Raw genomic sequence first — 57,671 nt, 5'->3', positions numbered from 1 at the left:
CGCGATCCGGCTCACTCCACGACGCTTCGGAGCGGCCCCTTCGGCGTCGGCGTCGGCCTCGGCACGCTCGTCGTGGTCGGTCCTCGCTGCCACTGTGCATCTGCCCCGTCTGGTCTGTCTCAGGTTGTCTCACGTGCTGGTGCCCGACGGGGCTCCTACCCGAGGAGCGCGTCCGGCTTGCCCTTGCTGCGCGGGCGTTCCTCGACCATCTTGCCCCACACGATCATGCGGTACGTGCTGGTGAATTCCGGCGTGCAGGTGGTCAGTGTGATGTAGCGGCCCGGCGCCTTGAAACCGGACCCCTGGGGGATCGGGTCCAGCACCTTCGTGTTCGACGGGGACGTCACCGGCAGGATCGACGTCATCTTGTAGACGAAGTAGTCGTCCTGGGTCTCGACCACGATGGAGTCGCCGGGCTTGAGCCGGTTGATGTACCGGAACGGCTCTCCGTGCGTATTGCGGTGCCCCGCGAGACCGAAGTTGCCGGTCTTGGCGTCCGGCATCGCCGTCTTCAGGGCTCCCTCGCCGTAGTGACCCACCATTCCGCGGTCGAGGACCTTCGTCTTGCTGGTGCCCTCGGCGATCGGAGCGACCACGTCCAGCTTCGGGATGTGCAGGATGGCGAAACCCTGTCCCGGCTCGAACGTCCCCGGACTCCGCTTGCCGCTCGCCCAGTCCTCCTGGAGGTGGTGCGCGGCACTTCCCGCCTGCTGGTGTGCCCGCACGTTCGACCACCACAACTGGTAGGTCACGAACAGCAGCATCAGGACGCCGGTGGTGATGAACACCTCGCCGATCAACCGGCTGACGAGCACGGCCGCACCGGGCTTCTGTGCGCGCGCCGCCCGCCGGGCCTGAACACGGCTCAGCGGCGCCTCAGCGGCCTTCTCCGCCTTCTCCACCGACTCCTGGGCACCCTGCGGCTCCTGGGGCTCCTGAGCCCCTCCGTGGCGCCCGTGGCGCCGCGCCGCCTTGCGCCGCGCCGCACGACCCCCGAGAGCGGGCATCCCCTCGTTCCTGGCGCGACCCGCCAACTGCTCAGCCCTGCGCCGCGCCTCGGAGACCTCCGAGGCCCGCAGCGCCACGGTCTCGTCGTCCAGCTTCGGCGCCGCGACGACCGGTTCGGCGTACCCGGGCATGGGTCTGGTGAGCGGTTCGCCGTAGGCGGGAGCAGGATCCTGCGCACCCCCCGACGCCCCCTGCCAGTCGCGCGCGTACCCCTCGGGGCCGTCCACGGCGTACTGGTGCTGCCCCTGCCCCGACCACTCCTGGCCCGGCAGCGGATCGGTGAGCGGATCCGTGAGCTGCTCGACCGCGGCCTCGAACGCGCCGGGTCCCCCGTACGGCTGCTGCCCGTACGAGGACCCGTCGTCTCCGGTGCCGCCATAGGCGGCGCCGGACTCGCGCTCGGGGCGCAGGGCGGTCACGCCGTGGCCCTGCCCACCACCGGGGCGAGCCCCACCGACCTCGCCACGGCACCCTGGTCGCCGCACTCCACCAGCCAGTTGGCGAGCATCCGGTGACCGTGCTCGGTCAGCACCGACTCGGGATGGAACTGCACACCCTCGACCGGGAGTTCACGGTGGCGCAGCCCCATGATGATCCCGTCGTGGGTACGGGCCGTGACCTCCAGCTCGGCCGGCACGGTCTCCGGCTCGGCGGCCAGCGAGTGGTAGCGGGTCGCGGTGAAGGGGGACGGCAGTCCGGCGAAGACACCTCTGCCCTCGTGCTCCACCAACGACGTCTTGCCGTGCAGCAGCTCGGGCGCCCGGTCCACGACACCGCCGTACGCCACCTGCATCGACTGCATGCCGAGGCAGACGCCGAAGACGGGGACACCCTTGTCCGCACAGTGGCGGACCATGTCGACGCAGACGCCGGCCTGCTCGGGAGCGCCGGGGCCGGGTGACAGCAGTACGCCGTCGAATCCGTCCTGGGCGTGCGCGGTCGAGACCTCGTCGTTGCGCAGCACCTCGCACTCGGCGCCGAGCTGGTACAGGTACTGGACCAGGTTGAAAACGAAGCTGTCGTAGTTGTCGACGACGAGAATCCGCGCGCTCACTGGTTGTTCACCGTCACATCGTTGAAGGGGAGCAGCGGTTCGGCCCACGGGAAGACGTACTGGAAGAGTACGTAGACCACCGCGAGGACGAGCACGAGTGAGATCAGCGCCTTCACCCATGCGTTACCCGGCAAATGCCGCCAGATGAAGCCGTACATGCTGTCCCTTCCGTCGCATCACGGCACCAGAGCCACGCCCTACACCATCGGACCCACGCCGTACGGGACCAGACTAACGGCGTAGCGCCTGAGGTTTCCCGGCCTCCACGGGCTGCGTGGAATCCAGGTGAGCCCAGACGATCAGCCGATGGCTGTGTCCCCACTCCGGATCGCACGTGGTCAGCGTGAGATAGCGGCCCGGAGCCGTGTACCCGGACTTACGTGGCACAGGATCGATCACCTCAACGTCCGTGGGCACTGTTTTGTAGGGGCCTTTGTCGATCCGATACGTGAACCAGGTCGTCCCGTCGGTCAGCACCACCGCGTCCCCCCTGCGCAGCTGGGGAAAGTCCTTGAACGGGTCGCCGTACGTGCGCCGGTGTCCCGCGACGGCGAAGTTCCCCTCCTGCCCGAGCTGGGCCGTCCCCCGGTAATGCCCGAGCCCCTTCTGCAGGACGCTCGTGCCGGTGCCTTCGAGTACGGGCTTGTTCCACGTGAAACCAAGACGGGGGATGTACATCACCGCGAACGGCTTGCCGTAGGCGTAGGGGCCCGGGGCCTTCGGGCTCTCGGCCGTGCTCGCCGTCGGCGTCTTCGGGTTCCCGGTGGCCGGGGTGGTCGGGGGCGCCTTCGACTGCTGCGCGACCGATCCCTTCGACCACTGCTTCTGGAGCTGGTCGATCTGGTGGTTCATCTCGCTGTCGGCCTTCACGCCCGTCCAGAACAGGACGTAGACCACGAAGAGCACGATGAGCGTGCCGATGGTGATGCACAGTTCGCTCACTGTCCGGACGAGCACTCGCACCGACACGGGACCCCCAGCGGCAGCTGCTTCAGCCACTACTCCACAGGTTTTGCGTAGTGGAGATCCACTGTGCCCGAGTAGCCGGGAAGAGTCACCGTCCCGTTCTCCTCGACTTTCCAGCCGAGCCCGTAGACGTTGACGTACACCATGTAGTTCTGGATCGCCGGAGAGTCGGCGAGGGACTTCTGGAGCTTCTGGGGGTCACCGATCGCGGTGATCTTGTACGGGGGTGAGTAGACCCGGCCCTGGAGGATCAGGGTGTTTCCGACACAGCGCACGGCGCTGGTGGAGATCAGCCGCTGGTCCATCACCTTGATGCCCTGGGCGCCACCCAGCCACAGGGCGTTCACCACCGCTTGCAGGTCCTGCTGGTGGATGACCAGGTAATCGGGCTGCGGCTCGGGATAGCCGGGCAGCTTGGCCGTGGCGTTCGGCGGCGCGTCGTTGAGAGTGACCGTGACGGCCTTGCCCTTGAGTTTCTGGGTGCCGGTGTTCTTCTCCAGCGCGGCGAGCTTGGCGGTGTCGGCCTTGCTGCCGCCGTTCTCCCGCCCGGCGAGCGTGTCGACCTCGTCACGCAGGACGCCGTTGGACTCGTCCAGCGACGCGTTCTTGTGGCTGCGCTCCTGGATGAGGTCGGAGAGTTTCAGCAATGACGCGTCCGTGCGGATATTGGTGCCCTTGGCCGTGTTGAAGCTGGTGAAGAAAATCAGCCCGGCGAGCGCGAAGACGGCGACGGTGAGTACACGTACGGGCCGGAAACGGCGCGTAACGGCAGGACTGGAACCTGTCCCGGGGGAGTCGGCAGAATTGCTCAACGTACCCTTATCTCCTTCGGCGCCGCGGAAGCACTACGCTAACGGACGCCCGGGGGAGCGCTCAGTGTCCCCTTGTACGCTGCCCCGGAGCCCGCCCCAGTTCCCTGCGCGGCCACGCAGCGCATCGACAGGAGAGACCCTCGTGCCGAAGTCACGTATCCGCAAGAAGGCCGACTACACGCCGCCCCCGGCGAAGCAGGCGACCAACATCAAGCTGACCAGCCGTGGCTGGGTCGCACCGGTCATGCTGGCCATGTTCCTCATCGGCCTCGCCTGGATCGTCATCTTCTATGTGACGGACGGCTCGCTGCCCATCGACGCCCTCGGCAACTGGAACATCGTGGTCGGCTTCGGCTTCATCGCGGCGGGATTCGGCGTCTCCACGCAGTGGAAGTAGCTCTGCCCAGGGTTATCCACTGAGTTATCCACAAGAGTTTTCCACAGGTGGAAAAAGAACGACGATCTGTGGATAACTCATCCGGGGTTGACGCCGGTGTGACTGACCTACCGGGATCCGCAAACCTGTTCGCCCCCTGTCCGACCTGCGAAAACTCGGGTCAGTGACAGGGGGCACAGCTGTTCCCACACAGCGTGCACAAGATCCGCCACGATCTGTGGACAACACCGCTCTCCAAGGCTTCTCAAGTGAGCCGAGCGGTACCTCAGGTGAGCTGAGCCGTCCTGACCAGCGTCGCGACGACCACCGCGGCCAGGACCACGGCACACACCCCGTACTGGATCAGGGTCCGCCGCTCGCGCGGGGCGTGGACCATCGCGTAGCCGACGACGACACCGCCGACGAGTCCGCCGATGTGGGCCTGCCAGGCGATGTTGCTCCACCCGAACGTGAAGATCAGGTTGATCACCAGCAGCGCGATCACGGGGCGCATGTCGTAGTTGAGCCGGCGCATCAGGACGGCGGTCGCGCCGAAGAGGCCGAAGATCGCGCCGGAGGCGCCCAGCGAGGGCTGGTTCGGCGCGGCGACGAGGTAGGTGAGCGCGCTGCCCGCGAGGCCCGACACGAAGTAGAGGGCGAGATAGCGGGCACGGCCGAGGGCCGCTTCCAGGGGGCCGCCGATCCACCACAGGCTGAGCATGTTGAACAGGATGTGGATATAGCTGCCGTGCAGGAACATCGCCGTCAGCATGCGGTACCACTGGCCCTCCGCCACGCCCTCGACCGAGCCGAGCAGCGGGACGTACGCGCGGCCGATGAGGTCGAAACGGTCGGTGAAGCGGTCGCCCAGCGACAGCTGGACCAGGAAGACGGCGAGGTTGAGCCCGATCAGGATCTTGGTGAGGAGCCGGGGGTCCGCGGTGACGGTGCCGCCCGCGAGAGTGCGGGGCTGCGAGGCCGACGGCGCGTGGCCCGTACCGGAGCCGGCGCGGACGCACTCGGGGCACTGGAAGCCCACGGAGGCACTGATCATGCACTCGGGGCAGATGGGGCGCTCGCAGCGGGTGCAGCGCACGCCCGTTTCACGATCCGGATGCCGGTAGCAGGTGGGCAGAGCCTGGGCGTCCTGATGCCCCTGGTCCTGCGGGCCCTGCGGGTTGCCTGGCGCCTGGTCCATGGGGTCCCCTCAATCCGGTCGTACGCAATGCACCGCCCCGCCCATCCTTACGGATGAGCGGGGCGTTTGGTTCCCTGCGGGAGCCCTCGGGACCTTCGGGTCCTTGGGTCTTAGCCCTTGCGGGTCTCGACGACGACCGACTCGATGACGACGTCGTTGACCGGGCGGTCGGTGCGCGGGTTGGTCTGGGTGCCCGCGATGGCGTCCACGACCTTCTGGCTGGCCGCGTTGGTGACCTCGCCGAAGATGGTGTGCTTGCGGGTCAGCCAGGCCGTCGGAGAGACGGTGATGAAGAACTGCGAGCCGTTGGTACCGGGGCCGGCGTTGGCCATGGCCAGCAGGTACGGCTTGTCGAAGGCGAGCTCCGGGTGGAATTCGTCCTCGAACTGGTAACCGGGGCCGCCGGTGCCGTTGCCCAGCGGGTCACCGCCCTGGATCATGAATCCGCTGATCACCCGGTGGAAGACCGTGCCGTCGTAGAGCTTGTCGGTGGACTTCGCACCCGTCTCCGGGTTGATCCACTCACGCTCGCCCGTGGCGAGTTCGACGAAATTCCGGACCGTCTTGGGCGCGTGATTCGGCAGAAGCCGGACTTCGATGTCGCCTTGGTTGGTCTTCAGGGTGGCGTAAAGCTGCTCGGCCACGATCTGCCTTCCGTTGCCTTCTTTGACCCCCCGATCCTCGCACGGACCGGGCCGCGCGTCGCTCGGCCACCACCTCCGAGCGAATATCCGAGGTCGCCCTTGCGGAAATCGCGTCGAGTCCTTGCGTGCACGGGACGCGAGGCGGCGATCCGTGGCATTGTCGGCGACAAGCTCCTGTTGCCCCGTATGCCCTATCTCGCATGCCTCGCGACCCCTCGGGGGGCATGATCTCGAACAGGGCGGAAAGGTGAACCGTGCCCCCTTTGGGGTACTCGAACGCCCACGTACGCCACCGAGGAGGAGGAAAACCCGTGACCCGCATTGACAGCGTGCGCGCCGCGACCGGCTCGGCGAAGGACAGCGTGCTGCACGCCGCGGAAGTGGTGGCGCCTTACGCCGACACGGCCAAGGACCGGGCCTCGTACTACGCGAACGAGGCACTCGTACGGCTCGCGCCCAAGGTGTCGCTGGCCGCAGAGCAGGCCCGCGTCCAGTACGGCGCCCATCTCGCGCCGCGCCTTGAACAGGCCCGTACGCATGTGCCGCCGAAGGTCGACCAGGCCGCCGTCCGTACCCGGCTGGCGGCCGTGCAGGCCGCCGAGTACACCAGGCCGAGGATCGAGCAGGCGGTGGCCGCGGCCCAGCCTGTACGTGAGGAGGCCGCGTCACGCGGCGTGGCGGCGATCGCCGCGCTGCGCGGACAGATCTCGCCCCAGGAGATCCAGAGACTGGTCCGCAAGCACGAGCGGCGCGCGAAGGCCGGCCGCGTCGCCAAGGGGCTGCTCGTTCTGGGAATTCTCGCGGGCGGCGCCTTCGCCGCCTGGAAGTGGTGGGACAAGCAGGCCAACCCCGACTGGCTGGTCGAGCCGCCCGCCGCGACGGAAGTGCCCGAGACGGGCCGCCTGTCCTCGGTCGACGGCACCGGCCTGTCCGACCTGGACCCCGAGGTCCAGGCCAAGCAGGCCGAGGAGGAGGCGGACCGCGACGACCGCCGCTGACCCTGGACCAGGGAGACGAGCCCTGAGCAAGGGCAACAACATCGCCGTGGGGCAGGAGACTTGAGCTCCTCCTCCCCCACGGCGATGTTTCACGTGGAACCGGCGGACCGATTTACGTCTTCCGCCACGATGACGTTTGCAACGACCGATGCTCACAACATCCGCACAGATCCTCTTCACCCTGTGCATTGCCATGATTACGCATATCTGCCTACAGCAGCTCACGGGATGCTTCGACCGCGGCACAGACCGCCCCCGTGTCACGTCGGCCACCACTGGAGCGCCATCGGCGCCCGCACGCAAGCCGACCGTTTGCGCAAACAACTGCAACGACTGCGAAGTCTGCTGCGTGACTCAAGTCACCGGAAAAACAAGAACCGGCCAGCCGCCGCGAAGGGCGTCTGACCGGTCCGGGATGTGGAGCCTAGGGGAGTCGAACCCCTGACATCTGCCATGCAAAGACAGCGCTCTACCAACTGAGCTAAGGCCCCGGAAGACAGGCGTCCGGCCGGTGGAATCGGGTACCGGAGGGCGCCGCAGACCAGAGTACCGGGTCACCCCCGGGATCTCGCAAAAAGATTGGGGGTCCCCGTGGGCGACCACTCTCCGTAAGATGCTCGACGTGGTTCGCGACAGCGAACCGCCGTATTTGGGGAAGCGATGGGGAGACGCAATGGACGCTGCACAGCAGGAAGCAACCGCAAGAGCCCAAGAGCTGCAGCGGAACTGGTACGGAGAGCCGTTGGGGGCGCTCTTCCGTAGGCTCATCGAGGATCTGGGCCTCAACCAGGCGCGTCTTGCCGGGGTGCTGGGACTTTCCGCACCCATGCTGTCGCAGTTGATGAGCGGTCAGCGTGCCAAGATCGGCAATCCCGCGGTGGTCCAGCGCGTGCAGCTGTTGCAGGACCTGGCGGGGCAGGTCGCGGACGGCAGCGTCAGCGCCGCCGAGGCGACCGAGCGCATGGACGAGATCAAGAAGTCGCAAGGGGGCTCGGTGCTCAGCAACACCACGCAGTCGACGAGCAGTTCAGGTGCGCCCACGGTGAAGCGGGTGGTCCGCGAGATCCAGTCGCTGCTGCGCTCCGTGGCAGCCGCGGGCGACATCATCGACGCTGCCGACACCCTCGCCCCGACCCACCCGGAACTGGCAGAGTTCCTCCGGGTGTACGGCGCCGGCCGCACCTCCGACGCGGTAGCCCACTACCAGTCGCACCAGAGCTGAGCCGGCGGCCCGGCAGCCGCACACCCGGCGCCGGGGGCTCAGGACGCCGTCCGGCTCCGTATCTCGGGCCGCCGGACGTCTCAACGGGGGGCCTGCGCCGGACCGACCGCCGAAGGGGAGCAACGCACGACCATGGGTGAGGTCTTCGCCGGACGCTACGAACTGGTCGACCCGATCGGCCACGGGGGAGTCGGTGCGGTCTGGCGCGCCTGGGACCAGCGGCGGCGCCGTTATGTGGCCGCCAAGGTGCTCCAGCAGAGCGACGCACACGCGCTGCTGCGCTTCGTACGGGAGCAGGCGATGCGGATCGATCACCCACATGTGCTCGCGCCCGCCAGCTGGGCCGCCGACGACGACAAGGTCCTGTTCACCATGGACCTGGTGGCCGGGGGCTCCCTGGTCCACCTGGTCAACGACTACGGCCCGCTGCCGCCGTCGTTCGTCTGCACCCTGCTCGACCAGCTCCTCTCGGGAGTCGCCGCGGTCCACGCGGAGGGCGTCGTGCACCGCGACATCAAGCCCGCCAACATCCTGCTCGAAGCCACCGGTACCACCCGTCCACGGCTGCGGCTGTCCGATTTCGGCATCGCGATGCGCCTGGGTGAGCCACGGCTGACCGAGACCAACTACGTGGTGGGAACGCCCGGTTACTTCGCTCCCGAGCAGATGATGGGCGCCGAGCCGGACTTCCCCGCCGATCTGTTCGCCGTCGGGCTGGTCGCCCTCTACCTTCTCGAAGGGGCCAGACCCGATGCCAAGGCCCTGATCGAGTACTTCGCGGAGAACGGCACACCGGCCGCTCCTCAGAGCATCCCCGAGCCGCTGTGGCAGGTCGTGGCCACGCTGCTGCAGCCGGACCCGCGCGCACGGTTCCGCACCGCGACCGGGGCACGCAAGGCGCTGGCCTCCGCCGCCGAGCTGCTGCCCGAGCCCGGCCCCGACGACGAGCTGGTCGAGGTCTTCGACCAACTCGGTCCGCTTCCCCCGGGGTTCGGCCCGGAAGGGCCGCTCAGCGCGCCCGCGCCACGCGCCGCGGAGAACGCGGCTTCATGGTCCAACTCTGCCTCCGACACCGGCTCCGGCACCGGGACCGGCACCGGCCCCGACTCCGCGACCGGCTTCGGCACCACGTCCGGCACGGCTTCCGGCGCTGCCTCCGGTGCAGGCACCGGTTCCGGCCCCCACGACTCGGGGCCGTGGCGTCACGATTCCGGGGCGCTGTCCCGGGATCCCGTCTCCGGGGCCGCGTGGGCGGATCGTTCCTCCGGGGGCGTATGGCCTGCGTCCGACTCGGGCGGCGTACGACACGAGGCCGCCCACGGCCCCGGCTCCGTACGACACGAGCCCGCGCCCGGCGCCGTACCGCCGCGTCCCGCGCCCGGGGCCGCGCCCCCGCAGCCCGCGCCCGGTTCCGTACCACCGCGCCCCGCGCCCGACGCCACACCCCCGCAGCCGTCCACGATGTCGGACACCGGCAGCTTCCACCTGCCGCCGCCGCAGCCACGGCCCCAGTCCTTGTGGCAGCACGATCAGCCCCCCACTCCCCCCACCTCGGTCGTGCTGCCGGTGACGCCCCCCACCGATGCCCTGCCGTTCGACCACACGCCCGTGCAGCCGCCCTCCCCAATACGGCCCGCGGATCCGAGCACCGCGACTCGTCATCACGCGCAGCCCCGCCCTGGACCGCCCGCGAAGGTGGCCGTCCCGGTGCTGCTCCTCGCGCTGGCCTGTTTCGCGGTGGGCTTCTGGGCGCTGACCCAGATCTGAGCTGCGGCGCCCGTAAACCCTGTCCCCCCCTTGATGGGCCTACCAGCCGCGCGGCGTCGCCCGCCGTCGTGCGGCCACCGTCCACACCCCGAGCGCCAGCACCAGAACGGTCCCGGTGCCGATGCCGCCCACGGCGACCACCTTCATGGTGGTGCCGTCGTCGCTCCCGCCGCTTCCGGCAGACGCCATCCCACCCGTGGCCGGCCCGGAGTCACCGGTCGCGGAGTCGAACACGTCCTGCGGTACGGCGCGCCCCGCGTACGCCGGGCCGGTCCGCGCGGCGCCCTCCACCCGTACGCGCAGGGTCAGTCCGAACGGCCCGTCGCCGAACTTGTCGGCGACCTGCGTCGCGAGGTGTACGACGAGGTAGTACGAACCGGCGAACCGCATGCCGCTGATCCGGTCGTTGAAGGCGTAGCGGTTGTCGTACTCGACGGGCGGCAGCGGATCCAGAGCGGCCGACCGCTGACTGCCGTCGTAACCCGCGCCCACATCGGTGACGAGTCCGCGCACGGGGTTGTAGAGGGACAGGACGAGAGCCGTGCCCATGAATCCCTCGCCGCCGCTCGAACTGCCGAGTTCGGCGGTGGCGTAGAACTGCTGTCCCCAGTCGACCGGCACCTTGTAGAAGAGCGTCTGCCCGGGGCTGATCCCGTCCTTCCAGACTCCCTGTTCGAGGGCGCCGGCCGTGGTGAACCCCGCGCCGCCCCGGCGTGGCCGTGCGTCCCCCTGGAGGGCCTCGGGCGAGGCGGAGTTCCAGGTCTCGGGGGCACTGGTCGAACCCGCCTTCTTCAAGCGAGGTTCCGACACATAGCTCAGTTCGAGGTCCCAGGCGCCGGGGGAGGAGGGCGGGGAGGCCGAGGAGACGGGTGCCGCCGTGCGCTCGACGACCACGTAGTACGTTCCGGCCGTCTGGCAGGCGTACTTGCCGGGGCCGATCTCGCGCGACGCCCACGCGGCGATGGGGTGGGGGCTCTGGGAGGCGCCGAAGTGGGCGGTCGTGGAGGAGGAGCAACTGCCGCTGTTGCCGTCCTGTACGGAGACTTTGACGCCGTCGGAGTAGGCGACCTCGGCGCCGGGCCTGGGGACGGCGGTGGCGGCGATGTACGCGTTGGAGGTGGCGTCGAGCTCCAGGCGGTAGTAGAGCTTGCCGTCCTTGCCGAGGGAACTGCGGTACGTCCCACCGGGCTCCAGCCGTACGGCGTCCGTGGTGCCCGTGGCGCCCTGGACCGTCGTGGCGTCCTGGGCGAAGGCGTACGGCTTCGGTGTACCGGTCTCGGCTGCCGCGGCAGCCCGCCCGGTCAGGGCCGCCGTCGCGCACAAGACCGTTGCCACGATCGCGAGCGGCCGACCGCCCCGCCACCATGCCGTGCGCCGCCCCATTACGCGCCACCCCTCGTCGTCGCCGCGGACCGTGGCCCATCCTGCCCCGCCGGTCACGGAGGCACCCCCGCTATCCGTACAAGCGGCCGAAACGACCCGCCCAGAGGCCGACATCTTCGCTTACGCAACCGATTCGTTCACTGAAGCGAATCCAGGGCGGTTCGAGGCAATACAAAACCCCGACCGCGAGGGCGGCCGGGGTCTGATCTGAGACTGGTGTCGATTCTCACGAACCCGTGGGCACGGAGTCAGTCGCCTCCGTCCACAGATCCTGCTCGGCGCGATCCGCCTGGATCTGGCGGTACACGAGGAGCCCGCCGATGGCGGCCAGTGCGACCAGGAGAAGCTTCTTCACCGCGCGACCTCGTCTTTCGTTGACGTAGGGGACCTCTGGCGCCCGACTATACACACCGACCGATATCGATCGGTGACCTGCACCGGCCCCCAACTGCCGCCCGGCGGAGAGCAGTAGGAGCGGATCCTGCCGCTCCGGCCACGGTCGTATCGCAGGGTGATCACACCTTGCGCACAGTGACTTTCTGCACCCTTTCGCAGCTTTCAGGCACTTTTCTGACTCCTTGCGTCCATCCGAGTGGTGTTGATCTGAACATCGACGCGCCACGGGCGTCGGTCCACCACTTCGCGGCCCACATACACATCATGAGGAAAGTACGCAAATCGCCTGACCCGAAAGTGAGGGGCCATGACCCAGAACAAGGTCATGAAGCTGTGGACCGCCATCGTCACCGCCTTCGTCGCGCTGTGCACGGCGCTCGGTTTCATCACGACCACCGCGGCCGCGGCCGTACCGCAGGCCGAAGCGACGCGCAACAGCACGATCTCCGCGACAGTGCCGACGATCTCTCCCTGGTCCGGTCCATACAGCCGGGCCCTGCCCCCCACGATGAAGCAACGCATCCGCGCCGAGGCCCACGGCTCCTCACCGAGCTGCCGGCACCGCCCGCCGACCGAGGCCACCGAGGCCGACCCGGCCGACCTCGCGTCGCTCTGCGCCCCTGAGGCCCACACCGAGCCCGAGACCCGCCTGCAGCGCTGACCGACGCGGCTCCGCCTCATCCCCCAGTCCCTCTCCCCCGACGTAGCGGCGAACTTGCGTACACCGCACCCACAGATCCGAAGGCCCGGCACCTCGAAAGAGCTGCCGGGCCTTCGCCATGTCCGGCGCCTCGCCATGTCCGGCACACCAGCGCCGCTCGACACTCGTCAGGATCGCCTCCTGGCCGGGCCGACTACGTTCGGGCTCCACCTGGCAGGCCGCACCGTGGGCCCGCTGGGCGAGCCCGGCACGCTCACGGCCCGGCACGCTTCGCGGTACACCCGTCCTTGGCCTCAGGGCAGACCACCCGCCTGGACCGGGTCGACGCCGGCTCCTGCCTTTGCGGGGATCGGATTCACCGACGTCAGCCGTATACGCCAAAACCCCCGGGTGTGATCACCCGGGGGTTTTTGCTTGGTGGGGCTAACAGGATTTGAACCTGTGGCCTCATCCTTATCAGGGATGCGCTCTAACCAACTGAGCTATAGCCCCGCCGCGCTTTGCGGAGTGTGTCCCGCGCGCTGACCTCTGAAGATTAGCGCACGACGCGGCCAGTCCCAAAATCGGTAACCCAGGCCTCCTGGCCGGGCCCGACGAGCTGCTGTTACTCGTCCTCGGCGAGGGTCAGTTCAATACCGCCGACGAAGCCCGCGGAGAGGTTGTAGATGAACGAGCCGAGCGTCGCGAGCGCCGTGGCGAGCACGACGTCGATGACCGCGATGATCGACGTGAACATCAGGACGTGCGGCAGGGAGAGGAACGACTGCAGGTCGAAACCGTTCGACTCGTTGGAACCCGTCGCCTCGGAGATCGTGCCGCCGACCGTCGAGAAGACGCCCATCGCGTCCAGGACCATCCACAGCACCGCCGCCGCCACGATCGTGCAGATGCCGAGCGCGATGGAGAGCAGGAAGCTGACCTTCATCACCGACCAGGGGTCGGTCTTGGCCACCCGCAGCCGCGCCTTGCGGGTACGGGGCGCGGTGCGCGCTCCGGTCCGCGGCCGGCGCACGGCGCCGGACGGCGTCTGAGCCGGGTACGCCTGCGGCGGGTGGTACGGCTGCGCGGGCTGCTGCGGCTGCCGTTCCCCCGGCAGCGCGGAGCCGGCCTCGGGTGCGGCCCCGGCAGGGGCCGCCGAAGCGGTCGAACCGGCCGAAGGAGCCCCCGGTGGGGGCGCCGAAGCGGGCGCCGCACCGGGCGCGGCCTTGGTCTTTGCCGGACCGGCCGCCGCCGGGCCCGCTCCGGCCGCGTACTGCTGGGCCTGCGGGCCTCGGGTGTCCGTCACAGTTCCCCCCTGGGATCCATGAGAGTCATGGGAGTCAGTCGCCTCCGCGGCGGAGCCACGGCCGCCGTCCGTATCCGTACCGGTCGATCCGGCGCCCGTGGCTCCGCTCACGATGACTCACTCCTCGCGCTACTCGGGCGAGGACTGCTCGCCCTCGTCCGTACCGACGGCCTCGACGCCCTCGGCGGTCTCGTCCTCGGCGATCTCGCCGTCGACTTCCTCCGCCTCGCGACCGGCCTCGGCGTTACGAGCGATGCCGACCACGGCATCGCGCTTGCCCAGGTTGATCAGTTGGACACCCATGGTGTCACGGCCCGTCTCCCTGACCTCGTTGACTCGCGTGCGAATCACACCGCCGGACAGGGTGATGGCGAGGATCTCGTCCGTCTCCTCGACCACCAACGCGCCGACGAGGGACCCGCGGTCCTCGACGATCTTGGCGGCCTTGATACCGAGGCCACCACGACCCTGAACGCGGTACTCGTCAACGGCGGTCCGCTTCGCGTACCCGCCGTCCGTAGCAGTGAACACGAACGTACCGGGTCGAACAACATTCATCGAGAGCAGCTCGTCGCCCGCGCGGAAACTCATCCCCTTGACGCCCGAGGTCGCACGGCCCATCGGTCGCAGGGCGTCGTCCGTCGCGGTGAACCTGATCGACTGCGCCTTCTTACTGATCAGCAGCAGATCGTCCTCGGCCGATACGAGTTCGGCTCCGATCAGTTCGTCGTCGGATCCGTCCTCCGTCTCGCGCAGATTGATCGCGATGACGCCGCCGGAGCGCGGGGAATCGTAATCCTTCAGAGGCGTCTTCTTCACGAGGCCGCCCTTGGTGGCCAGCACCAGATAAGGCACCGCCTCGTAGTCACGGATCGCGAGGATCTCGGCGATCGCCTCGTCCGGCTGGAAGGCCAGCAGGTTCGCGACGTGCTGTCCACGCGCGTCACGCCCGGCGTCCGGGAGCTCGTACGCCTTCGCGCGGTAGACGCGGCCCTTGTTGGTGAAGAACAGCAGCCAGTGGTGCGTGGTCGACACGAAGAAGTGGTCGACGATGTCGTCCTGCTTCAGCTTCGCGCCGCGTACGCCCTTGCCGCCCCGCTTCTGCGAGCGGTAGTCCTCGGTCTTGGTCCGCTTGATGTAGCCGCCACGCGTGATGGTGACGACGATGTCCTCCTCGGCGATCAGGTCCTCGATGGACATGTCACCGTCGAAGGGCACCAGCTTGGAGCGACGGTCCTCGCCGAACTTCTCGACGATCGCCGCGAGTTCCTCGCTGATGATGGTGCGCTGGCGCTCCGGCGAGGCGAGGATCGCGTTGTACTCGGTGATCTTCGCCTGGAGCTCGTCGTGCTCCTGGATGATCTTCTGGCGCTCCAGGGCGGCCAGTCGGCGCAGCTGCATCTCGAGGATGGCGTTGGCCTGGATCTCGTCGATCTCCAGGAGGCCCATCAGGCCCTCGCGCGCGATCTCGACGGTGTCACTGCGCCGGATCAGCGCGATGACCTCGTCGATGGCGTCCAGGGCCTTCAGGAGGCCGCGCAGGATGTGCGCGCGCTCCTCGGCCTTGCGCAGCCTGAAGCGCGTACGACGGACGATGACCTCGATCTGGTGCGTCACCCAGTGGCGGATGAACGCGTCGAGAGACAGCGTGCGCGGAACGCCGTCCACCAGCGCCAGCATGTTGGCGCCGAAGTTCGACTGCAGATCGGTGTGCTTGTAGAGGTTGTTCAGGACGACCTTGGCGACCGCGTCGCGCTTCAGGACGATGACCAGCCGCTGGCCCGTACGGGACGAGGTCTCGTCGCGGACGTCCGCGATGCCGCCGACCTTGCCGTCCTTCACCAGGTCGGCGATCTTCTGCGCGAGGTTGTCGGGGTTGGTCTGGTAGGGGAGCTCCGTGACCACCAGGCACTGGCGGTTCTGGATCTCCTCGACCTCGACGACCGCGCGCATCGTGATGGAGCCACGGCCCGTGCGGTACGCCTCCTCGATGCCCTTGCGGCCCACCACAAGGGCGCCGGTCGGGAAATCGGGGCCCTTGATGCGCTCGATCAGGGCGTCGAGCAGCTCCTCGTGGCTGGCCTCGGGGTTCTCGAGGTACCACTGGGCACCGGCCGCGACCTCACGGAGGTTGTGCGGCGGGATGTTGGTGGCCATACCGACCGCGATGCCCGCGGAGCCGTTGATCAGCAGGTTCGGGAACCTGGCCGGCAGAACCGTCGGCTCCTGGTTGCGGCCGTCGTAGTTGTCCGTGAAGTCGACGGTCTCCTCGTCGATGTCACGGACCATCTCCATGGACAGCGGCGCCATCTTGCACTCGGTGTAGCGCATGGCGGCCGCGGGGTCGTTGCCCGGAGAGCCGAAGTTGCCGTTGGAGTCCACCAGCGGCATCCGCATCGACCACGGCTGCGCGAGACGGACCAGCGCGTCGTAGATCGAGGAGTCGCCGTGCGGGTGGTAGGTGCCCATGACGTCGCCGACGACGCGGGCGCACTTGTAGAAGCCCTTCTCGGGCCGGTAGCCGCCGTCGTACATGGCGTACAGGACGCGGCGGTGGACGGGCTTGAGGCCGTCCCGGACGTCGGGCAGCGCGCGCGACACGATGACGGACATCGCGTAGTCGAGATACGAGCGCTGCATCTCCGTCTCGAGCCCGACGGGCTCGACGCGCAGGGTGATCTCGCCGCCTTCTTCAGGCGTGCTCGGAGTGTTCTCGTCGGCCATTGCTGGTGAAGATCCTTTCTGCTGCGGTCAGCTGAGACCGACTCAGATGTCGAGGAAGCGGACGTCCTTGGCATTGCGCTGGATGAACGCGCGGCGGGCCTCGACGTCCTCGCCCATGAGGACCGAGAACAGGTCGTCGGCCTGGGCGGCGTCGTCGAGCGTGACCTGGCCGAGGACCCGGTGCTCCTGGTCCATGGTCGTGATCCGCAGCTCCTCGGCGTTCATCTCGCCGAGGCCCTTGAAGCGCTGGACCGAGTCGTCGCGGACGCGCTTGCCGGCCTGCTTGCCCAGCTCGATCAGCGCGTCGCGCTCACGGTCCGAGTAGGCGTACTCGAAGTCGTCCCGGCCCCACTTGATCTTGTACAGCGGGGGACGCGACAGGAACACGTGCCCGGCCTCGACCAGCGGCCGCATGAAGCGGAACAGGAAGGTCAGCAGCAGGGTGTTGATGTGCTGGCCGTCGACGTCGGCGTCCGCCATCAGGATGATCTTGTGATAGCGGAGCTTCTCGATGTCGAAGTCCTCGTGGACCCCGGTACCGAAGGCCGAGATCAGCGCCTGGATCTCCTGGTTCTGCAGGATCTTGTCGATCCGCGCCTTCTCGACGTTGAGGATCTTGCCTCGGATCGGGAGGATCGCCTGGTACTGCGGGTTGCGGCCGGACTTGGCCGAGCCACCGGCGGAGTCACCCTCGACGATGAAGATCTCGCACTTGGTGGGGTCGTTCGACTGGCAGTCGGACAGCTTGCCCGGCAAGGACGCCGTCTCCAGGAGGCCCTTGCGGCGGGTGAGGTCGCGGGCCTTGCGGGCCGCCACGCGCGCGGTGGCCGCCTGGATGGACTTGCGGACGATGTCCGCGGCCTCGTTCGGGTTGCGGTCCAGCCAGTCGTTGAGGTGCTCGTAGACGGCCTTCTGGACGAAGGTCTTCGCCTCCGTGTTGCCCAGCTTGGTCTTCGTCTGGCCCTCGAACTGCGGCTCGCTCAGTTTGACCGAGATGATCGCGGTCAGACCCTCGCGGATGTCGTCACCGGTGAGGTTGTCGTCCTTCTCGCGCAGCAGCTTCTTGTCGCGCGCGTACTTGTTGATCAGCGAGGTCAGCGCCGCACGGAAGCCCTCCTCGTGCGTACCGCCCTCGTGGGTGTGGATGATGTTGGCGAAGGAGTACACGCCCTCGCTGTAGCCGCTGTTCCACTGCATCGCGACCTCGAGGGACAGGCTCTTGTCCTTGTCCTCGGCCTCGAGATCGATGACGGTGGGGTGCACCACGTCTCCCTTGCGGGAGTTGAGGTACTTCACGAAGTCGACGATGCCGCCTTCGTAGTGATACGTGACGGTCTTGACCTCGGCCTTCTCGTCCGCACCTGCCTCGTCCGCACCGGCCGTGGCCTTCGCCGACTCGCGCTCATCAGTGAGTTTGATCGTCAAACCCTTGTTGAGGAACGCCATCTCCTGGAAGCGCCGCGAGAGCGTCTCGAAGGAGTACTCGGTCGTCTCGAAGATGTCGCCGTCGGCCCAGAAGGCGACCGAGGTGCCGGTCTCGTCGGTGGCCTCGTGCTCGACGAGAGGGGCGGTCGGGACGCCCATCTTGTAGTCCTGCGTCCAGCGCCGTCCGTCGGTCTTGACCTCGACGGAGACCTTGCTCGACAGGGCGTTCACGACGGAGACGCCGACGCCGTGCAGACCACCGGAGACCGCATAGCCGCCGCCGCCGAACTTGCCGCCCGCATGCAGGACCGTCAGCACGACCTCGAGGGCCGGCTTCCCTTCGGAGGGAACGATGCCCACGGGGATGCCGCGGCCGTTGTCCACGACACGCACGCCGCCGTCGGCGAGGATCGTGATGTCGATCGTGTCCGCGTGGCCGGCCAGCGCCTCGTCGACGGAGTTGTCGACGACCTCGTACACGAGGTGGTGCAGTCCGCGCTCGCCGGTCGAGCCGATGTACATACCGGGTCGCTTGCGAACCGCGTCCAGACCCTCGAGGACGGTGATGGCGCTGGCGTCGTACGAGGCTGTGACCTCGCCGTTCGAGGTCGTGGCCTCGGCGTTGTCGCCGGCGTCGGTGGACGGGGTGTTCTCGTTGGGGTTGCCGGAATCGGCCACGAAGCGCCCTTTCTGGCACAGCACAAGCCAAGCTCGTCGGCGGGTTGCCGGAGCGGCTGCGGCACGTTGCGTTGGTAAGCCTTGATCAGCGTTGCTCAGCTTTTCCCGGACGGTCCCCGCAAGCGGGGCGGGATTAGCTTCCAGTCTACCGGTAGCGCCGACAGTGATGGGGGTTTGCCGGTACCTGAGTCCGCATGTGCCGCCCTGAACCGGTCTCTCCCGACTCCCCATATGTGCACCCGGGCTCAAAGAGGCTTACAGCGGCACTCAGCGCTTCCGGGTGTCAACCCTTGGCTACCGCGGAGTCAGGTCGGTGTTCGCAACCGCGTGCACTCCCGCGCGGGGGCCCGTCGATGTGGCCTGCGTCACCCGTAGGTGTCGCCGGGACCCGTGCTCCCAGGGGCGCGCAAGGGGCCGAAGCGGCGCGCGGGACCATTGGGGCCCTGCACCTTGATCAGTCGCACCGTGCCGTGCCCGAGGTCCTGGTTCAGCCGCGCGACCACCTGCGGGGCGAGCAGCCGCAACTGGGTGGCCCAGGCGGTCGAGTCGCACTGCACGGTGAGCACCCGCTCGGCAGGGTCGTCGTCGTACTTCAGCGGGACGCAGTGCTTGGCCAGGTCCTCGCCGACGATCTGCGGCCAGCGGCCCATCACACCGCCCACCGCGGCCGGGGTCTCCCAGCCGCGCTCGGTGAGCAGCCGGTTGATCGCGGCGCCGAGCGCCATCGGATCACGCCCGTCGGCGCGCGCGCCGGAGCGCAGACCGCCGCGCCGCGCCTGCTTCTTCTGCTGCGCCGCGTCCCCCCGCGCGCGTGCCTGCTCCTTCGCGGCGCGCAACGCCACGCGCGCGAGGTCGACACCGGAGTGCTCGGGGGTCTTCTTGGAGGCCGTTTCCGGGCCCTTCTCCGGAGCTCCCTCGGAGGCGGCCGAACCGCCGGGTGTGTTCTCCGTCATACCCGCTCCACCGTGCCCTCGGAGACGGCGTACCGCGTCCCCGTCAGTACGTCCGGTACGTCGTCGTCGACCGCGGCCGTCACCAGGACCTGCTCGCCGGGAGCGACGAGTTCGGCGAGGCGCTCTCTTCTGCGGCTGTCCAGCTCGGCGAAGACGTCGTCGAGGACCAGCACCGGTTCATTGCCCTCGGCCCGCAGAAGGTCGTACGAGGCCAGGCGCAGCGCCAGCGCGAACGACCAGGACTCGCCGTGGGAGGCGTATCCCTTGGCGGGCAGCTGACCGAGTCTGAGCACCACATCGTCCCGATGGGGTCCTACGAGGGTCACGCCCCGCTCGATCTCCTGCTTGCGGACCTCGGCGAGCGCCGCCATCACCTGCTCGTACAGGTCCTCGCGGGTGTGCGCCTCGCCGGGCGCGGACGGCTTGTACTCCAGAGCGACGGGTCCGCCGCCGGGGGCCAGCTGCTCGTACGCCTTGTCGGCCAGCGGCTGGATCGCGGCGACCAGGTCGAGCCGCTGGGCCAGCAGCTCGGCGCCCACGCGCGCGAGGTGCTGGTCCCACACGTCGAGCGTGGAGAGGTCCATGGTGCGGCCGCCGTGACGGCGGGCCAGCGCGGCCGACTTCAGGAGGGTGTTGCGCTGCTTGAGGACCCGCTCGTAGTCGGAGCGGACGCCCGCCATCCGCGGGGAGCGGGCGGTGATCAGCTCGTCCAGGAAGCGGCGCCGCTCACCGGGGTCGCCCTTGATCAGCGCGAGATCCTCGGGCGCGAACAGCACGGTCCGCACGATGCCGAGCACATCACGGGGTCTGACCTGCGAGGACCTGTTGATACGGGCACGGTTGGCCCGGCCGGGATTCAGTTCGAGCTCGACGAGCTGCTGGCGCTCGCCCTGGCGGACATTGGCCCGGATGATCGCCCGGTCGGCGCCCATGCGCACCAGCGGCGCGTCGGAGGAGACGCGGTGGCTGCCGAGGGTCGCGAGATAGCCGACCGCCTCGACCAGATTCGTCTTGCCCTGTCCGTTGGGGCCCACGAACGCGGTGACGCCGGGGTCGAGCGGGACCTCGACCCCGGCGTACGAGCGGAAGTCGGCCAGCGACAGATGCGTGACGTGCATGGTCGTTCGCCGACCTCCCCCAGGGTTGTGGATCCACCGCCGCACGGCCTGTGGATCTGTGGATTACTTCGTCTCGACCGCGTGGCCGCCGAACTGGTTGCGCAGCGCCGCGACCATCTTCATCTGCGGCGAGTCCTCCTGCCGCGAGGCGAACCGCGCGAACAGCGACGCGGTGATCGCGGGCAGCGGCACCGCGTGGTCGATGGCGGCTTCCACCGTCCAGCGGCCCTCGCCGGAGTCCTGTGCGTAACCGCGCAGCTTCTCCAGGTGCTCGTCCTCGTCCAGGGCGTTCACCGCCAGGTCCAGCAGCCAGGAACGGATGACCGTGCCTTCCTGCCAGGAGCGGAAGACCTCGCGCACGTCGGTGACGGAGTGGACCTTCTCCAGGAGCTCCCAGCCCTCGGCGTAGGCCTGCATCATGGCGTACTCGATGCCGTTGTGGACCATCTTGGAGAAGTGGCCCGCGCCGACCTTGCCGGCGTGCACCGCGCCGAAGTCGCCCTCCGGCTTGAGTGCCTCGAAGACCGGCTGCACCTTGGCGATGTTCTCGGCGTCGCCGCCGTACATCAGCGCATAGCCGTTCTCCAGGCCCCAGACGCCGCCGGAGACGCCGCAGTCGACGAAACCGATGCCCTTGGCGGCCAGTTCCTCCGCGTGCTTCTCGTCGTCCGTCCAGCGGGAGTTACCGCCGTCCACGACGACGTCACCGGGCTCCAGGAGCTCGCCGAGCTGGTCGACGGTGGACTGCGTGGCGGCGCCGGCCGGGACCATCACCCACACCACGCGCGGTCCCTTGAGCTTGCCCACAAGCTCTTCCAGGCTGTGGACATCGGCGAGGTCCGGGTTGCGGTCGTATCCGATGACGGTGTGGCCTGCGCGGCGGATCCGCTCGCGCATGTTGCCGCCCATCTTGCCGAGGCCGACGAGACCGAGCTCCATCAGTTGTTCCTTAGGTTTTCGACGTGGCGTGAGGGCACTTTCGTACCTGTGTCTGAGCCTAAACCCGGACGCTCACGCACACCTGTGGGCATAGCCGCTCAGGTGTTCGCCCCACCTGCGGATGCGCCCGCCGGACCGATCGGAGCGACCGTCCGGCGGGCTCACCTCACTCAGCCGCTCAGACGCACCGGCATGATCAGGTACTTGTAGGCCTCGTCCGCCTCGGCGTCCACCGCGGGCTTGCCGCTCAGCAGCGCGGGCTTCGTGGACGTCGTGAAGGAGAGCTGCGCCACCGGCGAGTCGATGGCGCTGAGGCCGTCAAGCAGGAACGTCGGGTTGAAGGCGATCGAGACGTCGTCGCCCTCCAACTGCGCGTCGACCCTTTCCACAGCCTGTGCGTCGTCGCTGGAGCCCGCCTCCAGGATCAGCACGCCCTGCTCGAAGCTCAGACGCACCGGGGTGTTGCGCTCGGCGACCAGGGCCACACGCTTGACGGCCTCCACGAAGGGGGCGGTCTCGATCACCGCGATGGAGTTGAACTCCGTCGGGAACAGCGAGCGGTACTTCGGCAGGTCGCCCTCCAGCAGGCGGGTGGTCGTGCGCCGGCCCGCCCCCTCGAAGCCGATGAGGCCCTCGCCGGCGCCCGAGCCGGACAGCGCCAGGATCACGCTGTCGCCGCTCGTGAGGGCCTTGGCGGTGTCCAGGAGCGTCTTGGCGGGCACCAGGGCCACCGCGGACGCCTCGGGGTTCTCCGGCTTCCACAGGAACTCGCGGACCGCGAAGCGGTAGCGGTCGGTGGAGGCCAGCGTGACCGTGTCGCCCTCGATCTCGATGCGCACACCGGTGAGCACGGGCAGCGTGTCGTCACGGCCCGCCGCGATGGCCACCTGGGCGGCCGCCGAGGCGAAGACCTCACCGGGGACGGTGCCGGTCGCCGACGGCATCTGCGGCAGCGCGGGGTACTCCTCCACAGGCAGGGTGTGGAGTGTGAATCGCGAGGATCCGCAGACCACGGTCGCCCGTACACCGTCTGTGGAAATCTCCACCGGCCGGTTGGGGAGGGCGCGGCAGATGTCCGCGAGCAGTCGGCCGGAGACGAGGACCGTGCCCTCCTCGTCGATCTCCGCGTCCACGGAGACGCGTGCCGAGACCTCGTAGTCGAAGCTGGAGAGGCTCAGCGCGCCCTCCTCGGCCTTCAGAAGGAGGCCGGCGAGCACAGGCGCCGGCGGACGGGCCGGGAGGCTGCGTGCCGCCCAGGCCACTGCCTCCGCGAGTACGTCGCGTTCCACCCGGATCTTCACCGTTGCCGCCTCCGTCTGTTGCCGGCGCTCTCGCCCTGCTGGCCTTCGTCGTCTGACTCGGTGTCGTTCAGCCCTGTGGCGGGAAGGACACCGGGGACCAGTCTGACGCACCGCACTGACAGTCGGTGCCCCTCGGGGTCAAGTCGTGCCGAGCGGCACCAGAGCCTCCGAGAGCGAGTTGTGCACAGCCCCGTCTTCGAAACGATTCCCAGCCTCTATCTAGTTGGTCTTAGTAGTAGGGCCTGTGGAAACCGTGGATAACCGCGTTTTCGCAGGTCAGCTGGGATTTTTTGTCCACTGACCCTGTGGGCGAAGGCGGTGGACAACCGGGGGTCTCTGTGGACGACGAAAAGTTCTGCACACTCGATGCACAGCCTCGGGCCACTTCTCCCCAGATCCGTCCCCAGCTTTACCCACGTTCCCCACAGGCCAATCCGGCACCTTGGTGTGACGCCTTTCACTCGACACGGTGATCGGGCGCGTCACGTTGCCGAACAGTGGACAGGGGTGTGGAGAAGCTGGGGATGGCTGGGGACAACCGGCTCCAGCCTGTGGGTCGTCGGTGGACAACTTCGTGCACACCCTGTGGATCTTTTCTTCGTCCACAGTCTGTGGAGAGTCTTCGTCCACGAATCCACAGGGGGCTGACCTGGTCTGATGGTCTTTCAACAGCGGCCCCTGTGGACACGATCGGGACAACTTCGCGGTCCCCAGGGTGTGGATGCCAGAAAGTCACCGAATCTGTGGAGAGTGGCCGTAACCCGGCTCGTATTCGAACAGCTGATGTCGTTCCGGTAGCGGTGAAACGAGGGCCGGCCGCCTCGCAGCGGGCCCCAGAAGCCCTCGAAGCCCCCTTGGGGCCGGGTCTCAGCCCCCTTGCGGGCCCCTCGGAGCGAGGTCCAGCACCCTCCGGGGCGCTCTCGGAGCCGGGTGACGGAGCCTCTGGGACGGCTGCCGGAATCCCGCGCGGCGCGCGCGAGAGCCGTGGGCCGGAGCCGTGGGCCGGAACTGCGGGCTGGAACTCTGGGCTGGTGCCGCGCCGCCGGAGCCGCGCGCCGGAACAGCGAAAGGCGCCCTCGGGACCGTGTCCCGGGGGCGCCCTCGGCGGCGTACCGCCGCGCCTGTCAGCCGTTCTTGATGCGGTTGGTGAGCTCGGTGACCTGGTTGTAGATGGAGCGGCGCTCGGCCATCAGCGCGCGGATCTTGCGGTCGGCGTGCATGACGGTGGTGTGGTCGCGGCCGCCGAACTGCGCGCCGATCTTCGGCAGCGAGAGATCGGTGAGCTCGCGGCACAGATACATGGCGATCTGCCGCGCGGTCACCAGGACGCGACTGCGTGAGGACCCGCACAGGTCGTCCACCGTGAGGCCGAAGTAGTCCGCGGTGGCCGCCATGATCGCGGTCGCGGTGATCTCCGGGGCGGAGTCCTCGCCGCCCGGGATCAGGTCCTTCAGGACGATCTCCGTGAGCCCGAGATCCACCGGCTGCCGGTTGAGCGACGCGAACGCCGTCACCCGGATCAGCGCGCCTTCCAGCTCGCGGATGTTGCGCGAGATCCGGGACGCGATGAACTCGAGCACCTCCGGCGGAGCGTTGAGCTGCTCCTGCACCGCCTTCTTACGAAGGATGGCGATACGGGTCTCCAGCTCGGGCGGCTGGACGTCCGTGATCAGACCCCACTCGAAACGGTTCCGCAGCCGGTCCTCCAGGGTCACCAGCTGCTTGGGCGGCCGGTCGCTGGAGAGCACGATCTGCTTGTTCGCGTTGTGGAGTGTGTTGAAGGTGTGGAAGAACTCCTCCTGCGTCGACTCCTTGTCCGCCAGGAACTGGATGTCGTCGACCAGCAGGATGTCCATCTCGCGGTACCGCTTGCGGAAGCTGTCGCCCTTGCCGTCGCGGATGGAGTTGATGAACTCGTTCGTGAACTCCTCGGAGCTCACGTACCGCACCCTCGTACCCGGGTAGAGGCTGCGCGCGTAGTGCCCGATCGCGTGCAGCAGGTGCGTCTTGCCGAGACCCGACTCCCCATAGATGAAGAGTGGGTTGTACGCCTTCGCCGGCGCCTCGGCGACGGCGACCGCGGCCGCGTGTGCGAAGCGGTTGGAGGCGCCGATGACGAACGTGTCGAAGAGGTACTTCGGGTTGAGGCGCGCGGTGGGCTCGCCCGGACCGGACGCCGGCGCGGGCTTCGCGCCCAGCGGGCCGGGAGCGCCGCTGGAGGACGGCAGCGAGGGGCCGCCGCGGTGCGACGGCGCACCGCCCGAGGACGGCTCCTGGAGGTCGCGGCGGTCGGGGCGCTCGTACTCGGAGCGCGGCTGGTCGTAGTCCTGGCGCTGCTGCTCGTAGGGCGGGCGCTCCATCGACTGCGGCCGGTAGTCCTGCGAGGGCGAGGCGTACGGGTCGCGGTCGGGGAATCCGAGACGCTGCTGCTGCCAGCCGTAGTCGTCCTGGCTGTGCCGCGGCCAGGCGCCGGGCTCGGGACGCTGGTAGTCCGGGTAGGCGGGGCGGGCGGTCGGCAGGTGGTCCGCGCGGGACTGGTCGGAGCGGCCGGGCGGCAGCTGGTCGCCGGGGGCGCCCGGGAGCTGGTCGGAGCGGGGGCCCCGGTGGTCACCCCGGTGGTCGTCCGCGCGGTGGCGGCCGTACCCCTCGTACCCGTCGCGGCGCTGAGCGTCATAGGGGTTGCGCTCGTCACGGCCCGGAGAGTCGTAGCCGCCCCGGTCTTCGCGGCCCTGGGAGTCGTAGGCGTGGCGCTCGTCACGGCCCTGGCCGCCGTAGCTGTTGCGGTCCTCGCCGCCCTGGCCGCCGTAGGGGTTTCGCTCGTCGCCGCTCTGACCGTCGTACGCGTCACGGCCCTGGCCTGAGCCCGAGGGGAGCTCGGGCTCGTCGTAGCGGGCCTGGGGGGCGGGCGGTGTCGGAGGCTGGGGTTCCCCGGCCGAGTCGTCGACGGTGATCGCGATGCGGATCGGGCGGCCGCACTCGCGGCTCAGCGTGTCACTGACGATCGGCGCGAGACGTCCTTCGAGGACGCCCTTCGCGAATTCGTTCGGAACCGCGAGCAGCGCGGTGTCCGCGACCAGTGCCAGCGGCTGGCAGCGCTTGATCCAGTGCTCGTCCTTCGCCTCCACGCCCTGACCGCGGCCCTCACCGAGGAGCTGTTCCAGTACTCGTGGCCACACTGCGGCAAGATCGGCAGGTACGTCAGCCACAGGGCACGCTCTCTCATGGGTCCCACGAACGTGTGGTTCTGGGAACAGGTTGGGAAGTCAGTCGGGTGGTGCGGTGGGAACAAATCCGCTGGGGCGGTGGGAAGGGAACGAATCGGAGTTCAGCCACGGTAGTCAGGGCGACCGCTGCGGTTCAAGTTGTTGTCCCCAGCCTGTGGATAGTGTCTCCCGGGCAGGAGCTGGTTTGACCGGATGGCGCAGCCGCGCGTACCGTAACCAGGTCGAGTTGTCGATGGCTGCTGCCGCCTGCCTCCGATGGGCACAGATCGCGAAGAGTGATCGGGAAGCGGTGCACTCGGGCGTAATGCGAGCTACCTCGTGGGCGCACGGTGACAGCCAGGACGGCACCCCGCCACCACCGATTCTTTCTGGAGCCCCCGAGTGAGCAAGCGCACCTTCCAGCCGAACAACCGTCGTCGCGCCAAGACCCACGGCTTCCGCCTGCGGATGCGCACCCGTGCCGGCCGCGCGATTCTCGCGAACCGCCGTGGCAAGGGTCGCGCCAGCCTGTCCGCCTGATAACAACAGGTCATGATGTCGTGCTGCCTACCGAGCATCGGCTGAGGCGGCGCGAGGACTTCGCGACCGCGGTACGCCGAGGACGCCGGGCCGGACGCCCGCTCCTCGTCGTCCATCTACGTAGCGGTGCAACGGACCCGCACGCGCCTGGGGAGAGCGCTCCCCCGACGCGTGCGGGTTTCGTCGTGAGCAAGGCCGTGGGTGGAGCGGTTGTCCGCAACAAGGTGAAGCGCAGACTTCGCCATTTGATGCGTGACCGAGTCGCCCAGTTGCCCCCCGGTAGCCTGGTAGTCGTACGAGCGCTGCCCGGTGCGGGCGACGCCGACCATGAACAGCTGGCCCGAGACCTGGATGCCGCCCTTCAGCGGCTGCTGGGAGGGGGCGCGCGATGAAGTACCCGCTGCTGGCTCTTATCAAGCTGTACCAGTGGACGATCAGCCCGCTGCTCGGGCCGGTGTGCAAGTACTACCCGTCGTGCTCCCACTACGGCTACCAAGCCATCGATCGGCACGGTGCGATCAAGGGAACGGCACTCACCGCCTGGCGCATCCTCCGGTGCAATCCGTGGTCGCTGGGCGGCGTGGACCATGTTCCGCCGCGCAAGCGTCCGCGGTGGCACGAAATGCTGCGTAACGCCTGGCGCGCACGCAAGGGCGGGAACTCCGCCGCCGAACCGGCCATTGAGGGTCATGGAATGTCCGACCATCCCTCGAGCCCGGCCGCCGAGACCCCGTCCCATGCTCAAGGAGCCTGATTAGTGGACACGATTGCCAGTCTTTTCAGCTTCATCACGACACCCGTTTCCTGGGTCATCGTCCAGTTCCACTCTGTGTACGGGAAGATCTTCGGTCCCGATACGGGCTGGGCCTGGGGCCTGTCCATCGTGTCCCTGGTGATCCTGATCCGTATCTGCCTGATCCCGCTCTTCGTGAAGCAGATCAAGGCCACTCGGGCCATGCAGACACTGCAGCCCGAGATGAAGAAGATCCAGGAGCGCTACAAGAACGACAAGCAGCGCCAGTCCGAAGAGATGATGAAGCTGTACAAGGAGTCGGGTACCAACCCGCTCTCCTCGTGCCTTCCCATCCTGGCGCAGTCGCCGTTCTTCTTTGCTCTGTACCACGTGCTCAACGGCATCGCGACCGGCTCGACGATCGGCGTCATCAACGAATCGCTGCTGGCCAGCGCTCGTAAGGCGCACATCTTCGGCGCCCCGCTGGCCGCGAAGTTCACGGACGGACAGTCCAAGGTCGAGGCCCTCGGTGCCTCGCTGACCGATGTCCGGGTCGTCACCGCGATCATGATCGTGATGATGTCGGCGTCGCAGTTCTACACGCAGCGCCAGCTGATGACGAAGAACGTCGACACCACGGTGAAGACGCCCTTCATGCAGCAGCAGAAGATGCTGATGTACGTCTTCCCGGTCATGTTCGCCGTCTTCGGCATCAACTTCCCGGTCGGTGTCCTCGTCTACTGGCTGACCACCAACGTGTGGACCATGGGCCAGCAGATGTACGTCATCCGCAACAACCCGACGCCGGGTTCCAAGGCTCAGGCCGCATACCTCGAGCGCCTGCAGAAGCACGTCACGCACCACGAGAAGACGCGCAGCCGTGGCGAGAAGGCCATCGTCAAGGCGATCGTCGCCAAGGGCCGCGACCGTAACGAGTTCGAGCGCAAGTTCATCAACAGCCTGACCAAGGTGGGCCTGGTGGCCCAGGCTGACGGCACTGTGGTGAAGGGTCAGGCCGAGGCGACTGTCGAGGCCGAGGACGGCACCACGACCACCACTGGTGGCGCCCCCAAGCGTCAGCAGCCGAAGCGCCAGTCCAAGTCCCAGCGTCAGTCGGGCACGGCGGCCGGTGGGGCGAAGGCGGCGGGTGAACCCGAGCCGAAGACCTCGCTGACCAAGTCCGACGAGCCGCAGGACGCGCCGCCCGCCGCCAAGCCGGCAGGCGGCGGCAACAAGCCTGGCACCGGTACCCGCAGCAAAGCCCAGTCCGGACAGCGCAAGGGTCCGCAGCGGCCCAAGTCCCCGTCCAAGAAGTAAGAAGGAGTCCATCCCGTGACGGAAGGCACCACCTCCGCCGCCGCTGAGGGCGACACCCTGACCCGCCTTGAGCAGGAAGGCGAGATCGCGGCGGACTACCTCGAGGGTCTGCTGGACATCGCCGATCTCGACGGCGACATCGACATGGACGTCGAGGCCGACCGCGCCGCTGTCTCGATCATCAGCGACGCCAGCAGCCGTGACCTGCAGAAGCTGGTCGGTCGCGACGGCGAGGTGCTCGAGGCCCTCCAGGAGCTCACGCGCCTGGCCGTTCACCGGGAGACCGGGGACCGCAGCCGGCTGATGCTGGACATCGCGGGCTACCGCGCCAAGAAGCGCGAGGAGCTCTCCGAGCTGGGCGCCAAGGCCGCGGCCGAGGTGAAGAGCTCCGGCGAGCCGGTGAAGATGAAGCCGATGACGCCCTTCGAGCGCAAGGTCGTCCACGACGCGGTCAAGGCCGCGGGTCTGCGCAGTGAGTCCGAGGGTGAGGAGCCGCAGCGCTTCGTCGTCGTGCTTCCCGCCTGATCGGTACGAAGGTTTCTTCGGCCCCGTCTGTTGAGCAGGCGGGGCCGAACTTTGTCAGCCTGATAGTCCCTCGTAGTTCCTGGTAATCCCTGATAGCCCTGGTGGTCAGCGCTCAGCGCGCTTATGCGGTACGGAAGGACGGTCCCCGTGACGGAGGCAGCGGAGCTTCCCCCTGCGCCCGAGCAGGCGCGCGAGGTATTCGGCGATCGCTTCGCGGACGCGGTCCGGTACGCGGAGCTGCTGGCCGAGGCGGGAGTGCAGCGGGGGCTGATCGGCCCCCGCGAGGTGCCCCGGCTGTGGGAACGGCACCTGCTGAACTGCGCGGTGCTCTCCGAGGTCGTGCCTGAAGGCGTGACCGTGTGCGACGTCGGCTCCGGCGCGGGGCTGCCCGGAATTCCGCTGGCCCTCGTCCGGGACGACATCAAGATCACCCTGCTGGAACCGCTGCTGCGGCGGACCAACTTCCTCACCGAGGTCGTCGAGCTCCTCGGCCTCGACCATGTCACCGTCGTGCGCGGCCGCGCCGAGGAGGTCATGGGAAAGCTGCCGGCGGTCCACGTGGTGACGGCCAGGGCTGTCGCTCCACTGGATCGGCTGGCGGCATGGGGCATCCCCCTGCTCCGCCCGTACGGCGAGATGCTGGCTCTCAAGGGCGACACCGCCGAAGAGGAGCTGAAGAGCGCCGCGACGGCCCTCAGTAAGCTCGGCGCCGTGGAGACGTCGATCCTGCACGTCGGTGAGGGCATTGTGGACCCGCTGTCGACCGTGGTGCGGGTCGAGGTCGGGGAGAGTCCGGGTGGCGTGCGCTTCGCCGCGAAGAGGGCGAAGGCGGCCCGTACGGGACGGACGCGCCGACGGCGCTGATCCTGAGCGCGCAATGGATCGTGGACTCCCGGTTCCGCAGGGCGGAGCCGGGAGTTTTTTATCACTCTGGCTGATCCGTCCTGACGACGGGCCGTACTCCACACAAGCTGCCAAACCTACGCATCTCGGAGTGTCGCGCCGTGATGGCCCTGGCCGCTAGGCATCGTGTTTCACGTGAAACGTCGCTCACTGCTGCACGGCATCATCAGTCGCGGCCGCGCCGCGGCCGAACCCCGCGACCGGAAGCCTCTTGGTTCACTCGCGGAGGGTGCGGAGTTGTCCACAGAGGTGGATTTCTCCACAGAAGAACGGGCCTCGCTGGTTCACGACCCCGAAGACATGGGAGGCTCTGTTCATTGCGAGCCTGAAGTCGAGGAGAGTGAATCCTTGCGGTCCGACGCCAACATCGCGGGACCGATGACCGATCCGGTCCCCGGTCCCCGTACCGAGTCGATGGGGGAGGATGTTTCACGTGAAACACCGCCCCCAATGGACGACACTCCTATTGGTCGTGCTGCCCAACTGGCGGTGGAGGCGCTGGGTCGCGCCGGTGAGGGCCTGCCACGGCCCGAACAGACCCGCGTCATGGTCGTCGCCAACCAGAAGGGTGGGGTGGGCAAGACCACGACCACGGTCAACCTTGCTGCCTCGCTTGCCCTGCATGGCGGCCGTGTCCTGGTGATCGACCTCGACCCTCAGGGCAACGCCTCGACCGCACTCGGCATCGATCATCACGCCGAGGTGCCTTCCATCTATGACGTGCTGATTGACAGCAAGCCGCTCTCCGAAGTCGTCCAGCCGGTCCCCGATGTCGAGGGCCTCTTCTGTGCGCCTGCCACGATCGATCTCGCCGGTGCGGAGATCGAGCTGGTGTCCCTGGTGGCACGAGAGAGCCGTCTGGAACGAGCGATCCAGGCGTATGAGCAGCCGCTGGACTACATCCTCATCGACTGCCCGCCGTCGCTCGGCCTCCTCACGGTCAACGCGCTGGTCGCCGGTGCGGAGGTCCTCATTCCTATCCAGTGTGAGTACTACGCGTTGGAAGGACTGGGCCAGCTTCTGCGTAACGTCGACCTGGTGCGGGGGCATCTCAACCCCAACCTCCATGTCTCGACGATCCTGCTCACCATGTACGACGGCCGGACGCGCCTCGCGTCCCAGGTCGCGGACGAGGTGCGCAGCCACTTCGGTGACGAGGTGCTGCGGACGAGCATTCCTCGCTCGGTCCGTATCTCCGAGGCCCCGAGCTACGGCCAGACGGTGCTGACCTATGATCCAGGGTCGAGCGGCGCCCTCTCGTATCTTGAGGCCGCACGAGAAATCGCCCTCCGCGGAGTCGGAGTGGCGTACGACGCGCAGAACGCCCATGTGGGCGTACAGAACAGTCAGAACATGGTGGAGGGGATCCAGTGAGTGAGCGACGACGAGGGCTGGGGCGGGGCCTCGGCGCACTGATCCCCGCGGCTCCGACAGAGAAGACGGTTCCCTCGCCGGCAGGCGGAGTCTCCGCCTCGTCGGCGGCTGGACCCGTGCTCACGGCAGAGCGCGGGGTCGCCGCGGCGAAGGTGACCACACTGCCGCCTGTTTCACATGAAACAGAGGAGTCGCCGACGATCGGGACCGCGGAGGTGCCCTCCGCGCCTGTCGGTGCTCACTTCGCTGAACTGCCTCTCGACTACATCACCCCCAACCCGCGTCAGCCCCGTGAGGTGTTCGACGAGGACGCTCTTGCCGAGCTGGTTACCTCCATCAAGGAGGTCGGGCTTCTCCAGCCGGTCGTCGTGCGTCAGGTGGGTCCGGCGCGCTACGAGCTCATCATGGGTGAGCGGCGCTTCCGTGCCTGCCGTGAGGCGGGGCTTGAGGCCATTCCTGCGATCGTGCGGGCCACGGAGGACGAGAAGCTTCTCCTGGACGCGCTGCTGGAGAACCTGCACCGCGCCCAGCTGAACCCGCTGGAGGAGGCAGCCGCCTACGACCAGCTGCTGCAGGACTTCAACTGCACGCACGACCAGCTGGCAGACCGTATCGGCCGCTCGCGCCCGCAGGTCTCCAACACTCTGCGGCTGCTGAAGCTCTCGCCGGCGGTTCAGCGTCGTGTCGCCGCCGGAGTACTCTCCGCGGGCCACGCCCGCGCTCTGCTCTCCGTCGCGGACTCGGAGGAGCAGGACCGGCTGGCCCACCGCATCGTGGCCGAGGGGCTGTCGGTGCGGGCCGTCGAGGAGATCGTCACCCTCATGGAGTCGCGCCCTCAGACCGCTCCGCGCTCCAAGGGACCACGGGCCGGCACTCGGCTCTCCCCGGCACTGAGTGACCTTGCCACTCGTCTCTCGGACCGCTTCGAGACCCGCGTGAAGGTCGACCTGGGGCAGAAGAAGGGAAAGATCACGGTCGAGTTCGCCTCGATGGACGACCTCGAGCGGATTCTCAGCTCTCTCGCCCCCGGTGAGGGAGGCGTTCTCCAGAGGAGTCTCCTGGAGGACGACTCCGAGGACACGGAGGCCTGAGTCGCACGACGACGGGACGGTTCCCGCCGGTCGATCACAAGAGCGGGCCGTGTCCGGTGTGTACCGGAACACGGCCTGCTCTTTGCTTTCAGGCAGTATCGATGCAATCGCATCGTGGATACGATGCGATCGGGTATGGCGCATCCACCTGGCGGCACCTTCATTGGGGAGGCGGGGGCCATGCAAACCGTGAGCCGTACCGGACTGGTGACCGCGGGCCTGGGACTGGGGGCGGTCGGTGGGTTCATCGGCAGCCTGCTCAGGGAGCGAAGCGCTCTGACAGCCGCTCGCGACGCTGCGGGCGAAGGAAGCGAGGAACATCCTTCATGGGGCGCCGGCTCGTACCGCTCACGCTGGACAACCTTCCGGACCTTCCCAAGCGCTGTCGCGCGTGTGTCTTCTGGGAACTGGATCCCGTCAGTGGGGAAGCCGCAGTAAAGGCGGGAAGGCCCGAACTCGAGAAGGAGGCGTGGATCTCCGCCGTCCTTCTGGAGTGGGGATCCTGCGGCCGTGTCGTCTACGTGGACGACGTACCGGTGGGCTTCGTGCTGTACGCGCCCCCCGCCTACGTACCCCGCTCCACCGCGTTCCCCACGAGCCCGGTCTCACCGGATGCCGTCCAGCTGATGACCGCCTTCATCATGCCGGGTTACCAGGGGCAGGGACTCGGCCGGGTGATGGTGCAGACGGTCGCCAAGGATCTGCTGCGCCGAGGGTTCAAGGCGATCGAGGCTTTTGGGGACGCACGGTGGAAGGAACCGGCCTGTGTGCTCCCCGCCGACCATCTCCTCGCGGTCGGCTTCAAGACGGTGCGCCCCCACCCCAGGTACCCCCGTCTGAGGCTGGAGCTGCGGACGACGCTCTCCTGGAAGGAAGACGTGGAGTTGGCTCTGGACCGCCTCCTGGGAGCGGTACAGAAGGAACCAGCGCTTCGTCCTCTGTAGCCGTGTAGCCGTGTAGCCGTGTAGCCGTGTAGCCGTGTAGCCGTGTAGCCGTCTGCCGACGCCACTCCTCCGTCATGCGAATGGGCCAGCCCTTCCGGGCTGGCCCATTCGTGTTTCACGTGAAACATCGCCGTCGTTGAAGGACGGCACTTCCGGTCAGGCGGTCTTCTCGGCGCCCTCGGTGATGAAGTCCTCCAGGTCGCGGACGATCGCGGCCTTCGGCTTCGCACCCACGATGGTCTTGGCGACCTCGCCACCCTGGTAGACGTTCAGGGTCGGGATGGACATGACGCCGTACTTGGCGGCCGTACCCGGGTTCTCATCGATGTTGAGCTTGACGACCTCGATCTGGTCGCCGTACTCCGCGGCGATCGCCTCGAGGGACGGCGCGATCTGACGGCACGGACCGCACCAGGCGGCCCAGAAGTCCACCAGGACGGGCTTGTCGTTCTTGAGGACGTCCTGCTCGAAGGAATCGTCGGTCACGTTCTTCAGGGTGCCGGCCACGGCGGGCTCCTTAACTGGTTGGTGCGGTGGGGCGGACGGGGGTCAGACGGTGGCAGCCGCAGCGGTCTCGCTGTCCGCGAGGGCAGCGAGGTAGCGCTCGGCGTCGAGGGCGGCGGAGCAGCCGGTGCCGGCCGCGGTGATCGCCTGGCGGTACGTGTGGTCGACGACATCACCGGCGCCGAAGACACCGGTCAGGTTCGTCCGGGTCGAAGGCGCCTCGACCTTGAGGTAGCCCTCGTCGTCCAGGTCGAGCTGGCCCTTGAAGAGCTCGGTGCGCGGGTCGTGGCCGATCGCGATGAACAGGCCGGTCACCGTCAGGTCGGAGATCTCACCGGTCTTGAGGTTGCGCAGCTTCAGGCCGGCCAGCTTGGGGTCGCCCTCGATAGTGGCGATCTCGCTGTCCCAGACAAAGTTGATCTTCGGGTCGGCGAAGGCACGCTCCTGCATCGCCTTGGAGGCGCGCAGGGTGTCACGGCGGTGCACGATCGTCACGGACTTGGCGAACCGGGAGAGGAAGGTGGCCTCCTCCATCGCGGTGTCGCCACCGCCGATCACGGCGATGTCCTGGTCCTTGAAGAAGAAGCCGTCACAGGTCGCGCACCACGAGACGCCGCGTCCGGAGAGCGCGTCCTCGTTGGGCAGACCGAGCTTGCGGTGCTGCGAGCCCGTCGTGACGATGACGGCCTTGGCGCGGTGCACGGTGCCCGCGGTGTCCGTGACGGTCTTGATCTCGCCCGTCAGGTCGACAGCGACGACGTCGTCCGGGATCAGCTCGGCACCGAAACGCTCGGCCTGGGCGCGCATGTTGTCCATGAGCTCGGGGCCCATGATGCCGTCCTGGAAACCGGGGAAGTTCTCCACCTCGGTGGTGTTCATCAGCGCACCACCGGCGGTGACGGCGCCTTCGAAGACCAGCGGCTTCAGCGACGCGCGCGCGGTGTAGAGCGCTGCCGTGTAGCCGGCAGGCCCGGATCCGATGATGATCACGTTACGGACGTCGCTCACGGCTTGATTCCTCGTCTCTGGAGACTGCTGCGTACTACCGGTGGGAGCCTCTCTCAGAACTCTCACCCCACCCAACGGATCCTAAGGGGCTTGCATTCCCTCTGTGTCCGGGCACACGGAGACGGGACACCGCACAGAGAGCCCATGGGGTTATTGGGGAGGCGGCCGGTCGACCCGGAGGCGCTCAGGAACGGGCGTACGAGTGCGTCAGCAGAAGCTTGCCCGGGGACGCCGAAGCCTGCTTTACGCACGCGGCTTCGACGATGTACGCCGTGACCTTCGTGCTGTCGGAGGCATCGGGCACTACGACGAGATACACCGTCGTCCCCTTGTACGTGCCCTGCTGCGCCGCGAGGATCGTCGCGGTGCTTCCGGTCCCCTTCTGAATGCAGTCGGGGACCTGCACCGTGGGTGTGATCAAGGTGTCGACCCCGGCGGACCCGTTGCCCGCGTCATTGGACTGGACTCCCCAAGGACGCTTCGGGCTGGCGGAGGGGGTGCTCGCGCTCTTGTTCTTCGCGAGGAGATCCGCGACCTGAGTCTTCAGCTTCCCCTCGGAGAAAGTGTCCTTCGCTCCCTGCTGCGTCACCGTCTGCGGGCTCTTGCCGGAGCCGTCGCCCAGCGACTGTACGAGGATCGTGCCCAGCCCGAGAGCGGCGGCCGTGAACACCGTGCCGAGAACGACCACCCTGCGGCGCCCACGGCGGCCCCGACGCGAGCGACCGGGACCGGTGGCAGCGTGGGGACGTCCCGAGGGACGGTCAGTGAGGGAAGCGGGGCTCGGTTCGCCCGACGTGTGTGAAACCCCAGCGAGCGATGTTTCACGTGAAACACTCGCGCTGTCGTCATCGGCCGCTTCACGGTCGGGCGCCGTGGCACTCAGGAGAGCCTCCGCGGCAAGGGCCGCATCGATACGGCCGGCCACATCATCGGGCATGCGTGTGGGGCCCGGCAGAGTGCCGAGCAGTCCCCGGATCTCCTCCAGGGAGTCGTACACGTCGGCGCAGAGCACGCACTCGTCGAGGTGTCGCCGTACGTCCGCGGTGCGGGAGGGCGGGAGCAGCCCCTCGGAGAGGTCGGAGATCTCCGCGACATCCGGGTGCCCGGCCGTATCCGTCGTGGATGTCACGCTCGCCCACCTCCGCCCTTCACAGCAGCTGAATCGCTTGGCCCTGCATCGCGTGGACCTGCATCGTGCGGTCCCGCTGCCGGTGGGACGGATGTCCCCTGCGTCCGGTTCCTTCCGCCGCCCGACTTGTTGCCGCCCTCGCCGCTTCCGTTTTCGGCACGGAGATGGGTGAGCAGTGGCAGCAGTCTGGCTCTGCCCCGTGCACAACGGCTTTTCACCGTGCCGACGGGTACATCGAGGACGCGGGCCGCCTCTGCGACGGGGTAGCCCTGCATGTCCACGAGGACGAGAGCGGCGCGCTGGTCGGCCGGGAGCGTACTCAGTGCTGTCAGCAGCTCGCGGTGCAGATCGTTGCGCTCGGCCGGGGCGGAGGCGGACTCGTGCGGTTCGAGGAGCTGTTCCAGGCGTTCGGTGTCATCGACGGGAGACGTCTTCCTGGATGCGGCCTTGCGGGCGCGGTCCAGGCAGGCGTTCACCGTGATGCGGTGCAGCCAGGTCGTGACGGCCGACTGGCCGCGGAAGGTGTGAGCGGCCCGGTAGGCGGAGACCAGCGCGTCCTGGACGGCGTCAGCGGCCTCCTCGCGGTCTCCCAGCGTCCTCAGGGCGACTGCCCAGAGCCGGTCGCGATGACGCCGCACGATCTCGCCGAAGGCCTCGTGGTCGCCCTCTACGTGACGGGCGAGGAGGTCCTGATCGCTTGCGTCGCCGTATCCGGTTTCATCGGCCATCGGACCCCCTCCCCTTCGTCGACGAACGTCAGCCGGTGAACTTCACGTCCGTGATGGCCTGCTTGTAGCCGGCGCCGCTGTACTGATCACCGGACGCGTAGGGCATCGCCGTGATCCAGAGCAGTACGTACCGAGTCTTCGCCTTCTGGCTGACCGTGATCTTCGCGCTGGTGCCGCTCGTCGTGATGGTCCCGATCTTCGTCATCGAGTCCACCGACGTCGAGGAACTCATCGAGTCCGTCCCATAGAGGGTGATCGTCGTGTGATCACCGGGGTACCGGAGCCCTATCGAAGCCGCCGTGACGGTCTGCTGCGAACCGAGGTCGTAGACGATGCCGACGCCGGGCTTGAAGGCGGGCTTCATCTCCGGACCGTCCACGAAGCTCTTGCTACGCCAATACGTCGAGCTGTCGCCGTCGTACGTCTTGCCGACGTCCCCGGGCGCCTGGGCGTCACCCTTCGCGACGTACTCCTGTGCACCCTTGATGGCGATCGGCTTGACCGGCTTGGTCTTGTCGGTGTCCTTGCCGTTGCCGTCCGTCGTCTTGGTCTTCTGTGTGTCGTCGGACTTTGCGTGATCCATCAGGGCATCCGCGAGCTGCCAGCTGCCGAGGCCCAGGGCGGCGATCAGGAGGGCCGACACGGCCCACTTGAGGGCCTTGCCGGTACGGCTCTGCAGAGGGGGCGGCGGGGCCGTCACAGGCTGCGTGGAGCCCATGTGGGGCGCCGGGCGACCGTAGCTGCCCTGCTGGTACGAGGTGCGCTGGTACTCCGGCGGGGCCGTGAACGTGGGCTCCGGCGGGCGGATGCGGGGCATCTCGGCGATCGCCTTCACCAGTTCCTCCGGCGTGGTGCACGGAGTCTCGTGGCGGGAGGCGGTCGCGCCGTCGTTGGCGAGCGCACGCATGGCGAGCTCCGACAGGCCCCGGTGGACACCGGCGCGTACCTGGTCGGGGGCGATGAGGCCGACCCCCTTGGGCAGCCCGGACAGACCGTAGGCGTCGTTGTCGTAGGGCCAGCGCTGGGTGAGCGCGGCGTACAGGAGCGCCCCGATCGCCTCCGTGTCGGTGCGCTGCGGGGTGTCCGAGCTGATGCCGCGCAGCGCGGCGTTCACGGCGAGCCCACGGATGCGCCACTGGCCGGACGAGGTGCGCAGCACGGCACTGGGCGTCAGCCGCAGATGTGCGAGGCCCTCACGGTGAGCGGCGGCCATGGCCTGGGAGACCTGGCTGACCATCTGGTAGGCCTCGTGCACCTCCAGCGGGCCCGAGGCCAGCAGCGCGGTCAGCTCCGTGGCGTCCGGCAGCCACTCGTGCACCACATAGACGAGGTCGTTCTCCTCGACCGCGTCCAGGACCTGGACGAACCGGGGATCGCCCAGCAGGGCCGAGGAACGGGCCGCCGCCAGTACGGAGCGGGCCCGTGGATGGTCGGCGGGCAGGAGATGCACGCCGACGGCGCGGCGGAGTTTCTCGTCCACCGCACGCCAACTGCTGAAACCGTCCAGACGGGTGACACACTCCTCGAGGCGGTAACGCCTGGCGAGTTTGTGTCCGCTGTGCAATTCGGGCGGTGAGGCCTTTCCGGGACTCTCGGTCCCGCCGCTCCCCTGTGCCTCTTCGCTGTCCGTCTCCCGCTCCCGGTTCTGGGCCACCCCGTCGGACGTGGACTGGTCCGCCTTGGCGGTCAGCGGCTCGTCGCCGCTGTTGTCTGCCACGTCGACGGCAGCTGTGCTCCGTTCCGCCACCGTCGTTCCCGCCTCCCCATTCGTTGCGCGCTGTCCGACGCAGAAACCAATTGTGCCCACAGTCCGGCGCTATGCACGACACACGGCGACGGGCGATGGTTGTGCGCGTACCCCCGCCTCAGCGCCCCAGGCGCCCGCGGACCATTCCGACCATTGAGTTGAGTTCTTCGATGCGCATCTTCCGCGCGGCGATGTAGAAGACGCCGAGCAGGGCGATGCCGCCCGCGAGGAGGGCCGCCAGGGAGCCCCCGACGCCCTGTCCGAGGGTGTGCCCGATGCCGTAGCAGGCCGCGCCGCTCAGCAGGGCCGCGGGCACCGAGGCGATGCCGAGACGGGCGTACGTGCGCAGGACACGGGTGCCGTCCAGGTCACCGCCGAGCCGCTTGCGCAGCCTGCTCCAGGCGACACCGACGCCGATCGCGTAGGCGAGACCGTAGGAGGCGGCCATGCCGACCACGGCCCAGCGGGCCGGAAGCACGAAGTAGCACGCGGCGGAGGCCACGGCGTTGACGGCGGCGACGATGACCGTGTTGTAGAAGGGGGTGCGCGTGTCCTCGTACGCGTAGAAGGCACGCAGGACGACGTACTGCACGGAGTACGGGATCAGGCCGAGGCCGAAGGCCATGAGCATGAAGCCCATGTTGGTGGCTTCGCTGGTGCCCGAGGAACCGAAGATCAGGGTGCACATCGGGATGCCCAGGGCGACGAAGCCGAAGGCGATCGGCACGATGGCCACGGCAGTCGTGCGCAGGCCCTGCGAGATGTCGTCACGGACGGCTCCGCCGTCTCCCTCATGGGCCGAACGGGCGATGCGCGGCAGCAGCGCCGCCATCAACGAGACCGTGATGATGGCCTGCGGCAGACCCCACACGAGCTGGGCGTTGGCATAGGCGGAGAAGCCGACACCCTTGACCTTGCTGTCATTGGTGGCGGCGGTGGCCAGCTGGGTGACGACGAGGGCGCCGGCCTGGTTCGCGAGGACGAAGAGCACGGTCCACTTGGCGAGCATCGCGGCCTTGCCGAGGCCGTGGCCCTTCCAGTCGAAGCGCAGCCGCATCCGGAATCCGGTCTCGCGCAGATACGGAATCATCGCGAGGGCCTGCACCACGAGGCCGAGGAGGACGCCGATGCCGAGGAGCCGCTGCCCGTCCGGCGGGATGTTGGTGACCTCCATGCCGGAGTTCGCCGCGGTGCCGTACACCCAGATGAACATGCCGAGCGTCACGATGATGACGATGTTGTTCAGGACCGGGGTCCACATCATCGCGCCGAATTTCCCGCGGGCGTTGAGGATCTGGCCCATCACCACGTGGATGCCCATGAAGAAGATCGTGGGCAGGAAGTAGCGGGTGAAGGTGACGGCGACCTCATTGGCCGCGGGGTTGTTCGCGACCGACGTCGACAGCATCCGGACGAGCAGCGGGGCGGCGAAGACCGCGAGTGCGGTGAGTAGGCCGAGCGCCACCATGACCAGGGTCAGCAGCCGGTTGGCGAAGGCCTCGCCGCCGTCCTCGTCGTCCTTCATGGCCCGTACCAGCTGGGGCACGAAGACCGAGTTGAGGCCACCGCCCACGGTGAGGATGTAGATCATCGTCGGCAGCTGGTACGCGACCTGGAAGGAGTCGCCCAGGAAGCCGATACCCAGGGCCGAGACGATCAGTGCGGAGCGGATGAAGCCGGTGAGCCGGGACACCAGCGTGCCCGCCGCCATCACCGCGCTCGACTTCAGCAGGCCCGACGCGCGTCCGGCGGGCTTCTTCGCGGTGGGCGCCGGTTCGGGCGCGGGGGTCTGCGGGGCCGCCGGAGCCTGCTCGTGGGCCGGCGACGGTACGCCGGGCGGGGCGACGGACGTACGGGTGCCTGCCTGGCCCTGGTCGCGGAAGAGGTGGGCGAAGGCGTCGGGCTCGTGCTGCTGCTCGCCGGCCTGGGTCACGAGGTCGTCCACGCCGACGAACTGGGTCGTGCGGGCGTCCTCGCCGTAGGGCAGATGCCGCATCGGGCCCGCGGGCTCCGGCGGGGGCGTCTGGGCCCACACACGGGGGTCGGGGGTGTACTGCGAGGTGGGCGGCTGGGCGTAGAGCGGCTGCTGCGGGTAGTAGGAGCCCGGGGGCGGCGGGGGGTGCGCCGCGCGGTCGTAGAGCGCCTCGGTCACCGGATCCTGGGCGGCGAGGTCCTGCGCCCGGTACGGGTCCTGGGTATAGGCGTCCTGAAAGTACATGTCCTGGTACTGCCCCTGCTGCTGCTGCGCGGGGTCGACCGGTGGCCCCTCCGGGTACCCCTCGGGGTAGCCGGCGTTGGCCATGCCCTGGTCCGGGTAGCCCTCGGGGTAGCCCGAGCCGCCCGCGGCGTGGTCCGGGTAGCCCTCGGGGTAGCCCGAGTTGCCCGCGCCCTGGCCGCGGTCACCGTCGTACGGCGCGTTCATGGTTACCCCACCTCATCGTCCCCGGGCCCACCGGCCACGACATCGCTCAACGGTCCACTCTCTCACCCGTGCCGGACGGGTCGGTGCTTTCCGGTGCGGTGTCCGGTGTCGGGTCACTCGGGTGCTCCGGGGCGTCTGCCCCGGACTCCGTCGTGGACTCCCCGTCGGGACCGTCCTTGGAGCGCTCGGTGTCCTCAGTAGTGTCTACGGTGCCCTCGGCGTCCGTGTTCACGCCGTTCGGGGCCTCGCCCTCGGTGTCGGGGGTGTTCTCCTGCTCCTCCTCGGCCTGGCGGGCTGCCGCGCGCTTGCGCTGGGTGTACATCCGGAATCCGGCGAGCACGAGCAGCAGGACGCCACCGCCGATCACCAGCATCACTGTGGGAGTGATCTCGGTGACCTTCACTTCGAACTTGACGGGGGGACCGTACGCCTGGCCGTCGTCCGTGAACAACTGCGCGACGACCGTCACCGGACCGTTGGCCTTGGCGGAGGTGGTGAACTTCACCGACTGGCTGTGCTCGCCCGCGACCTGGATCGGCCGCTCGTCGAAGGCGTCGTCGCCGATCTTGAGTCGGGTCGGCTGCTGTGAGGTGAGACGCAGCACCAGGTGGTGGACGCCCTGCACGAGGTTGTTCTGCACCGTCACGGGGATCGTGGCGCTGCGGCCCGAGAGCTTCGCGTCGGACTTGTCGATCAGCCTGACGAGACCGGTGAGGTCGTCGAGGTACGACTCGACGCCCTTGCGGAAGGTCTCCGCCTGGTCGGCACGGCCGCGCCAGGACGTGGACATCCCTCGGTCTATGGCCCGACCGAAGGGAGTGACCACGCGGGACTTGTCGGTGAGGATGACCTTGAAGTTGTCGAGCGTGCTCTGTGTGCGCTGGATCTGCTCGAAGGCCGACCGCGGCAGCTCCTGCTTGCGCAGCGAGGAGGGGTACGAGTACGCCGAGGGCACCTTTGTCGTGGCGCTCGGGTCCGGCTTGGCCTTGGCGGCCGCGGAGAGGTTCTGGGAGTCGGACCAGTTCCCGTCCTGGAGGGCCCTCACCGCCGTCGCCATGGTCTGGGCCTGGCTCACGGAGGGCATGCGCTGCGGGGCGACGACGATGCTCCGCTGCTTGCTCGGCTCCTGCAGATCGACCATCAGGCTCTGGGCCAGGAATTCCTGCACGGCGAGCGTCGAGTTGTCGGCCTTCGCCATGTCGCCCTCGAACGCGGTCGACAGCCTGGAGTCCGCGACCACCGCCGTCGTGCCGCCCCCGATGGGGCGGGCGGCGGTGGGCGTGTAGGTGAGCCCGCCGGTCTCACGCAGGCTGTCGCTGCGGGCGATCACCTTGTCGGCCCCTGCGGAGGTGGCGACCTTGACGATCGACGGATCGACCGCGCCCTCGGAGGGCCAGGCGAAGTCCGTGTTCGGCTTCACATGGAGGATCGTCTGCACTGTGCTGGAGGCCACGTCTGTGGCGTCCTTGAGGTGGCTGAGGGAGCCCGTGACGTCCTTGCCGTTGTGCGCCAGCGACGCCAGGTCGGGGTCGGCGAAGGGGAGAGCGACGACTTCCTTTTCCTTGTCCGCGACGGTCTTCTCGAGCTTGTCGAGCCACGCCTTGGCGACGGCCTGGTTCTTGCCCGCCGTCGTGGTGTCGCCGTTCTTGATCTGGTAGCTGCGCGTCATGGCGTCGACGGAGGCCAGCAGGTCCGGGTCGAGGACCCAGGTGACGTCGAGGTCGCTGCCCAGGGACAGGAGCTGGTCCAGGCGGCCTCCGGGGGAGATCTCCTTGGCCAGGTCGTCGTTCTGGAAAACAGGCGTCTGCTGCGCGTTCGAGCCGGTCTCCGCCCGCAGGTGGACCGTCGAGATCAGTGGCCAGAGATACGTCGTCTTCGTCTTCGTGTCGGCGCCGGCGGGCTGCCAGGGCAGGAACGTCCGCTCGATGCCGAGCACCTGGTCCCAGGGCTGCGCGGCGGTCTGGCCGGTGAGGGAGACGCCGAGCTGGTACACCCCGTCGGAGTCCAGGTTCAGGTCCTTGACGGGCACCGAGATGCTGAAGTGCTGCGAGACGCCCGCGGCGAGCTTGGAGAACTTCTCGACGTACTTGCCGCCGATCTCCAGGGGGTCCGGGCCCAGCTGGAACCCGGTGCGCTTCTCCGCGTCGTCGATGGCGACCCGGCCAGGGAGGGTCGGGCCCACCCGCAGGCCCACGTGCGCGTCCGTGACCGTCTGCTTGCCCTTGTTGGTGACCGAACCGGAGACGGTGATCGTGTCGCCCTCCGTGGGCGCGCTGGGGGTCAGCGAGTCGAGAGAGACGTCCACCGTGCCGGACCCGGTGGCATCGGCCACAGCGGCCGTCTGAGCGGCGTGTGCGGCCGGGGAAGAGGGCAGCTGGAGCACGCCGGCCAGCAGAGGCGCACCGGCCAGCAGTGTGCCGGTGCGCCGCAGCCACCGGCGGGCAGGTGAGGGACTCATCCCCTGGAAGTCTGCCGCCTCGGCCACGCGCTCGCCCGTCCCTCGTCATCGTCAGTGGTCGTCGGAATGTGCGTCCACGCATGGTAACGATGTGCGCTGAGGGTAAGTGCCGCGGACCGCTCCACAAGATCAGTAGACAGGGCCGAGTGTCCTGTATGCGTAAGTATTGATCCCCGCATGAGAAGGGGATGGCTGTGCACATTTTATGGAGGCGCCCGCGAGTGCCTCGGCCACGTACCCTTTTCTGTTGTGCCGAACGCCAACGAAGACAACCCCAGTGCCCTGAGTCAGGTGCAGCGCCGCGCGGTGAGTGAACTGCTGCGGGTGTCCCCTGTCGCCGACGACCTCGCCCGCCGTTTCCAGGAGGCGGGGTTCTCACTCGCCCTGGTCGGTGGCTCGGTCCGGGACGCGCTCCTTGGCCGGCTCGGCAATGATCTGGACTTCACGACCGATGCCCGCCCCGATGACGTACTGAAGATCGTGCGGCCCTGGGCGGACGCCGTCTGGGAGGTCGGGATCGCCTTCGGCACCGTCGGCGCGCAGAAGGACGCCCGCGTGGACGACGTACAGCAGTCCTTCCAGATCGAGATCACGACGTACCGCTCCGAGGCGTACGACCGGACCTCGCGCAAGCCCGAGGTGTCCTACGGCGACTCGATCGAGGAAGACCTCGTGCGCCGTGACTTCACCGTGAACGCGATGGCCGTGGCGCTGCCGGAGAAGGAGTTCATCGATCCGTACGGCGGTCGGGACGACCTGTCCGCGCGGGTCCTGCGCACTCCGGGTACGCCCGAGGAGTCCTTCTCCGACGATCCGCTGCGGATGATGCGGGCCGCGAGGTTCGCCGCGCAGCTCGACTTCGAGGTGGCCACCGATGTCGTCGCCGCGATGACGGACATGGCCGGGCGCATCGAGATCGTCTCGGCGGAGCGGGTGCGGGACGAGCTGAACAAGCTGGTCCTCTCCGCTCACCCGCGCAAGGGTCTGACACTGCTTGTGGACACCGGCCTCGCCGACCATGTGCTGCCGGAGCTTCCCGCGCTGCGACTGGAGCGTGATGAGCACCACCGGCACAAGGATGTCTACGACCACACGCTGATCGTCCTGGAACAGGCCATGGCGCTCGAGGAAAATGGTCCGGACCTGACGCTCCGGATCGCCGCGCTGCTGCACGACATCGGCAAGCCGAGGACACGGCGCTTCGAGAAGGACGGGCGGGTCTCCTTCCACCACCACGAGATGGTGGGCGCGAAGATGACCAAGAAGCGGATGACGGCGCTGAAGTACTCGAACGACCTCGTGAAGGACGTCTCGCGGCTGGTCGAACTTCATCTGCGCTTTCACGGATACGGCACCGGCGAGTGGACGGACTCCGCGGTCCGGCGCTACGTACGTGACGCGGGTCCGCTCCTCGACCGCCTCCACAAGCTGACCCGCTCCGACTGCACTACACGCAACAAGCGCAAGGCGACGGCGCTCTCTCAGGCGTATGGCGGCCTGGAGAAGCGCATTGCCGAGCTCCAGGAGCAGGAGGAGCTGGACGCGATCCGTCCCGACCTCGACGGCAACCAGATCATGGAGATCCTGGGCATCGGCCCCGGCCCGGCCATCGGTCAGGCGTACAAGTTCCTGCTGGAGCTGAGGCTGGAGAACGGGCCGATGGAGCACGACGCGGCGGTGACGGCGCTCAAGGAGTGGTGGGCCGAGCAGGAGTGAAGCTCATGGGAAGGGCGCCATGTTTCACGTGAAACATGGCGCCCTTCCCATGAGCCAGAGGGGTCAGCGAGGCATCGTGTTGATCCGCCTGGCCTACACGTTCTGCAGGGAGTAGTTAATGAGCTTGCCGTAGACGTCGGCCCTCATCCACTGCTCCTTGTCTACCTGGAAGACGCTCCCCCTGAACACCACAGAGCCTTCCCAGACGACCGAGGCGTCGGCGTTGTGGCCGCTGGTGCAGTGGCCACCTCGTGGGCACCAGCCCCACTCGCTCAGCACCTTCTTTGGGGTGCCCTTGGAAAGGTTGATAACTCCGCTGAGGTTCTTCTTGCCAGCATCGGCGTAGTTCACCTTGGTGATGTCCCGCCCATTGCTGTGGAAGTTCTCCCACAGGCTGAGCTTTATGACCTTGATGCCGAAGTACTTCACATAGGTGGTGTACGTCACCGTGTGATTTCCGTTGGGCAGCGGATGCGCCGCGGCGACGGAAGCTCCGCTGATGGTGCTCTCTTGCCCAATGGTGACGTCGCCGTTGCGCAGCGACGTCTCGCTGCTGGCATTCCGGGAGTATGCGGAAATGCTGTTGCTCTGGTCCGCGGCTTTGTCGAGGAATGACTTGAGCAGGGCTGGGTCGTGAAGGTAGCCGATGAACTTGGTCTGCTCGGCCCGTGTCAGGTGCTGGAACTTCTTGAGGGCATCAGCGGCACCGTCTTCGTGAGAGTGAAGCAGGTAGTTGGCGTACGCGGCCGGGGTGGCGGCGGGATCGCTCTGCTTGGCCACGGTCTGCGTGGCCTCGGCGGCCGAAACTTGAGATGCGGTGGCGGTGAGGATGGCGGCGGTACTGAGTGCCGCCGCTATTCCGCGGGCGGTGCGAGTCTTCATGAATATTCCCCGTTTCCTGGAGTAAAAGTCTCCTGGTTGTTGCGCTCAGCGTGGTCATCGCCGGCACGAGACGAGATGATCGCAGTTAACTTCCCACTGGAACAAGGAATTTGAGGTTCTTCAGAGCGATGGCTGGCGTTCGTTGTTGCCCGCACAGCGGCGGGACGTACGACGACGCCACATCCTGGAGTTGATGCGGCACCGTTTGACGCCCGGCGGTGTTTCACGTGAAACACCGCCCCTTGGCACATCCAGATCCGCGGGCTACTTGTTGGACCCGAGGCACAGCGTGAAGGACTCGCCGGTTTCCTTCCACGTCAGCGTCGCCGTCGTCCCCGTGACGTTCTGACACGTCAGTGAAGGAAGCGAGGCGCCGTCCGCCTTCTTGAGGACCTTGTGCGTGGCCTTGGTGTCGGCGCAGTCGACCTGGATGACGTCCGGGTCGTTCGCGGTCCCCTTGTTGTACAGGCAGTCGCCGACGGCCAGCTTCTTGGCGTCCTCGCTGTCGTTGTTGAGCACCAAACCGCCCACGATGACGCTCAGGCCCGCGACAGCAAGGACTATGCGCAGGTACCACTTGACGCCGCGCTTCGGGCGCTGCGGTGCGACCGGAGCGTAGGCAATCGGCCCCTGCTGCGGGAAGCCGGGCTGGCCGGGCTGCTGCGGGTAACCCTGCGGCGGCGGTCCGTACGGAGCCTGACCCTGGGGCGGCTGTCCGTAGGGCTGCTGGCCCTGGGCAAACGGGTTCTGGCCCTGGGGCGGCGGAGTGGTCACTTAGGGGTCCCCCTAGAAACGTAAGCGCGTGGCGCGAATAAGACGCACGTAAGTTATCGGGACCGACTGACAACGCAGTAGCCCAGAGAGGCTCTGTGGCCCTGATGTGACACTTACTGCATCTCAAAGCGGGCCATAGCAACAGCAATTGCTGCGTAGACCGCGGCCAGCGTGACGACGAGGGCAGCTGAGCGGCCGTCAGGAGGCAGCATCAGGGCGGCTACTGCGGCCGCGCCGACGAAGGCGATGTTGAACAGGACGTCATAGACGGAGAAGATCCGGCCGCGGTAACCGTCGTCGACCGAGGACTGCACGATCGTGTCGGTGGCGATCTTCGCGCCCTGTGTGGTCAGCCCGAGAACGAAGGCGGCGGCCAGCATGGGCGCCGCCTCGAAAGGGAGGCCGAGCGCCGGCTCCAGGACCGCCGCCGCGGCCGCGCACGTGGCGATCCAGCCGCCGGGACCCAGTCGTCCCACCGCCCAGGGCGTCACCACGGCCGCGACGAAGAAGCCCGCCCCGGAGATGCCCACCGCAAGGCCCAGCAGGGCGAGCCCGCCGTCGGAGTCGGACGACCAGGCGTACCGGCACAGCATCAGCACCATGACGGTCAGGGCGCCGTAGCAGAAGCGCATCAGGGTCATCGACAGGAGCGCCCAGGCCGCCTCCCGCCGCGCGGGCTCGGCGAGATGGCGCACACCGGCCGCGAGACCGTGCGCGGTGCCGCTGAGCGCCGTCCGCAAGCTCGGCTGCACCAATTCCTGATCGGGGCCGAGCAGTTCCGGTGCGATGCGCAGCGAGGCGAGCGCGGCGCACAGATAGAGGGTCGCACCGAGGAGGACGACCGCCGCGTCCGAGTCCGAGGCGACCAGTCGTACGGCGAACGCGAGACCGCCGCCCGCGGTCGCGGCGAGTGTTCCGGCGGTGGGCGACAGGGCGTTGGCCATGACCAGCCGGTGGGAGTCGACGACTCGGGGCAGGGCGGCCGAGAGGCCCGCGAGGACGAACCGGTTGACCGCGGTGACGCACAGCGCGGAGGCGTAGAAGAGCCAGGCGGGGACATGGCTCAGCATCAGCACGGCCGTCACGCAGGCCAGCGCGGTCCGCAGCAGGTTGCCGTACAGGAGGACCTGGCGGCGCCGCCAGCGGTCCAGCAGGACGCCGGCGAAGGGGCCGACCAGGGAGTACGGCAGGAGCAGTACCGCCATCGCGGAGGCGATGGCGGCCGCTGAGGTCTGCTTCTCCGGTGAGAAGACGACGTACGTGGCGAGCGCGACCTGGTAGACGCCATCCGCGCCCTGGGACAGCAACCGGACACCGAGCAGGCGTCTGAAGCCTTGGAAGCGCAGGAGGACGCGCAGGTCACGCACGACAGCCATGGGGCACAGCCTCACATACGAGGAGGGTCCCCGGGTCACAGACCCAGGGACCCTCGACGGGCAGGAGCGAAAAGCCCCTCGGCGCTCCGCGCCATGACTCGACGGCGCTCGGAGGCCTGTCTTGCTAGCGCTCGACCTCGCCCTTGATGAACTTCTCGACGTTGGCGAAGGCCTCGTCGTCGAAGTACTGGACCGGCGGGGACTTCATGAAGTACGAGGACGCCGACAGGATCGGGCCGCCGATGCCGCGGTCCTTGGCGATCTTCGCGGCGCGCAGGGCGTCGATGATGACACCCGCGGAGTTCGGGGAGTCCCAGACCTCGAGCTTGTACTCCAGGTTCAGCGGGACGTCACCGAAGGCGCGGCCCTCGAGACGGACGTACGCCCACTTGCGGTCGTCGAGCCAGGCCACGTAGTCCGAGGGACCGATGTGGACGTTCTTCTCGCCCATGTCGCGGTCGGGGATCTGCGAGGTGACGGCCTGCGTCTTCGAGATCTTCTTCGACTCGAGGCGGTCGCGCTCCAGCATGTTCTTGAAGTCCATGTTGCCGCCGACGTTGAGCTGCATGGTGCGCTCAAGACGGACACCGCGGTCCTCGAACAGCTTCGCCATCACACGGTGCGTGATGGTGGCGCCGACCTGCGACTTGATGTCGTCGCCGACGATCGGGACGCCCGCCTCGGTGAACTTGTCCGCCCACTCCTTGGTGCCGGCGATGAAGACCGGGAGAGCGTTGACGAAGGCGACCTTGGCGTCGATGGCGCACTGGGCGTAGAACTTCGCCGCGTCCTCGGAACCGACGGGCAGGTAGCAGACGAGGACGTCGACCTGCTTGTCCTTGAGGATCTGGACGATGTCGACCGGCGCCTCGGCGGACTCCTCGATGGTCATGCGGTAGTACTTGCCGAGACCGTCGAGGGTGTGGCCGCGCTGAACCGTGACGCCCTTGTTCGGGACGTCGCAGATCTTGATGGTGTTGTTCTCGCTGGCACCGATGGCGTCGGAGAGGTCGAGGCCGACCTTCTTCGCGTCGACGTCGAAGGCGGCGACGAACTCGACGTCACCGACGTGGTAGTCGCCGAACTGGACGTGCATCAGACCCGGGACCTTGGACGCCGGGTCGGCGTCCTTGTAGTACTCGACGCCCTGCACCAGCGAGGCGGCGCAGTTGCCCACGCCGACGATGGCTACGCGAACCGAACCCATTCCGGTTGCTCCCTGTGTGTACGAGGTGAAGCCCCGACTGGACCTCACGTGGTGGTGTCGTCGGACGGATCCGGCCGGGACTGGTCCCGGTGCCGGGGCAGGCCGCCCGTCTCTCCAGATGTGCTGTTCTGCTGAGCGGAGCCTTCGAAGGCGCCCGGGGAGCTGCCTTCGGGGACACCTCGGGAGGTGCCTTCGGAGGCGGAATCCTTGACGTCCCGTCCTGCTCGCTCGCTCTCGATGAGCTCGTTCAGCCAGCGCACTTCGCGCTCCACGGACTCCATTCCGTGGCGCTGGAGCTCAAGGGTGTAGTCGTCGAGGCGCTCCCTGGTGCGTGCCAGCGAGGCACGCATCTTCTCCAGTCGCTCCTCGAGCCGACTGCGGCGGCCCTCCAGTACGCGCATGCGCACGTCGCGTGACGTCTGCCCGAAGAACGCGAAACGAGCGGCGAAGTGCTCGTCCTCGTACGCGTCGGGCCCCGTCTGCGAGAGCAGCTCCTCGAAGTGCTCTTTACCTTCAGCCGTCAACCGATAGACGATCTTGGCGCGACGCCCAGCAAGCGGAGCGGCGAGGGCGTCTTCGGTGGTGCTCCCCGATTCCTCGATCAACCAGCCGCTCGTGACCAGCGTCTTGAGGCAGGGGTAGAGCGTCCCGTAGCTGAACGCACGGAACACACCCAGTGACGTATTGAGTCGCTTGCGCAGCTCATAGCCGTGCATCGGGGACTCGCGAAGCAGGCCGAGGACGGCGAACTCGAGGATCCCGGAACGCCGGCTCATATCGCCTCCTCCCTGCCGCGGTCTCCTCGGCACGTTCTTTATGCCGAGCTGATGTATCGACTCGATACATCAGCACGATAGATCGGCCGTCCGTCTGCGACAAGGGGGGCCATGGTGAACGGCGTCACATCACCGATTCATACGAAGCAAGTTGCCCGATTTGGGGTGAACTTCAGGATTAGGCGTGTTTTGACGGTGCGTAGTCTGTGCGCCATGCAAAACCACCGGGAACCGAGTGACGCCTGAGGGCGTCCTCGTCCCTGGTGCAGTACGGGTGAATGCGCAAACGACCGCATCCGTACTTCGGGGGGACCGGAAACCAGCTGCCGTTTCCAGGCGCGCACGGGTGCGCCTGCCCGAGGAGTAATCGTTCGATGAGCGAGCACCGTCGCAAACCGTCGCAGCCACAGGGCGGCGGACGTGCCGCGGCCCGGCGCGGCCAGACCGGCCCGTCCTCCGGCCGCCGTGCGGCACCGCGAGGCGCCACCGGGTCCCCTTCCGACTCCTATGAGTCGGGAGGTGAGGAGGAGCGCCCGTACAGCGGCCGCGCCGAGGCCAGGCGTGCGGCCCAGAGAAGCAGCGGTGGCGGCCGGCGCAAAGGCGCCGACGCCACAGGGCCCGGCAGCCGCCGTGGCGGTCCTGATGGACCCGGGCGCGCGCGGGCCTCTGGGCCTGTAAAGAAGCGTTTCATCGACTACCCGCGCGCGGGCAAGTCGGGAGCCGGGCGCTGGATGCCCTCCTGGAAGCTGGTGACGGGCACGTTCCTCACCTTCATGGGAGGGCTGCTGGTCGCGGCAGGCATCGGGTACGCCATGGTGGGTATCCCGAACGTGAACGACACGGCCCTGGCCCAGAACAACGTCTTCTACTGGTCCGACGGGACCCAGATGGCAGCCACCGGCGGCCAGACGAACCGGCAGATCGTGGGGCCGGAGGAGATCCCGAAGGCCATGAAGAACGCGGTGGTCTCCGCCGAGAACGCGTCCTTCTACAAGGACCGGGGCGTCGACCCGAAGGGCATCGCGCGCGCCTTCGTCAATATGGCCCGGGGCGGCGAGACGCAGGGTGGCTCGACCATCACTCAGCAGTACGTGAAGAACACGTACCTGAGCCAGGACCAGACCATCACGCGTAAGTTCAAAGAGCTCTTCATCTCCATCAAGGTGAACTCGAAGCTGAGCAAGGACGAGATCCTCGCGGGCTACCTGAACACCGCGTACTACGGACGCAACGCCTACGGGATCCAGGCCGCGGCCCAGGCCTACTTCGGTGTGGACGCCCACAAGCTCAGCACCGAGCAGTGCGTCTTCCTCGCGTCCGTCCTCAAGGGCCCGAACCTGTACAACCCCGACGGGGGTGTCGGGGCGCTGGCCGATCCCGACTCCAACGCCAAGCGGGTCAAGGAACGGTGGACATGGATCCTCGACCGTGAGGTCACGGTCGGGAACATGACCCAGGCCGAGCGGGCCAAGATCACCACATTCCCCACGCTCAAGAAGCCGAACTCGTCCCTGTCCGGCCAGACCGGTTACCTCGTCGACATCGCCAAGGAGTACGTGGCGAAGAAGGCCGGCATCACGCCGGAGCAGTTGGAGAAGGGTGGCTACCGGATCTCCACGACCTTCGACAAGAAGAAGGTCAGCGAGCTGGAGAAGGCCGTCAAGGCGACGAAGAAGAGCTTCCTCGACACCAAGGCGCGGCCCACGACCGACAAGGACGTGCAGTTCGGCGCGGCGTCGGTCGATCCGAAGACCGGCAAGATCGTGGCGCTCTACGGAGGCGACGGCTTCGACAAGGGCCACTACTCCAACAACGCCAATACGACGGGTGTGCCGGTCGGATCGACCTGGAAGCCGATCGTGCTGGCCACCGCGATGCAGTACGGAACATACAAGACCACCCCAGAGCCCCTCTCGCCGATGGCCCGCTACAACGGCGACGACCTCCTGGTGATCAAGGACCAGAACGGCGACCCGATCATGGGTAACGACGGGAAGCCGTTCCGGCAGAAGAACGAGGGCACCAAGGCCTGGGGGATGGTGACGCTCAAGAAGGCCATGGAGCAGTCCATCAACTCCCCGTTCGCGCAGCTGGGCGTCGACGTCGGCCTTTCCAAGACCCGGAAGGTCGCGGAGTCCATGGGCATCCTGAAAGACTCCTTCGACCAGGGAAACCTGAACAACGTCTCCTTCTCCCTCGGTACGTCGACCCCGAGCGCCATTCGCATGGCCGACGCGTACGGCACCTTCGCCGCGTCGGGCTCGCACTACGAGCCGTACTCGGTCACCAAGGTGCTCAAGGACGGCAAGCCGCTCGCCCAGTTCACGCCGCCCGCCGAGCAGACCGCGATGCCCGAGAACGTGGCGAACAACGTCACCGACGTCCTGCAGAACGTGGTCCAGAACGGAACCGGTAAGAAGGTCGCCGACATGGGCTTCCCCGTGGCCGGCAAGACGGGTACGACCGACAAGAACAAGTCGGCGTGGTTCGTCGGCTACACCAGGGAGCTGTCCACGGCCGTCACCCTGTTCAGGTCCGACCCGAAGACGAGCAAGCTGGAATCGATGAACGGCACCGGCGGTGTGGCGTCCGTCCACGGTGGTGACATCCCGGCCCAGGTCTGGAAGGACTACATGGCCGTGGCCCTGAAGAACTCCGAGCACGAGGACTTCCCGAAGGCCGAACCGCTCGGCGAGATCCTCAACGCCAGCCCCAGCCCGAGCCCGACCCCGTCGACCACGCCGTCGCTGACGGCCAGCCCGACGCTGAGCAACTCGCCCAGCCCGTCCCTCAGCAGTTCTCCCACGTCCTCGCCGACCGAGACCTGCGGCAAGTTCAGCTGGAACTGTGGGAACAACGGTGGGACGGACGCGGGGAGCACCGGCGGTGCGACCGGAACCACCTCACCCACGCCGACGGACACCAGTACCAACGGGAATACCAGAGGTAATGGCAACGGCGGCATCTTCGCCGGACAAAATGGCGGATAGATAGACGCGTAACCCGGGGAACAGGGGTCGTCAGCTGTGGCTGACGGCCCCTGTTCTCTTACCGCCCCTGCGGCCATTCTCAGACGCGTACGGCAGGATGTGCGCCATGCCCAGTGCAGAGACGACGCGAACGAGCGTGCGCGAGCCGGAGCCGGTGCGGCCGACCAAGGACGACGAGATCGCCGCGGCCGGAAGCGAGCTGATCGGCGGCCCCATCGGACGGAGAGCGCTGCTGGGGGCGTCCTGGTGGACCCCGGTACGGGTGATCGCGCTCGTCGCGATCGGCATGTTCGCCCTCGGTATGGTGCAGAAACTGCCCTGCTACGACAGTGGCTGGTTCTTCGGGGCCAGCACGCAGTACACGCACGCGTGCTACTCGGACATCCCGCACCTCTACCAGGGACGCGGTTTCGCCGACGGGCTCGTGCCGTACTTCGACAAGCTCCCCGGCGACATGGACTACCTCGAGTACCCGGTCCTGACCGGTCTGTTCATGGAGGTCGCGGCCTGGCTCACGCCGGGCGGCGGCAGCATCCAGCACCAGGAGCAGATCTACTGGATGGTCAACGCCGGGATGCTCATGGTGTGCGCGGCGGTCATCGCCGTATGCACCGCGCGCACCCACCGCCTGCGCCCCTGGGACGGCCTCCTGGTCGCCCTCGCGCCCGCCTTCGCGCTCACGGCCACCATCAACTGGGACCTCCTCGCGGTGGCCCTGCTGGCCGCCGCGATGCTCATGTGGTCGCGTGGCCGCTCCCTCGCCTTCGGTGTCCTGCTCGGGCTCGCCACGGCCGCCAAGTTCTACCCGTTCCTGCTCATGGGACCGCTGCTCGTGCTGTGCTGGCGGGCGGGCAAGTGGCGGGAGTTCGGGAACGCGCTCATGGGCGCGGTCGGAGCCTGGCTCGTGGTGAACCTTCCCGTGATGTACCTCGCGCCGGAAGGCTGGGCGAAGTTCTACAGCTTCAGCCAGACCAGGGGGATCGACTTCGGTTCGGTCTTTCTGTTCATCTCCACCTGGTGGAAGGTCCCGATCAGCTACCAGACGGCGAACGCGTGGGCGCTGGTCCTGATGGTGCTCGTCTGCGTGGCCATGGCCGCGCTCGCGCTCACCGCCCCGCGCCGCCCCCGCTTCGCCCAGCTGGCCTTCCTGATCGTCGCGGCCTTCATCCTCACCAACAAGGTCTACTCGCCCCAGTACGTGCTGTGGCTGATCCCCCTGGCCGCGCTGGCCCGGCCGAAGTGGCGGGACTTCCTGATCTGGCAGGCGTGCGAGGTCGCGTACTTCCTGGGGATCTGGATGTACCTCGCGTACACGACCAGCGGGGAGGCCCACAAGGGCCTCTCCTCCCACGGGTACCAGTTCGCGATCGCCGCCCACCTTCTGGGCACGCTGTACCTGTGCGCCGTGGTCGTACGCGACATCCTCATGCCGGAGCGGGACGTCGTGCGCAGGGCGGGCGAGGACGATCCCTCGGGAGGCGTCCTGGACGGCGCGGAGGACGTCTTCGTGCTCGGCGCGGCGGCCCATCCGGCGCGGCACGCCGCGTACTTCGACGGGCCGCAGGTGGATTGGGGCGGCAACGGCGAGGGGCCGGCCCGGGAGGACAGTTCGCTCTGAGCGAACAGGGCTCGGCCCGGCTCTGACGGGCGACGCGAAAGGCCGTACACGGTACGTGTGTACGGCCTTTTTGCTGTTTCCCCGGAGGGCAGAGACGGGTGTCCGTGTCCCGGGCTCAGCGCTCCACGATGCGGTCGAACTGCGTGGTGGTGTGCCGCAGATGGGCCACCAGCTCGTCGCCGACCCGCGGCTCCGTGGCGTCCGACGGCACGAAGAGGATCGACACCTGCATGTGCGGCGGCTCGGCGAACCAGCGCTGCTTGCCGGCCCAGACGAACGGAGAAAGGTTCCGGTTGACCGTCGCCAGGCCGGCCCGGGCGACGCCCTTGGCGCGCGGCATGACGCCGTGCAGAGCCTTCGGAGCCTCCAGGCCCACTCCGTGCGACGTACCGCCCGCCACGACGACCAGCCAGCCGTCGGAGGCCGTCTTCTGCTGCCGGTAGCCGAAGCGGTCGCCCTTGGAGACACGGGTGACGTCCAGGACGGCTCCGCGGTACTCGGTCGCGTCGTGGTCCCCCAGCCACAGCCGGGTGCCGATACGGGCGCGGAAGCGGGTCTGCGGGAACTGCTGCTGCAGCCGCGCGAGCTCATCGGCCTTGAGGTGGCTGACGAACATCGTGTGCAGCGGCAGCCGGGCCGCGCGCAGACGGTCCATCCAGCCGATGACCTCCTCGACGGCGTCCGAGCCGTCGGTGCGGTCCAGCGGCAGGTGGATGGCGAAGCCCTCCAGCCGGACGTTCTCTATGGCGGAGTGCAGATGCGGCAGATCCTGCTCGCTGACACCGTGCCGCTTCATCGAGGACATCACCTCGATGACGACACGGGCGCCCACGAGGCCGTACACGCCGTCGATGGACGACACCGAGCGGATGACACGGTCGGGCAGCGGTACGGGCTCCTCGCCCCGCCTGAACGGCGTCAGGACCAGCAGATCGCCGCCGAACCAGTCCTTGATCCGGGCGGCCTCGTACGTGGTGCCGACGGCCAGGATGTCCGAGCCGAGGCGGGTGGCCTCGTCGGCGAGCCGCTCGTGGCCGAAGCCGTAGCCGTTGCCCTTGCAGACGGGGACGAGCCCCGGAAACTGCTCGGACACCTGCTTGTGGTGTGCCCGCCAGCGCGCGGTGTCGACGTAGAGCGTGAGCGCCATGGCCGGTCCCGGAACCTTTCTCGTGGCTGCGGTGAATCAGAGGTAGGGAAATTGTGGCGGATCCGCCGGACCGACGGGGCCACGCCGGGCCGGATGGGCGGCTCGGCATGCGCTCCGGGCCGGCTCAGCGGCGCGACGTGTACGGGCTCAGCGGCGTGACATGTAGATGTCGAGTGCCTTGTGGAGCAGCTTGTTGAGCGGGAAGTCCCACTCGCCGAGGTACTCGGCGGCCTGCCCGCCCGTGCCCACCTTGAACTGGATCAGACCGAAGAGGTGGTCCGTCTCGTCCAGCGAGTCGGAGATGCCGCGCAGGTCGTAGACGGTCGCGCCCAGGGCGTACGAGTCGCGCAGCATCCGCCACTGCATCGCGTTCGAGGGCCGGAACTCACGCCCGATGTTGTCCGACGCGCCGTACGAGTACCAGACGTGCCCGCCGACGACCAGCATCGTGGCCGCGGACAGGTTCACGCCGCCGCGCCGGGCGAAGTAGAGCCGCATCCGGTTGGGGTCCTCGGTGTTGAGGGCCGACCACATGCGCTGGAAGTACGACAGCGGGCGCGGCCGGAAGTGGTCGCGGATCGCCGTGATCTCGTACAGCCGCTGCCACTCCTCGAGGTCGTGGTAGCCGCCCTGGACGACCTCGACGCCCTCCTTCTCGGCCTTCTTGATGTTGCGTCGCCACAGCTGGTTGAAGTTCTTGTGGACCTCTTCCAGGGAGCGGTTGGCCAGCGGCACCTGGAAGACGTAGCGGGGCTGTACGTCGCCGAAGCCGGCGCCGCCGTCCTCACCCTGCTGCCAGCCCATGCGGCGCAGCTTGTCGGCGACCTCGAAGGCGCGCGGTTCGATGAAGTCCGCCTCGATGTCGCGCAGGCGCTTCACGTCCGGGTTCTGGATGCCGCCCTTGATGGACGTGGCCTCCCAGCGCCGGATGATCACCGGCGGGCCCATCTTCACGGAGAAGGCGCCCTGCTGCTTGAGGTGCGCGAGCATCGGCTGCAGCCACTCGTCGAGGTTCGGCGCGTACCAGTTGATGACCGGGCCCTCGGGGAGGTAGGCGAGGTAGCGCTTGATCTTGGGCAGCTGGCGGTACAGCACCAGCCCGGCGCCCACCATCTCGCCGGTCCGCTCGTCGAACCAGCCCAGGCTCTCGGAGCGCCACTCCGCCTTGACATCGGCCCATGCCGGAACCTGCATGTGGCTAGCCGCGGGCAGGCTCTGGATGTAGGCCAGATGCTGCTCTCGGCTGATGGTCCTCAGGGTCAGGCTCATTCGGGGCGCTCCTCGGGCTGGTGTGTCCCCATGGGTACAGGGGCTCCGGCTCTCGCGCCGAAGCCTACTGCGCCCCGGGAGCGCCCCGACTGGGCCGTACTGAACCTGCGTCCCGACCGAAGCGTGGTCAGGACGTTCTGAGGTGATGTGTCCGGCTGTAACGGCAGGCGGTGGTGTCTCCGGCCGCCCGGACGAGGTTGTGTCCGGCGGTCCGGCCCGCGAAACGGGTCCGGCCGTCCGGCCCGCGAAACGGTCCGGCTGCCTGGCCCGCGGAACGGGTCCGGTCGCCTCAGCCGATGATGCCGCCGAAGAGGCCGCCGTGCGCCATGCCGAGGAAGAAGCCGACGGCCGAGGCACCGAGACCCAGGATCAGGCCGAAGCG

Annotated in this window: 50 protein-coding genes and 2 tRNA genes (2 of these 52 only partly in view); 17 read left to right on the top strand and 35 right to left on the bottom strand. The window is 68.0% G+C overall.

Annotation, left to right across the window (positions count from 1 at the left end):
* From ACZ69M_RS37360 to ACZ69M_RS37335, 6 genes are all read right to left on the bottom strand, one after another.
* Positions 1 to 93, bottom strand: the 5' portion of a protein-coding gene (locus ACZ69M_RS37360; protein WP_470057012.1) for a class E sortase. The gene continues 660 nt to the left of window position 1, outside the view; the window shows 93 of its 753 coding nt (coding positions 1-93); the start codon lies at positions 91 to 93; its stop codon lies off the left edge, out of view.
* A gap of 62 nt (positions 94 to 155) precedes the next feature.
* Positions 156 to 1,427: a class E sortase gene (locus ACZ69M_RS37355; RefSeq protein WP_470057010.1), complete on the bottom strand. Its 1,272-nt coding sequence runs from the start codon at positions 1,425 to 1,427 to the stop codon at positions 156 to 158.
* Positions 1,424 to 2,062, bottom strand: coding sequence for an aminodeoxychorismate/anthranilate synthase component II (locus ACZ69M_RS37350; protein ID WP_470057008.1), 639 nt, complete (start codon positions 2,060 to 2,062; stop codon positions 1,424 to 1,426). The genes ACZ69M_RS37355 and ACZ69M_RS37350 overlap by 4 nt, the downstream gene beginning before the upstream one ends.
* The gene (locus ACZ69M_RS37345) at positions 2,059 to 2,220 is read right to left on the bottom strand and encodes a hypothetical protein (RefSeq protein ID WP_165854063.1); all 162 of its coding nucleotides are present in this window, start codon (positions 2,218 to 2,220) and stop codon (positions 2,059 to 2,061) included. Before ACZ69M_RS37345 ends, ACZ69M_RS37350 begins: the two co-directional genes overlap by 4 nt.
* A 73-nt stretch (positions 2,221 to 2,293) precedes the next feature.
* The gene (locus tag ACZ69M_RS37340; RefSeq protein ID WP_470057052.1) at positions 2,294 to 3,025 is read right to left on the bottom strand and encodes a class E sortase; all 732 of its coding nucleotides are present in this window, start codon (positions 3,023 to 3,025) and stop codon (positions 2,294 to 2,296) included.
* 35 nt (positions 3,026 to 3,060) lie between these two features.
* Complete coding sequence (locus ACZ69M_RS37335) at positions 3,061 to 3,840, bottom strand: DUF881 domain-containing protein (RefSeq protein ID WP_470057006.1); 780 nt, start codon at positions 3,838 to 3,840, stop codon at positions 3,061 to 3,063.
* A 142-nt stretch (positions 3,841 to 3,982) separates the two neighbouring features.
* On the opposite strand from ACZ69M_RS37335, the gene crgA reads away from it, so the two are divergent.
* Positions 3,983 to 4,237 (top strand): cell division protein CrgA, encoded by a 255-nt coding sequence (crgA, locus tag ACZ69M_RS37330; protein ID WP_054236413.1) that lies wholly within the window; start codon positions 3,983 to 3,985, stop codon positions 4,235 to 4,237.
* Positions 4,238 to 4,502: 265 nt separating this feature from the next.
* Here the strand turns inward: crgA and ACZ69M_RS37325 are convergent, their stop codons facing one another.
* Both ACZ69M_RS37325 and ACZ69M_RS37320 read right to left on the bottom strand, forming a co-directional pair.
* On the bottom strand, positions 4,503 to 5,414 hold the full coding sequence (locus ACZ69M_RS37325; RefSeq protein WP_067376627.1) for a rhomboid family intramembrane serine protease: 912 nt from the start codon (positions 5,412 to 5,414) through the stop codon (positions 4,503 to 4,505).
* 110 nt (positions 5,415 to 5,524) lie between these two features.
* Positions 5,525 to 6,058, bottom strand: coding sequence for a peptidylprolyl isomerase (locus tag ACZ69M_RS37320; RefSeq protein WP_470057004.1), 534 nt, complete (start codon positions 6,056 to 6,058; stop codon positions 5,525 to 5,527).
* Positions 6,059 to 6,369: 311 nt separating this feature from the next.
* Here ACZ69M_RS37320 and ACZ69M_RS37315 point away from each other — a divergent pair, with 311 nt between their 5' ends.
* Positions 6,370 to 7,056, top strand: coding sequence for a DUF5324 family protein (locus ACZ69M_RS37315; protein ID WP_470057002.1), 687 nt, complete (start codon positions 6,370 to 6,372; stop codon positions 7,054 to 7,056).
* A gap of 418 nt (positions 7,057 to 7,474) precedes the next feature.
* Here the strand turns inward: ACZ69M_RS37315 and ACZ69M_RS37310 are convergent.
* Positions 7,475 to 7,547: transfer RNA gene (locus tag ACZ69M_RS37310), tRNA-Ala, on the bottom strand.
* A gap of 182 nt (positions 7,548 to 7,729) precedes the next feature.
* Here ACZ69M_RS37310 and ACZ69M_RS37305 point away from each other — a divergent pair.
* Both ACZ69M_RS37305 and ACZ69M_RS37300 read left to right on the top strand, forming a co-directional pair.
* Positions 7,730 to 8,278: a DNA-binding protein gene (locus tag ACZ69M_RS37305; RefSeq protein WP_067376635.1), complete on the top strand. Its 549-nt coding sequence runs from the start codon at positions 7,730 to 7,732 to the stop codon at positions 8,276 to 8,278.
* A 132-nt stretch (positions 8,279 to 8,410) separates the two neighbouring features.
* Complete coding sequence (locus ACZ69M_RS37300; RefSeq protein ID WP_470057000.1) at positions 8,411 to 10,045, top strand: serine/threonine-protein kinase; 1,635 nt, start codon at positions 8,411 to 8,413, stop codon at positions 10,043 to 10,045.
* Positions 10,046 to 10,084: 39 nt separating this feature from the next.
* Here the strand turns inward: ACZ69M_RS37300 and ACZ69M_RS37295 are convergent, their stop codons facing one another.
* The gene (locus ACZ69M_RS37295) at positions 10,085 to 11,380 is read right to left on the bottom strand and encodes a hypothetical protein (RefSeq protein WP_470056998.1); all 1,296 of its coding nucleotides are present in this window, start codon (positions 11,378 to 11,380) and stop codon (positions 10,085 to 10,087) included.
* Between the two features lie 274 nt (positions 11,381 to 11,654).
* Complete coding sequence (locus ACZ69M_RS37290) at positions 11,655 to 11,783, bottom strand: DLW-39 family protein (RefSeq protein WP_003999697.1); 129 nt, start codon at positions 11,781 to 11,783, stop codon at positions 11,655 to 11,657.
* Positions 11,784 to 12,131: 348 nt separating this feature from the next.
* Here ACZ69M_RS37290 and ACZ69M_RS37285 point away from each other — a divergent pair, with 348 nt between their 5' ends.
* On the top strand, positions 12,132 to 12,485 hold the full coding sequence (locus ACZ69M_RS37285; protein ID WP_352051877.1) for a DUF6344 domain-containing protein: 354 nt from the start codon (positions 12,132 to 12,134) through the stop codon (positions 12,483 to 12,485).
* Positions 12,486 to 12,900: 415 nt separating this feature from the next.
* Here ACZ69M_RS37285 and ACZ69M_RS37280 read toward each other — a convergent pair.
* The 9 genes from ACZ69M_RS37280 to dnaA all read right to left on the bottom strand — a co-directional run bounded on the left by ACZ69M_RS37280 (position 12,901) and on the right by dnaA (position 26,114).
* A tRNA-Ile gene (locus tag ACZ69M_RS37280) sits at positions 12,901 to 12,977 on the bottom strand.
* A 112-nt stretch (positions 12,978 to 13,089) separates the two neighbouring features.
* Positions 13,090 to 13,881, bottom strand: coding sequence for a DUF3566 domain-containing protein (locus ACZ69M_RS37275; protein WP_470056996.1), 792 nt, complete (start codon positions 13,879 to 13,881; stop codon positions 13,090 to 13,092).
* A gap of 18 nt (positions 13,882 to 13,899) precedes the next feature.
* Entirely contained in the window at positions 13,900 to 16,494 is a 2,595-nt protein-coding gene (gyrA, locus tag ACZ69M_RS37270) for a DNA gyrase subunit A (RefSeq protein ID WP_470056994.1), read from the bottom strand.
* 42 nt (positions 16,495 to 16,536) lie between these two features.
* Positions 16,537 to 18,597 carry a DNA topoisomerase (ATP-hydrolyzing) subunit B gene (gene gyrB, locus ACZ69M_RS37265; protein ID WP_470056992.1) on the bottom strand — a complete coding sequence of 687 codons (2,061 nt, stop codon included), beginning with the start codon at positions 18,595 to 18,597 and terminating at the stop codon, positions 16,537 to 16,539.
* A gap of 365 nt (positions 18,598 to 18,962) precedes the next feature.
* Complete coding sequence (locus ACZ69M_RS37260; RefSeq protein WP_388119992.1) at positions 18,963 to 19,550, bottom strand: DciA family protein; 588 nt, start codon at positions 19,548 to 19,550, stop codon at positions 18,963 to 18,965.
* A complete protein-coding gene (gene recF, locus ACZ69M_RS37255) occupies positions 19,547 to 20,668 on the bottom strand; it encodes a DNA replication/repair protein RecF (RefSeq protein WP_470056990.1) in 1,122 nt (373 codons plus the stop codon). The genes ACZ69M_RS37260 and recF overlap by 4 nt, the downstream gene beginning before the upstream one ends.
* A 63-nt stretch (positions 20,669 to 20,731) precedes the next feature.
* Positions 20,732 to 21,607, bottom strand: a complete 876-nt coding sequence (gene gnd / locus ACZ69M_RS37250) for a phosphogluconate dehydrogenase (NAD(+)-dependent, decarboxylating) (protein WP_352051883.1) — start codon at positions 21,605 to 21,607, stop codon at positions 20,732 to 20,734.
* 170 nt (positions 21,608 to 21,777) lie between these two features.
* Positions 21,778 to 22,908, bottom strand: a complete 1,131-nt coding sequence (gene dnaN / locus ACZ69M_RS37245) for a DNA polymerase III subunit beta (protein WP_165259156.1) — start codon at positions 22,906 to 22,908, stop codon at positions 21,778 to 21,780.
* Positions 22,909 to 24,032: 1,124 nt separating this feature from the next.
* Entirely contained in the window at positions 24,033 to 26,114 is a 2,082-nt protein-coding gene (gene dnaA, locus ACZ69M_RS37240) for a chromosomal replication initiator protein DnaA (RefSeq protein ID WP_470056987.1), read from the bottom strand.
* 399 nt (positions 26,115 to 26,513) lie between these two features.
* Here dnaA and rpmH point away from each other — a divergent pair, with 399 nt between their 5' ends.
* The 9 genes from rpmH to ACZ69M_RS37195 all read left to right on the top strand — a co-directional run bounded on the left by rpmH (position 26,514) and on the right by ACZ69M_RS37195 (position 33,538).
* Positions 26,514 to 26,651, top strand: a complete 138-nt coding sequence (gene rpmH / locus ACZ69M_RS37235; RefSeq protein WP_006381191.1) for a 50S ribosomal protein L34 — start codon at positions 26,514 to 26,516, stop codon at positions 26,649 to 26,651.
* Between the two features lie 20 nt (positions 26,652 to 26,671).
* Complete coding sequence (gene rnpA / locus ACZ69M_RS37230) at positions 26,672 to 27,043, top strand: ribonuclease P protein component (protein ID WP_075031495.1); 372 nt, start codon at positions 26,672 to 26,674, stop codon at positions 27,041 to 27,043.
* Positions 27,040 to 27,405, top strand: a complete 366-nt coding sequence (gene yidD, locus ACZ69M_RS37225) for a membrane protein insertion efficiency factor YidD (protein WP_054236429.1) — start codon at positions 27,040 to 27,042, stop codon at positions 27,403 to 27,405. The genes rnpA and yidD overlap by 4 nt, the downstream gene beginning before the upstream one ends.
* A 3-nt stretch (positions 27,406 to 27,408) precedes the next feature.
* Positions 27,409 to 28,701, top strand: a complete 1,293-nt coding sequence (gene yidC / locus ACZ69M_RS37220; protein ID WP_470056984.1) for a membrane protein insertase YidC — start codon at positions 27,409 to 27,411, stop codon at positions 28,699 to 28,701.
* Positions 28,702 to 28,716: 15 nt separating this feature from the next.
* Positions 28,717 to 29,226, top strand: a complete 510-nt coding sequence (locus ACZ69M_RS37215; RefSeq protein WP_060901646.1) for a Jag family protein — start codon at positions 28,717 to 28,719, stop codon at positions 29,224 to 29,226.
* A 147-nt stretch (positions 29,227 to 29,373) separates the two neighbouring features.
* A complete protein-coding gene (rsmG, locus tag ACZ69M_RS37210) occupies positions 29,374 to 30,090 on the top strand; it encodes a 16S rRNA (guanine(527)-N(7))-methyltransferase RsmG (protein WP_097285442.1) in 717 nt (238 codons plus the stop codon).
* Positions 30,091 to 30,429: 339 nt separating this feature from the next.
* Positions 30,430 to 31,503 (top strand): ParA family protein, encoded by a 1,074-nt coding sequence (locus ACZ69M_RS37205; protein WP_075031515.1) that lies wholly within the window; start codon positions 30,430 to 30,432, stop codon positions 31,501 to 31,503.
* Positions 31,500 to 32,594 (top strand): ParB/RepB/Spo0J family partition protein, encoded by a 1,095-nt coding sequence (locus ACZ69M_RS37200; protein ID WP_470056981.1) that lies wholly within the window; start codon positions 31,500 to 31,502, stop codon positions 32,592 to 32,594. The genes ACZ69M_RS37205 and ACZ69M_RS37200 overlap by 4 nt, the downstream gene beginning before the upstream one ends.
* Before the next feature lie 326 nt (positions 32,595 to 32,920).
* Positions 32,921 to 33,538, top strand: coding sequence for a GNAT family N-acetyltransferase (locus ACZ69M_RS37195; RefSeq protein ID WP_054236435.1), 618 nt, complete (start codon positions 32,921 to 32,923; stop codon positions 33,536 to 33,538).
* Positions 33,539 to 33,694: 156 nt separating this feature from the next.
* Here the strand turns inward: ACZ69M_RS37195 and trxA are convergent, their stop codons facing one another.
* From trxA to ACZ69M_RS37160, 7 genes are all read right to left on the bottom strand, one after another.
* A complete protein-coding gene (gene trxA, locus ACZ69M_RS37190) occupies positions 33,695 to 34,045 on the bottom strand; it encodes a thioredoxin (RefSeq protein WP_470056979.1) in 351 nt (116 codons plus the stop codon).
* A 42-nt stretch (positions 34,046 to 34,087) separates the two neighbouring features.
* Positions 34,088 to 35,050 (bottom strand): thioredoxin-disulfide reductase, encoded by a 963-nt coding sequence (gene trxB / locus ACZ69M_RS37185; RefSeq protein ID WP_470056977.1) that lies wholly within the window; start codon positions 35,048 to 35,050, stop codon positions 34,088 to 34,090.
* Positions 35,051 to 35,234: 184 nt separating this feature from the next.
* Positions 35,235 to 36,179 carry an anti-sigma factor family protein gene (locus tag ACZ69M_RS37180; RefSeq protein WP_470056975.1) on the bottom strand — a complete coding sequence of 315 codons (945 nt, stop codon included), beginning with the start codon at positions 36,177 to 36,179 and terminating at the stop codon, positions 35,235 to 35,237.
* Positions 36,176 to 36,907 carry an RNA polymerase sigma factor SigM gene (sigM, locus tag ACZ69M_RS37175; RefSeq protein WP_470056973.1) on the bottom strand — a complete coding sequence of 244 codons (732 nt, stop codon included), beginning with the start codon at positions 36,905 to 36,907 and terminating at the stop codon, positions 36,176 to 36,178. The genes ACZ69M_RS37180 and sigM overlap by 4 nt, the downstream gene beginning before the upstream one ends.
* A gap of 28 nt (positions 36,908 to 36,935) precedes the next feature.
* Positions 36,936 to 38,654 (bottom strand): protein kinase family protein, encoded by a 1,719-nt coding sequence (locus tag ACZ69M_RS37170; protein WP_470056972.1) that lies wholly within the window; start codon positions 38,652 to 38,654, stop codon positions 36,936 to 36,938.
* Positions 38,655 to 38,772: 118 nt separating this feature from the next.
* Complete coding sequence (gene murJ / locus ACZ69M_RS37165) at positions 38,773 to 41,076, bottom strand: murein biosynthesis integral membrane protein MurJ (RefSeq protein ID WP_470056970.1); 2,304 nt, start codon at positions 41,074 to 41,076, stop codon at positions 38,773 to 38,775.
* 46 nt (positions 41,077 to 41,122) lie between these two features.
* On the bottom strand, positions 41,123 to 43,561 hold the full coding sequence (locus ACZ69M_RS37160) for a DUF6049 family protein (RefSeq protein WP_470056968.1): 2,439 nt from the start codon (positions 43,559 to 43,561) through the stop codon (positions 41,123 to 41,125).
* A gap of 222 nt (positions 43,562 to 43,783) precedes the next feature.
* Here ACZ69M_RS37160 and ACZ69M_RS37155 point away from each other — a divergent pair, with 222 nt between their 5' ends.
* Positions 43,784 to 45,250 (top strand): CCA tRNA nucleotidyltransferase, encoded by a 1,467-nt coding sequence (locus tag ACZ69M_RS37155; protein WP_470056967.1) that lies wholly within the window; start codon positions 43,784 to 43,786, stop codon positions 45,248 to 45,250.
* Between the two features lie 93 nt (positions 45,251 to 45,343).
* Here ACZ69M_RS37155 and ACZ69M_RS37150 read toward each other — a convergent pair whose 3' ends face one another.
* The 5 genes from ACZ69M_RS37150 to ACZ69M_RS37130 form a co-directional block, all read right to left on the bottom strand.
* Entirely contained in the window at positions 45,344 to 46,132 is a 789-nt protein-coding gene (locus ACZ69M_RS37150) for a hypothetical protein (protein ID WP_470056966.1), read from the bottom strand.
* 264 nt (positions 46,133 to 46,396) lie between these two features.
* Positions 46,397 to 46,906 carry an LppU/SCO3897 family protein gene (locus tag ACZ69M_RS37145; RefSeq protein ID WP_470056965.1) on the bottom strand — a complete coding sequence of 170 codons (510 nt, stop codon included), beginning with the start codon at positions 46,904 to 46,906 and terminating at the stop codon, positions 46,397 to 46,399.
* 113 nt (positions 46,907 to 47,019) lie between these two features.
* The gene (locus ACZ69M_RS37140; protein WP_470056963.1) at positions 47,020 to 48,282 is read right to left on the bottom strand and encodes an MFS transporter; all 1,263 of its coding nucleotides are present in this window, start codon (positions 48,280 to 48,282) and stop codon (positions 47,020 to 47,022) included.
* Positions 48,283 to 48,406: 124 nt separating this feature from the next.
* Positions 48,407 to 49,489 carry an inositol-3-phosphate synthase gene (locus tag ACZ69M_RS37135; RefSeq protein ID WP_067376714.1) on the bottom strand — a complete coding sequence of 361 codons (1,083 nt, stop codon included), beginning with the start codon at positions 49,487 to 49,489 and terminating at the stop codon, positions 48,407 to 48,409.
* A 44-nt stretch (positions 49,490 to 49,533) separates the two neighbouring features.
* Entirely contained in the window at positions 49,534 to 50,265 is a 732-nt protein-coding gene (locus ACZ69M_RS37130; RefSeq protein ID WP_355311544.1) for a PadR family transcriptional regulator, read from the bottom strand.
* Positions 50,266 to 50,639: 374 nt separating this feature from the next.
* On the opposite strand from ACZ69M_RS37130, the gene ACZ69M_RS37125 reads away from it, so the two are divergent.
* Together ACZ69M_RS37125 and ACZ69M_RS37120 are read left to right on the top strand one after the other, a co-directional pair.
* The gene (locus ACZ69M_RS37125) at positions 50,640 to 53,255 is read left to right on the top strand and encodes a transglycosylase domain-containing protein (RefSeq protein WP_470056961.1); all 2,616 of its coding nucleotides are present in this window, start codon (positions 50,640 to 50,642) and stop codon (positions 53,253 to 53,255) included.
* 106 nt (positions 53,256 to 53,361) lie between these two features.
* Positions 53,362 to 54,873 carry a glycosyltransferase family 87 protein gene (locus tag ACZ69M_RS37120; RefSeq protein ID WP_470056959.1) on the top strand — a complete coding sequence of 504 codons (1,512 nt, stop codon included), beginning with the start codon at positions 53,362 to 53,364 and terminating at the stop codon, positions 54,871 to 54,873.
* A gap of 115 nt (positions 54,874 to 54,988) precedes the next feature.
* On the opposite strand, the gene ACZ69M_RS37115 is transcribed toward ACZ69M_RS37120, so the two are convergent.
* The 3 genes from ACZ69M_RS37115 to ACZ69M_RS37105 form a co-directional block, all read right to left on the bottom strand.
* Positions 54,989 to 56,020, bottom strand: coding sequence for an alanine racemase (locus ACZ69M_RS37115; RefSeq protein ID WP_067376727.1), 1,032 nt, complete (start codon positions 56,018 to 56,020; stop codon positions 54,989 to 54,991).
* Between the two features lie 147 nt (positions 56,021 to 56,167).
* Positions 56,168 to 57,289, bottom strand: coding sequence for a peptidoglycan bridge formation glycyltransferase FemX (femX, locus tag ACZ69M_RS37110; RefSeq protein ID WP_060901662.1), 1,122 nt, complete (start codon positions 57,287 to 57,289; stop codon positions 56,168 to 56,170).
* Between the two features lie 289 nt (positions 57,290 to 57,578).
* Positions 57,579 to 57,671, bottom strand: the 3' portion of a protein-coding gene (locus tag ACZ69M_RS37105) for a hypothetical protein (protein WP_054236452.1). The gene runs 219 nt beyond the window's last position; only the last 93 of its 312 coding nucleotides appear in the window; the start codon falls outside the window, past its right edge — the gene reads right to left on this strand; its stop codon occupies positions 57,579 to 57,581.

The sequence above is a fragment of the Streptomyces sp. NPDC107454 genome (genome assembly GCF_055582885.1).
This window is presented reverse-complemented; position numbering and strand designations above follow the sequence as displayed.

Coding starts and splice junctions, on each gene's coding strand:
- ACZ69M_RS37345 (WP_165854063.1), bottom strand. CDS start 2,220: ATGTACGGCTTCATCTGGCGGCATTTGCCGGGTAACGCATGGGTGAAG.
- ACZ69M_RS37325 (WP_067376627.1), bottom strand. CDS start 5,414: ATGGACCAGGCGCCAGGCAACCCGCAGGGCCCGCAGGACCAGGGGCAT.
- ACZ69M_RS37305 (WP_067376635.1), top strand. CDS start 7,730: ATGGACGCTGCACAGCAGGAAGCAACCGCAAGAGCCCAAGAGCTGCAG.
- ACZ69M_RS37300 (WP_470057000.1), top strand. CDS start 8,411: ATGGGTGAGGTCTTCGCCGGACGCTACGAACTGGTCGACCCGATCGGC.
- ACZ69M_RS37285 (WP_352051877.1), top strand. CDS start 12,132: ATGACCCAGAACAAGGTCATGAAGCTGTGGACCGCCATCGTCACCGCC.
- gyrA (WP_470056994.1), bottom strand. CDS start 16,494: ATGGCCGACGAGAACACTCCGAGCACGCCTGAAGAAGGCGGCGAGATC.
- ACZ69M_RS37260 (WP_388119992.1), bottom strand. CDS start 19,550: ATGACGGAGAACACACCCGGCGGTTCGGCCGCCTCCGAGGGAGCTCCG.
- recF (WP_470056990.1), bottom strand. CDS start 20,668: ATGCACGTCACGCATCTGTCGCTGGCCGACTTCCGCTCGTACGCCGGG.
- gnd (WP_352051883.1), bottom strand. CDS start 21,607: ATGGAGCTCGGTCTCGTCGGCCTCGGCAAGATGGGCGGCAACATGCGC.
- yidD (WP_054236429.1), top strand. CDS start 27,040: ATGAAGTACCCGCTGCTGGCTCTTATCAAGCTGTACCAGTGGACGATC.
- ACZ69M_RS37205 (WP_075031515.1), top strand. CDS start 30,430: ATGGGAGGCTCTGTTCATTGCGAGCCTGAAGTCGAGGAGAGTGAATCC.
- ACZ69M_RS37195 (WP_054236435.1), top strand. CDS start 32,921: ATGGGGCGCCGGCTCGTACCGCTCACGCTGGACAACCTTCCGGACCTT.
- sigM (WP_470056973.1), bottom strand. CDS start 36,907: ATGGCCGATGAAACCGGATACGGCGACGCAAGCGATCAGGACCTCCTC.
- murJ (WP_470056970.1), bottom strand. CDS start 41,076: ATGAACGCGCCGTACGACGGTGACCGCGGCCAGGGCGCGGGCAACTCG.
- ACZ69M_RS37150 (WP_470056966.1), bottom strand. CDS start 46,132: ATGAAGACTCGCACCGCCCGCGGAATAGCGGCGGCACTCAGTACCGCC.
- ACZ69M_RS37140 (WP_470056963.1), bottom strand. CDS start 48,282: ATGGCTGTCGTGCGTGACCTGCGCGTCCTCCTGCGCTTCCAAGGCTTC.
- ACZ69M_RS37135 (WP_067376714.1), bottom strand. CDS start 49,489: ATGGGTTCGGTTCGCGTAGCCATCGTCGGCGTGGGCAACTGCGCCGCC.
- ACZ69M_RS37130 (WP_355311544.1), bottom strand. CDS start 50,265: ATGAGCCGGCGTTCCGGGATCCTCGAGTTCGCCGTCCTCGGCCTGCTT.
- ACZ69M_RS37125 (WP_470056961.1), top strand. CDS start 50,640: ATGAGCGAGCACCGTCGCAAACCGTCGCAGCCACAGGGCGGCGGACGT.
- ACZ69M_RS37120 (WP_470056959.1), top strand. CDS start 53,362: ATGCCCAGTGCAGAGACGACGCGAACGAGCGTGCGCGAGCCGGAGCCG.
- ACZ69M_RS37115 (WP_067376727.1), bottom strand. CDS start 56,020: ATGGCGCTCACGCTCTACGTCGACACCGCGCGCTGGCGGGCACACCAC.
- femX (WP_060901662.1), bottom strand. CDS start 57,289: ATGAGCCTGACCCTGAGGACCATCAGCCGAGAGCAGCATCTGGCCTAC.